The sequence below is a fragment of the Burkholderia sp. Bp9031 genome (assembly GCF_003857965.1).
Lineage (GTDB): Bacteria > Pseudomonadota > Gammaproteobacteria > Burkholderiales > Burkholderiaceae > Burkholderia > Burkholderia ambifaria_A.
This window is the reverse complement of sequence record NZ_QTPW01000029.1, coordinates 1-57,147: the sequence shown is the minus strand read 5'-3', so window position 1 is coordinate 57,147 and position 57,147 is coordinate 1. Positions and strand designations below refer to the sequence as shown.

The following is a 57,147-nucleotide window of genomic DNA, read 5'->3' as shown; positions in this document are numbered from 1 at the left end:
TTCCGTGGAACAGCACGCCGCGCGTGAAGATCGGCGCGAGTGCGGGCTCGAGCCGGCGGATCGCATCCGCGTCGAGCGTCTCGAACGGCACGCCGAGCCGGCGCCGCAGCGCCAGCGACGACTGCGCGGCGTCGAACGACGCCTGCCGGGCGTATAGGTACAGGCATTCGCGCGGCCGCACGAATGCCGCGAGCCGCGTGGTCGCGAGCAGCGGCGCATAGCCGTCGGCGGCGCGCGACAGCAGCGCGGCCAGCGCGCCGGCGCTGCGCGCGTGACGCGCGGGCGTCGACGCGGCGAGGAACCGCACGAGCCACGGCGCGCCGCGCAGCAGATACGGCCAGCGGATGCGCAGCGGGCTGTCGGCGGCGAACAGGAAGTGCGGCATGTCGCGGAACACGGACGGGCCGTTGACGGGCACGCAGCCATACGGCGCGAACGTCGCGGCGTTGCCGAACGACGCGCCGTGGCCGACGCCGGCCGGGTCGAACAGCGTGACGCGATGCCCGTCGCGCTGCAGCCATGCCGCCGCGCCGAGCCCGATGAAGCCTGCACCCACGATGGCGATGTTCGCCATGACGCTTCTCCTCCGGCACACCTGATTCACACAAAGATGGGATTAAGAATCACACAGTAATTTTTTGTGTGCAATCAAAAATCGATTGTGTGGTGCTAGCGTTTACCCGATTCCAGTGCGCTGATTCAATAGACTTTTCGGCAGACGGTTGACCGGGCGGGGATGTCATATACAATCGCGAGACAGGTTTAGATGGCAGACAAACGCTCTTTGTGTGGGCACAGGCGATACATGGCAGCAGACAAACTTTCCGGAGAGCGCGACGGCAGTGCGCCGACGCAGGCGAAGCGGCCGACCTATGTCGAGGTATCGAGCTCGATCGAGGCGGAAATCCGCAACGGCATGTACCCGCCGGGCAGCCGCCTGCCGCCGCAACGCCAGCTCGCGACCGAGCTCGGCATCAACGTGTCGACCGTGTCGCGTGCGTACAAGGAGCTGCAACTGCGCGGCCTCGTGATCGGCAGCAAGCGGCGCGGGTCGCTCGTCACCGGCGGCGCGATGCCGAGCATCGAGCCGGCCCGTGCGTCGCTCGCGGCGGGCAACGGCGTGATCGACCTGACGGTGAACCGGCCGGCGACCGGCGAGTTCCTCGCGAGCCTCGCGCAGACGTTCGGCGAACTGCCGGGCGATCCGCGTTTCGCGTCGCTGCAGGAATACCAGCCGCCGCAGGGCCCCGACTGGGCGCGTGCGGCGGGCGCGCAATGGCTTGCCGCGCCCGGCTTCACGCCGTCGCCCGACCAGGTGGTCGTCACGAGCGGCGCGCAGCACGGGCTCTACGCGGTGCTGAACAGCCTGATCGGCACCGACGGCGTGATCGTCGCCGACCGGCTCACGTATTACGGCCTGAAGGCGCTCGCGCCGGTGTTCCAGTTCGAGATCGTCAGCGCGCCGGCCGACGACGACGGCCTGCTGCCCGACGAGATCGACCGGATCTGCCAGCGCATGCCCGTCAAGGCGATCTTCGTCGTGCCGAACCTGCAGAACCCGACCGTGACGACGATGAGCCTCGCGCGCCGGATGGCGCTCGTCGACGTCGCGCGCCGCCATCACGTGACGATCATCGAGGACGATGTGTACGGGCCGCTCGTGCGCGACCGGCTGCCGGCGATTGCCGGCTTGTGTCCCGAGCTGACGTTCCATATCGGCGCGACGTCGAAGATTCTCGCGCCGGGGCTGCGCCTCGGCTACCTGAGCTGCCCGCGCGACAGCGTCGCGCTGTGTGCGGAAGCGGTGCGCACGACGGCGTGGATGCCCGCGCCGACGTCGATGCTGATCGCGACGGTGTGGATCGAGAACGGCACCGCCGAGCGGATCATGAGCGCGCAGTTGGCGGAAATCCGCGCGCGCGTCGATCTTGCGCGGGAACTGCTGCCGGCCGGCCATCTGAAGTCGGACCCCGCGTGCATGTTCGTGTGGCTGCGGCTGCCGCCGCCGTGGCGTGCCGACGACTTCGCCGCGAACGCGAAGGCGCGCGGCGTGATCGTGATGCCGTCGTCGACGTTCGCGGTCGATCGCGCGGAAATCGAGCACGGCGTGCGCATCAACCTCGCGTGCCCGGCGACGCGCGACGAACTCGTCAACGGGCTGCGGATTCTGGCCGGCACGCTGAAGGACCGGCCGCGCGCGCTGTTCGGTTCGATCTGACGTTTTCCGCTCGATCGAGCAAACCCGCGATGATGTCGACGATCCGCCGCAGCAGCGCGTCGTCGTAAGGCAACCACCACACCCCCGCGCAGCGGTGTCGACTACCGGCTTGCTGCCCGTATCGGGCCGGCCGGCGTTGATTCTCACACCGAGCGCCGGCGAACAATCCGAGCGCTTCGTCCTCACCGGACGGGCCGCACCTCGTCCGGCTCTGACCCCCTCAAGATTCGCAGGCACCGGTACGGGCTGCCGCGCCGTTCTGGCGCTATTTTCATGGCAGCGCAGATCGGTCCGCCGCGGCCCATTCCTGTGGCACGGCGCGTATGGCGCCGACCAGAGCCGCGCAATCACGCGGTATCGCCTCCGATCGCCGCTCACCATGACGATTCATAAGACGTACAGTTGGCCCTGAATGACGAATTCGCGCCAAACTGTACTCTTGTGTGCGTATTCGATGTGTGTACTCTTCGCCAACTGTTCTGCTCTTAAGATTCCATCATCAAGTGCACAGTGTCGCGGGCCCAGACGTCACGGGCCTCTCGGCGCATTTTTAAAAGCGAGCCACTGCGATGGAAAAGGCAAAACCGGAGGGAGCAATCAGGCAGAACGACAGCCCGGTCGGCGGGCGGCACACGCGCGTATCGGACGCGCACGGCACGGCCGCGCGCATGCGCAGGCCGTCGGGGAGCGCGCGATGAAGCTCTACGAAAAACTTGCGGACGACATCGAGCGCCTGATTCGCCAGGGCGTGTACCGGCATGGCGACCGGATTCCGTCGGTGCGGCAGGCGAGCCAGCAGCACCGGATCAGCATCACGACCGTGCTGCATGCGTACCTGCTGCTCGAAAGCCGCGGGCTGCTGGAAAGCCGTCCGCAGTCGGGCTACTTCGTGAACCTGCGTCGCGATGACAACCACGCACCGGTGCGCGAGCTGCGGCCGTCGAAGCCGATCGCGATCTCGTCGTCGGTCGACATGAGCCGGCTCGTGCTGTCGACGCTGCGCTCGATCGGCACCGACGACGCGGTGCCGCTCGGTTCGCCGTATCCGGACCCGAGCCTGTTTCCGTTCGAGAAGCTGAACCGCTACGCGTATGCGGCCGGCCGCGACAAGTCGCTGTGGGGTGTGACGGACGGGCTGCCGCCGGGCCATCCGCGGCTGATCCGGCAGATCGCGCGACGCTACCTGGAAAACGGGATGTCGGTCGATCCGAACGAGATCATCGTGACGGTCGGCGCGACGGAGGCGATCAATCTTTGTTTGCAGGCGGTCGCGAAGCCCGGCGACACGATCGCGGTGGAATCGCCGACGTTCTACGCGATGCTGCACGCGATCGAGCGGATGGGGATGAAGGCGATCGAGGTCGCGACGCATCCGGAATACGGCATCGACATCGCGGCGCTGGCGGCGATTGCAAAATCGCAGCCGATCGCCGCATGCATGGTGATGCCGAATTTCCAGAACCCGCTCGGCTTCCAGATGCCGGACGAGCGCAAGCGCGAACTGGTTGAATTCGCAACCCGCGTCGACATGCCGATCATCGAGAACGGTGTGTATAACGAACTGTATTTCGGCGAGTCGCATCCGAGCACGCTGAAGTCCTACGACCACAACGGGATCGTGCTGCATTGCGCATCGTTCTCGAAGAGCCTGACGGCGGCCTACCGGATCGGCTGGGCATTGCCGGGGCGGTATCGCGATCAGGTCGAGAAGCTGAAGTTCCTGAACACGCTGGCGACGCCGTCGCTGCCGCAGCTCGCGATCGCCGAGTTTCTCGAGCGCGACGGCTACGAGCATCACCTGCGGCGCCTGCGCAAGGCGTATGCGCAGCAGGCGAACCTGATGCGTGCAATGGTGTCGCGGTTTTTCCCGGAAGGCACGCGCATTTCGAGCCCGGCGGGCGGGTACGTATTGTGGGTCGAGTTGCCGGTGCAGGTCGATGCGATGCGGCTGTACCAGCTCGCGCTGGAGCAGGGGATCACGATCGGCCCCGGCTACATGTTCTCGATCACCGACAACTACCGGAACTTCATCCGGCTGAACTACAGCAGCCCGTGGTCGCCGGAGATCGAGCAGGCGGTGATCGCGGTCGGGAAGCTTGCGGCATCGTGCATGCGGTGACGCGAAGGCCGGTGATGGGCCGGTGACGTCCAAAAAAAATGGCGCCGCAGGCATTCAGCCCGCGGCGCCATCGCGTGTCGCTACGACGGGCACCGCCCGCCGCAGCTCGACCGCATGCTTAGATCTGCACGGTGTCGGCGACTTCCTTGAAGTCTTCGATCTGGTCGAAGTTCATGTACTGGTAGATCTTGTCGCCGTTCGCATTGAGCACGCCCATGTCGGCCATGTACTCTTCCTTGGTCGGGATCTTGCCCAGACGCGAGCAGATCGCTGCCAGTTCCGCCGAGCCGAGGTACACGTTCGTGTTCTTGCCCAGGCGGTTCGGGAAGTTGCGGGTCGACGTCGACATCACCGTCGCGCCTTCGCGCACCTGTGCCTGGTTGCCCATGCACAGCGAGCAGCCCGGCATTTCCGTGCGCGCGCCGGCCGTGCCGAACACGCCGTAGTGACCTTCTTCCGTCAGCTGCTTCTGGTCCATCTTGGTCGGCGGGGCGACCCACAGCTTGACCGGAATGTCGCGCTTGCCTTCCAGCAGCTTCGACGCGGCACGGAAGTGACCGATGTTGGTCATGCACGAGCCGATGAACACTTCGTCGATCGTCGCGCCTGCGACGTCGGACAGCGTCTTCACGTCGTCCGGGTCGTTCGGGCATGCAACGATCGGCTCGTGGATGTCGGCCAGGTCGATCTCGATGACGGCCGCGTATTCGGCGTCGGCATCCGGCGACAGCAGTTGCGGGTCGGCCAGCCACTGCTCCATCGCCGCGATACGGCGCTGCAGGCTGCGCGGATCCTGGTAGCCCTGCGCGATCATCCACTTCAGCAGCGTGACGTTGCTGTTCAGGTACTCGATGATCGGTTCCTTGTTCAGGTGCACCGTGCAACCGGCTGCCGAACGCTCGGCCGACGCATCCGACAGCTCGAACGCTTGCTCGACCTTCAGGTCGGGCAGGCCTTCGATTTCGAGAATGCGGCCCGAGAAGATGTTCTTCTTGCCTTGCTTGGCGACCGTCAGCATGCCTTGCTTGATCGCGTACAGCGGAATCGCGTTGACCAGGTCACGCAGCGTGACGCCCGGCTGCATCTTGCCCTTGAAGCGGACCAGCACCGATTCCGGCATGTCGAGCGGCATCGTGCCGGTGGCGGCCGCGAACGCGACCAGGCCCGAGCCTGCCGGGAAGCTGATACCGATCGGGAAGCGCGTGTGCGAGTCGCCGCCGGTGCCGACGGTGTCGGGCAGCAGCATGCGGTTCAGCCACGAGTGGATCACGCCGTCGCCCGGGCGCAGCGCGATGCCGCCACGCGTGCTGATGAAGTTCGGCAGCGTCTGGTGCGTCTTCACGTCGACCGGCTTCGGATAAGCGGCGGTGTGGCAGAACGACTGCATCACGAGATCGGCCGAGAAGCCGAGGCATGCCAGATCCTTCAGTTCGTCGCGGGTCATCGGGCCCGTGGTGTCCTGCGAGCCGACCGAGGTCATCTTCGGTTCGCAGTACGTGCCCGGACGCACGCCCTGGCCTTCCGGCAGACCGCATGCGCGGCCGACCATCTTCTGTGCGAGCGAGAAGCCCTTGCCGCTGTCGGCCGGCTGGTGCGGCAGGCGGAACAGCGTCGACGGTGCGAGACCCAGCGCTTCACGCGCCTTCGCGGTCAGGCCGCGGCCGATGATCAGCGGAATGCGGCCGCCGGCGCGCACTTCGTCGAACAGCACGTCGGACTTGACCTGGAATTCGGCGATCACGTTGCCGTCCTTCAGCGCCTTGCCTTCGTACGGGCGCAGTTCGACCACGTCGCCCATTTCCATCTGCGACACATCGAGTTCGATCGGCAGCGCGCCGGCATCTTCCATCGTGTTGTAGAAGATCGGGGCGATCTTGCCGCCCAGGCACACGCCGCCGAAGCGCTTGTTCGGAACGAACGGGATGTCTTCGCCGGTGAACCACAGCACCGAGTTGGTGGCCGACTTGCGCGAGGAGCCGGTGCCGACCACGTCGCCGACGTAGGCGACCAGGTGACCCTTTTCCTTCAGCGATTCGATGAACTTGACCGGGCCGCGCTTGCCGTCTTCTTCCGGCGTGATGCCCGGGCGCGCGTTCTTCAGCATCGCGAGCGCGTGCATCGGGATGTCCGGGCGGGTGGTGGCGTCCGGCGCCGGCGACAGGTCGTCGGTGTTGGTTTCGCCCGTGACCTTGAACACGGTGATGGTCAGGCTTTGCGGTACTTCCGGACGGCTCGTGAACCATTCGGCGTCGGCCCAGCTTTGCAGCACGGCCTTCGCGTGCGCGTTGCCCTTGTCGGCGAGTTCCTTCACGTCATGGAACTGGTCGAACATCAGCAGGGTTTTCTTCAGCGCGTCGGCCGCGACGGCCGCGACGGCTTCGTCGGACAGCAGCTCGATCAGCGGCTGGATGTTGTAGCCGCCGAGCATCGTGCCGAGCAGTTCGGTCGCGCGCTCGCGCGAGATCAGCGGGCAGGCCGTCTCGCCCTTCGCGACGGCGGCCAGGAAGCCGGCTTTCACGCGTGCGGCTTCGTCGACGCCGGCGGGGACGCGGTGGGTGATCAGGTCGAGCAGCGTCTGCTCTTCGCCTGCGGGCGGGTTCGCCAGCAGTTCCACCAGTTCGGCGGTTTGCTGAGCGGTCAGCGGCAGGGGGGGAATACCAAGCGCGGCGCGGGCGGCCACGTGAGCACGAAAGTTTTCAAGCATGGGGGGACCTGCTGAGATTGCGTTTCAGGGGAAGGGCTTTCCAGGCACGCCGAGGCTGCTGTTCCGGAGACTGCTTCATTGCTTGGACGGGATTCTAATCGCAATATATTCAGGCGTCAAATGTCTTATGTCTTATATAAGAGTTGGTGGCGAGGTGGATGGACTTTCTTGCTGGGTCGATTCGACGGGATGTGCTGGAGCCTTGCCGTGCAAGGTTGTATGGGCAATTCAGGAGGAAAGTGGGTACGAGGAGAGGTCGAACGCCGGCAGGGCGTTCATGGCGTGGGACTTCGTCCGGCGTGGCATCGAGGCTGTCGATGCGCGATTCCGCTATGTGAAAAAGTCGGAATTTTCCAATTAAGACCTGGCCTTGCCTGTCTACTGGGACTCACGGGCCTCGCCAGTACAGAAGCAAGTGGAGCAACCCTCATTCGGGCGTCGGAATCCGTGATGATCGTGGTCGCATCTGCAATCCTGTTTCGCGAGCGGCCGACGGGCAGATTCGTCGTGGGGATCGCGTTCAGCCTCCGCTCGCCTCAGCGCAACTCGACGCGTGATCACATCGCGTCAGCCGGCCGATGCGCATCCGTGTCCACGCAGCACACCAACACTTCCGCGGGCTGCTTGCCGGTACTCAGATACACATGCCCGACCGAACTATCGAAATACAGGCTGTCACCGGGTTTCAGTTCGAACACCTTGCCCGTTTCGAATCTGAGTTCGAGCGAACCCTGCAGCAAGAATACGAATTCCTCGCCGCTATGACGAATGTAGTCCGGGAAATCGGACAGCTTGCGCGCCCGCACATGTCCGCGCATCGGCACCATGCGCTTACCCGTCAGTTCATTTGCGAGCATGTGGTACTCGTAGTTGGGCGTGTCGTAGACCATTTGCTGATCCGCCGCCGTAAAGGTCGGCACGATATGGCCCGCCGCTCGTTGCGCGCGCCCGAATAGCTCATCGAAGCCGAGTTCCAGCGCGTGGGCAAGCGCCGCAAACTTGTCATAGGTCAGCGCGATGTCGCCGCGCTCCGCCTTAGAGATCGTCGATACGGCGATGCCCGAGCGCGCCGACAACTCCATCAGCGTCAGTCCATGCGCCTTGCGCGCATCGCGCAGGCGTGCGCCGACCGCCTTGTGATCAATCTGCGATGAAGCTTCGACGGATGTGGGCATCTGTCGCCCATTGGATCTGGCCATGACCGGTACGCTCGAATCGGGTATGCGGGTTTTGTCGTATACGAGAATAAAATTTTTCTCGTATATGATAACTCACATCGAGTCCTATCCTGAAGGATCCATCGCCATGTCAACACTTGCATTGGAAAAAGCAGGTCTTTCGAAGACCCAGGTCATCGCCGCGACGACGCTGGGTACGGCGCTGGAGTTCTACGACTTCACGATTTACAGCTTCTTCGCGATCCAGATCGGACAACTGTTCTTCCCGTCCGCGTCGCCGGTGAATCAGTTCCTGCTGTCGATCGGCGTCTTCGGCGTGGGCTTCGTCGTGAGGCCGCTGGGCGGGATCATCATTGGCGCTTACGCGGATCGCGCCGGACGCAAGAAAGCGATGGTGCTGACTATCATGTTGATGGCACTCAGCTGCGCACTGATCGCCTGCGCGCCGACTTATGCGGTCGCGGGCATGGCCGCGCCGTTCATCGTGCTCGCCGCACGACTGATCCAGGGCTTCGCGGCGGGCGGCGAGTTCGGTCCGGGCACGACGCTACTCGTCGAATATGCATCGGATTCGACCCGCGCCTTCTTCGCAAGCTGGAATTTCTCGGCTACCGCGCTAGGCGTCGCGATGGGCGCGGCGGTCGCGACGCTCGTCAATCTGGTGCTGCCGAAGGAGGCCGTTCTTGCGTGGGGCTGGCGCATTCCGTTCGTGCTGGGCATCGTCGCAGCGCCCGTCGGCATGCTGATCCGGCGGCGTCTGGAAGAAACCTTGAGCGATGTATCGTCGGGTGGCAAGCATGCAAAAGCGGGCGCGTTGAAGGCGGCGCTCACCACGCATCTCAAGCTGACCATCCTCGGGACTTTCGCGGAGCTCGGCGGCTCGGTTTCGGTGTACATCACGGCGTTCTTCCTGCCGAGCCATGCAGTGCGCACGCTGCATCTCTCATCGACAGCATCGGTCGTCGCAGGCCTGGTCAGCTCGCTCGTGCTGTTCTCCGCCGCGCCCATCGCCGGAAAGCTCGCGGACCGCTACAGCCGCAAGCGCGTGCTCGTGGTGTCGCGCGTGGTCTTGCTTCTGAGCATCTATCCTGCGTTCGCGTGGTTGTCGGCTGCGCCATCGATGGGCCTGTTGTGCGCTGTATCCGCGTTCCTTTCGATCTTCGTTGCCGGGCAGATCGTGCCGGTCCTCGTGATGATCCCCGAACTCTTTCCGAAGCACGTCCGTGCGACGGGCATCGCACTGACCTATGTGGTAAGCGCCTCGTTCTTCGGCGGATTCTCGCCGTTCATCGCAAGCTGGCTCGTTGTCCGCACCGGCAATGTGCTCGCGCCGGCATGGTACGTCGCAGCGGCCTGCGCGATCTCGCTCGTGCCAGTGATCTGGTTGCGCGACCGCACGGGCGAAGCCCTCAACTGAATCCACTTTGCATCCACGAAAGCACATGTCCGATACTGACGACCTCGTGAGCCGCAATGCAGTCGAGCTGCGGCGCATGATCGGTGCGAAAGAGATTTCGCCCGTCGAGCTGCTCGATGCGTGCATCGATCGCATCGAAGCCATCAACCCTGCCGTGAATGCCATCACGGCGACCTGTTACGACGCCGCGCGCGAAGCCGCGAAGGCCGCCGAACGCAAGGTGCTCGTCGGCGAGCCGCTTGGACTGCTGCACGGCTTGCCGCTCGGCGTGAAGGATCTCGAAGATACGGCGAATCTGCTTACCACGTATGGCTCGCCGATGTCGCGCGGCCACGTGCCGTCGCGCGACGTGGTGCTGGTCGAACGATTGCGCGCGGCGGGCGCGATTCTCGTCGGCAAGACGAACGTGCCCGAACTCGGCGCCGGCGCCAACACGCGCAACCCCGTGTGGGGCGCAACGGGCAATCCGTTCAATCCGGAACTGAACGCAGGCGGCTCCTCCGGCGGCTCGGCAGCTGCGCTCGCGTGCGACATGCTGCCGGTCTGCAGCGGCTCGGACACAGGCGGCTCGCTACGGATTCCCGCATCGAAATGCGGTGTGGTCGGGTTCAGGCCCTCTGCCGGACTCGTGCCGAACTCGCGGCGGCTGCTCGGATGGACGCCGATTTCTGTCGTCGGTCCGATGGGCCGCGACGTCGAAGAAACAGCCTTGCAGCTTGCTGCGACGGCCGGTCTCTCATCGGGCGATCCGCTCAGCTACGAAGTCGACGCAATGCGCTTCACGACCTTGCCCGAGTTCGATCTGGCCACGCTGCGTGTCGGTTATACGGAGGACTTCGGCGCGTGCGATGTCGATGACGACATTCGTGCCGTGTTCCGCTCGCGCATGGCCGCGCTCGGCGAGATGGTCCATACGTGCGAGCCGGTCAGCTTCGACCTCGGCGATGCGCATCGCGCGTTCGATGTGATTCGCGCGGAAAGCTTCGTCGCCGGACTGCGCGATGCCTACGCGCGCGACCCCGGCGCACTCGGGCCAAACACGCGCGCGAACTATGAAATGGGTGCGTCGATGACACTCGCCGACAGCGCATGGGCGCAAGCCGAGCAGACGCGTATCTTCAGGCGCTTCCAGTCCGCATTCGAACGTTACGATGTGATTGTGTCGCCGACCACGCCCGTATCGCCGTTCCCTTGGCGCGAGTTGTATGCGGCGCAAATCAACGGCCGCGCGCAGGAAAATTACTATCGATGGCTCGCGCTGACTTACGTCGTGACGCTCACGACACATCCGGCGATCTCGCTGCCGTGCGGCGTCGATCATGCGGACATGCCATTCGGCTTGCAGATCGTCGGCCCGTTTCACGGCGATCTGAAAACGCTGTCCGTTGCGCGCGCGATGGAACGCGCATTCGACAACGATCCGATCATGCGCAGACCACGCCCCGATCTCTCGAAGCTCACACAACCGAACCCGGCGCTGAAGTCGATCGTCACCGCGCCGCCAATCCTCACTTCGACGAGCCCGGATCAGTCCGGCATGTCGTCCGTTTAACACTCGAGAGCCCGTCATGTCCAACGAAATCAAAAGACTGCAAACCAACGCACGCATGAGTCAAGTGGTGATTGTCAATGGCGTTGTCTACCTGTCCGGACAAATACCAGACACAGCCGGCGCATCGATCACCGCGCAGACGACGGAAGTATTGACTCGCATCGATGCACTGCTTGCAGCGGCAAGCATCGACAAGACGCGCCTCATTTCAGCGAATATTTGGCTTAGCGACCCGAAGCACTTCGACGAATTCAATGCGGCTTGGGAAGCGTGGGTTCCGTCGGGCCATGCACCGACACGTGCCTGCGTGCAGGCATTGCTGATGAGGCCCGGTCTCGATGTCGAGGTGGCTGTCACCGCGCTCGCCTGACGAGAAATGCAATGAAGTTCGATACGCTCGTACTCGGTGGCGGCATGGTGGGTGTTTCCATCGCCGTGCATCTGCAAAAACGTGGATTGTCCGTCGCGCTCGTCGACCGCAAGGCGCCGGGAAACGAGACGTCGCTCGGCAATGCAGGGCTGATCCAGCGCGAAGGCGTGTATCCCTATGCGCTTCCGCGTGATGTCGCCACACTCGCGCGGTACGCGCGTAACCGCTCGCCGGATGTGCGCTATCATCCGCGCGCCATGCCATCGGTGATGCCTTTTCTGTACCGGTACTGGCATCACTCGCGAGCGGACCGTCATGCGGCCATCGCCCGTGCGTATTCGACGCTGATCGAGCACTGCGTCAGCGAACATCGTGCGTTGGTCGAGGCTTCGGGTGCGCAGGCATTGCTGCGCACCGGCGGCTGGCTCAAGGTGTTTCGCAGCGCGCACAAGCACGACGCCGAGATGCGCGTCGCGGAACAATGGAGGACGCAATATGGCGTCGGGTTCGACGCCCTTGATGCCGCACAATTGCAACGCGACGAGCCGTCGCTGAGTGACGCGCTGATCGGCGCATTGCGCTACACGGATGCCGATTCCGTGAGCGACCCGAATGCGCTCGTCACGGCATACGCACGCTACTTCGAGAAGCTGGGCGGTCGCATCTTCATCGGCGATGCGACGACGCTCGAGCCAGGATGGAGCGTCTCAACGGAGGCGGGCCGCATCGATGCGCACTCGGCTGTGATCGCACTCGGTCCGTGGTCGGATGTGGTCACTTCACGCTTGGGATATCGGCTGCCGCTTGCCGTCAAGCGGGGTTATCACATGCACTACGCGGCGCAGGAAGGGGCGCGCCTAAATCAGCCGGTGCTCGATGCGGAAATCGGCTACATGATGACACCGATGGCGCGCGGCATTCGTCTCACGACAGGTGCAGAGCTGGGGTACCGCGATGCGCCCGCCACGCCCGTGCAACTCGAAGCAATCGAACCGATTGCACGTGAGACATTTCCGCTTGGCAAGCGGCTCGATGAACAACCCTGGCTCGGCCGTCGCCCCTGCACGCCGGACATGATGCCGATCATTGGGCCCGCGAAGCGACACAAGGACCTATGGTTTGCCTTTGGACACGCGCATCATGGATTGACCCTTGGGCCCGTCACTGGGCGCTTGCTCGCCGAGATGATGGTTGGGGCCGAACCCGTCGCGGACCCTTTCCCGTTCCGTGCTGACCGATTCAGTAGCTGATGAGACTCGACCAGGATTGAACGCCAAACACCGGGTTCCGGTCATTAGCGATCTTTACGAGGTGCGTCAACAGGCTGTGCAAAGGCCGATGAAAAGGTCGTTCCGGCGCTTCGTTCGCGCTTGCGGGGCCGCCCCAACAGGTTAGGCGGTCCCCCGGGTTTCGACACAGCCGCTACCAGCCTCCATTCAAGCTCCCCTGCGCGCCTGCCGCGCCTCTGCCAGCGTACGGCGCAGCCCTTCGAACGAGTAGAGCGCGAGCGCTACCCAGATTGCGCCGTAGCCGATCGCGCGCACCGATCCGAACGGCTCGCCGTAGATCAGCACGCCGGTGAGGAGCTGGAGCGTGGGCGTCACGTACTGGATCAGGCCGAGCGTCGAGAGCGGGATGCGTCGCGCGGCAGCCGCGAAGAGTAGCAGTGGCACGGCCGTGATAGGCCCGGCGGCAGCCAGCAGCAGTTGCAGACCGAGCGACGCATGGGTGAAATGGCTCGCACCGGCCATGCCGATCATCATCAGATAGACGATCGCCACGGGAAATAACAGCACCGTTTCGAGCGCGAGGCCTTCGAGCGCGCCGAGCTTTGCAGTCTTGCGCAAGAGGCCATAGCCGCCGAACGTCAGCGCGAGCGCGAGGCTGATCCACGGCGGCGCGCCGTTTTGCCAGGTGAGCCAGGCCACGCCGAGCGCCGCAAGCGCCACCGCGCACCATTGCAGCACGCGCATCCGCTCGTGCAGGAAGGCGAAACCGAACAACACGTTGATCAGCGGATTGATGAAGTAGCCGAGGCTCGCCTCGACGATATGCCCCGCGTTCACGGCCCAGATGTAGATGCCCCAGTTGGCCGAGAGCAGCATGGCACTCGCGGCGAAGCGTGCGATCAGGCGCCTGTCGCGCAGCGCGGGGCGCAGCCACGCCCAGTGGTGGCGCGCGACGAGCACGGCGAGGATGAACACGAGCGACCATGCCATGCGGTGGGCGAGTATTTCGAGCGCGGGAATCTGGTGGAGCGTCTTGAAGTAGACGGGAAAGAGTCCCCAGATGACGAACGCGGAAAAGGCGTAGACGATGCCGGAATTCATGGTTGGTTGTAGTTGGCCGGTGCGCGTGGTTGGTGCGAGGCGGCGTCGGTGGCAAAAAATTTCGTGCAGATTTCAGCCGGCCCTGTGCCGATCGGCCGGTTTTGCGACGATAGCTGATTTTGGCCGCCAGCCTTTGCCGCTGTCTAGCCCGACGCGACGCTTACGATGAAAGGTAGGCGCGCGCAGGAGATAACAGCGTCATGCGCGAGGCCGGCGGCCCCCTTTCATGGGGCGGCCAGGAGGCCTTTCGATGATTATCACTTGTTCGGCAGAGGTGGCCTGGTCGGCTTGGGCATCACAAGTACGCGGCCAACCTCTATCGACAGGCACCGGTGCTTCGATTCGGCAGATACGTCCTTCATCCTTGCAGCTCACGTATTTTTCTCGCGCGAGGACTTGCGTTGCCGCGTGTCCGCCGGTCATCTTGTCCGGGCTACGCGTTGCGCCCGTACAGTCCCGTCACCGCCGCAACCTCTTGCGTGAGCTTGTCAATGAGCTCCGACGGCCCCAGCACTTTCACCTCCGCCCCAAACCCCAGCAGCTTGCGCGCACCATGCTCGATCGATTCGATCGGCATCAAGAGCGCTTTCCACCCGGACGGCACCGCAGCGCTATCCGCATGCTCCAAAACCGGCATGACCTTGACGCGCGCATTGACCAGCCAGTTTTCCCCGCGCGCCGACACCGCGACATGCGCGGTCAACCGATAAAGCTCCGCCTCATACCGGCTCATCGCATCGCGCCAGTGCTGCGCCAGATCGAACCGCGCGGGCCGCTTGAACCGCCGGCGCGACGTGCCGAGTTCCCGGATATTCGCAAGCCGAAAAGTCAGCGGATCGCGCTTGCCCGCAATCTTCGCCACCACGTACCACGCGCCACCCTTGAGCACCAGCCCGAGCGGATCGAGTTCGCGACGCGACACACCACGCCAGCTTTCGTACATCACGTCGATCCGGTGCGAATTCCACACCGCATCGGCCACTTCGCGCAGAAACGCCGGCGTTTCCTGCGCCCGATACCAATCGACGGTATCGACGTGCAATCGGCTGGCGACGCGATCCGCATGTTCGCGCGAGTCCGGCGGCAGGCTGGCGATCATCTTCAATCGGGCGGATGTGGCGATCCCGTCCAGCCCGAGTTCTCCCGCCGGCCCCGGCAAACCCGCGAGGATCAGCGCGTGCGCTTCCTGCTCGGTGAGCCCGGTGAGATCGGTGCGCCAGCCATCCCGCAACTGAAAGCCGCCATTGCGTCCGCGATCACCCCAGATCGGCACGCCGGCCGTCGACAACTGATCGATATCGCGCAGGATCGTCCGCTCGGACACCTCCAGCGCGGCAGCCAGCGCCGGCGCGGTCATGCGGCCGCGTGCCTGCAACATCATCATGATCGACAACAGGCGGCTGGCTTTCATCTGCGACACCTCATCCGAAAATACATGACACTAGATGTCATGTTATCGCACCTATTATCGAACCCATTCGCGCTCGGCTCGCGCAAACAGGCGTCGAGCGCGTTTTTACCGACCAGCAGGAAGCGTCGCCGTGAACGTCACGATGCGAAATCCCATGGAGAAGCGACAGATGAAAATCATTACCGGTCCGCTGAGCATGTTCGGCGCCAAGGTCGAGATCGCGGCGTACGAGAAGGGCATCGCCTTCGAGCGTGTGCTGGTGCCGTTCAGCCAGCAGCGCGGCTACGAGCCGAAGCATCCGGACGTCCTGCGCGTCAACCCGAAGCGTCAGGTGCCGGTGCTGATGGACGGTGAACTGGAGATTTTCGATTCCACGCAGATCTTCGAGTATTTCGAGGACCTGAAGCCCGATCCCGCGTTATGGCCGGCGCAGCCGAAGGCACGCGCCGTTGCGCGTCAACTGGAGCACTGCAGCGACGAGATCTATTTCCCGCACATCATCCGGCTGATGGGCCTCGAAGCGACGCCGGATCATCCCGCGGCGCAGGCCGCGCGCGACGAAGCGCGGCAATACTACCGCCGCATGGAGCACGTGCTGGCGGACCGGGAGTTCCTGGCGGAAACCTATTCCTACGCGGACATCGCGTTCTACATGGCGCAGTTGTTCGGCGCACGCAAGGGCGCGCCGATGACGGCGGAAATGCCGAACCTGCTCGCGTGGCGCGAACGGATGACTGCGCGTCCGGCCGTGCGGAAAGTGGCCGGCGCGATGGCGGGTTATCTCGCTTCGATCGACCATCCGGTCCCGGACTTTTTGCACGGACTCTACTAGCGATCTGTTGCGCATCGAGCGGCTACGACCTGCCGATCGCCGACCGATGCAAACGGATCACCCGCCCGTCACCGGCGGAAAGAATGCCACCTCGCTATCTTCCCGCACGACGAACCCGCCGGTCACCATTTCCAGATTCACGGCCGCCCGCACCGGGCGGTCCATCCGCAGCGCTTCTGCACTACGCGCATCGCGCGCGGCGAGCGTGCCGCGCAGCGCGTCGACGGTGACTTCATGCGCATCGATCTCGACGACTTCTTCGTCGGTATGCAGTTGTTCGCGAATGCTCGCAAAGTATTTGATGGTCAGTTTCATTGCGATGTCCTGGGCGGAATCTGCGGAATCGAAATCGGAAAGGCATTGGCCGGCACGTTCAACCCCATCGCCGCATCGCCTGATCGTCATGCGCCTTCGGTTCGACCCAGCCGGCCATGCCGTCGTGCCGGATCTCCTTCTTCCAGAACGGCGCATGCGTCTTCAGGAAGTCCATGATGAACTCGCATGCATCGAACGCGGACGCGCGATGCGCGGCGGCGACCACGACGATCACGACCGGGTGGCCAAGCGGAATGCGCCCGACGCGATGCACGATCCTGACCGCTTCGAGCCGCCAGCGTGCACTGGCTTCCTCGACGATGCTCCATAACGCCTGCTCGGTCATCGTCGGGTAGTGCTCGACTTCGAGCGCGATCACGTCGTCGGCGTCGCCTTCGTTGCGTACGACACCGAGGAAATTCACGACCGCGCCGACATTCGGATTGCGAACGATCGGCGCGATCTCGGCACCGGCGTCGATCGCCGCGTATTGCACGCGCACTTCAAAGCCGGCGGCAATCGCCGGCGGCGGTTCGGCGTGCGGGTCGGCGAGTTCGGGATGGCTGCCGTCACGCGACGGATCGTCGGGTGGCGCGGCACGGGATTCGGTGGAAGTCGTCATGACGGTTCTCCATTAAGCGGTGCGCGCCGCTTCGCGCGGCAGCCGTCAGCCGCCGACGAGCGACATGCGCACGGTCGGATAGGTCTTGCCCGACGGCCGGGCCGCACGCGTGGCCCGCCGCTCGGAATAGCGGTCGTCGCGCTGCATCCATCGCGCACGCACGGCGTCGGCGAGGTGGTCGATCGCCGCGCCAGCGTCGAGCCACGGTCGCAGGTCGGTGCCCTGCATGGCGAACAGGCACGTATAGAGCCGGCCGTCGGCCGACACGCGCGCGCGCGAGCACGTGCCGCAGAACGGATGCGACACGCTCGCGATGAAACCGACTTCGCCGGCGCCATCGATATGCCGGCACCGGATTGCAGTGGCGTCGTGGCCCGGTTCGCCGACGAGCACGAGCGGATAGCTCGCTTCGATCAGCTCGCGCATCCGCTTGGCCGGCACGACCTTGTCGCCGGACCACGCGCTCGCACCGCCGACGTCCATGTATTCGATGAAGCGCACGGCCACGCCGCTATGCCGGAAGTGGCGCACGAGCGGCAGGATCTGATCGTCGTTGGCACCGCGCTCGATCACGGCGTTGACCTTCACCGGCGCGAGCCCGGCCGCCTGCGCGGCCTCGATGCCGGCCAGCACGCGCGCGACGGGCACGTCGGCGTCGCTCATCCGGCGGAACACGGTATCGTCGATCGCGTCGAGGCTGACGGTCACGCGCGACAGGCCCGCATCGCGCAGCGAGCGTGCCTTTGCGGCGAGCAGCGAACCGTTGGTCGTCAGCGCGATTTCGACGGGCTTGCCGTCGACGGTGGTCAGCGTCGCGAGCCGCTCGATCAGCGCTTCGAGGTTGCGGCGCAGCAGCGGCTCGCCGCCGGTGAGACGAATCTTTTCGACGCCGAGCGAGACGAACGCGCGGGCGATTTTCTCGAGGTGCGCGAACGACAGCCGCTCGGACGACGGCATGAACGCATAGTCGGGCCCGAAGCTGTCGCGCGGCATGCAGTAGCCGCAGCGGAAGTTGCACTGGTCGATGACGGACAGCCGCAGATCGCGCAACGGCCGCTCGAGCGTGTCGAGCGGGCGGGAGAGGGCGCCGGGCGATGCGCCACCGGATACGGCGGCGGTCGGCGCGGAAACGATGGCATTCACGATCGGTTCGTCGGCCTGCATGAAGTGAGCGTAACGGCGTCGCCGATCGGCCGCGTATGCACCGACGTGTCGGCGCACGGGGCGCGGCGAGCCTCATCCTGAGGATAGTCCGCCGGATTTTTCCGGCAGAGACACAATCCCGCCCGAAATACAGGAATACAGTTCGTCATCCTGCGTGCGCCCCTGCATGCACGACAGGCGGGCATGACGAGCGTGCTCATGCTGATGCGAGCCAGTGCGCGAAATCGTAATACGGCACCGCGTCGCCGCGCGCGATGCGTCGACCGGCCGGCAACCGCGCGAGCCCGCTCGCCTGCACGAGCGATTGCAGCGTGCCGGCGCCTTGCTGCCGCAGCGTATCGAGTACGGGCGCGCCATTGGCGTCGATGGTGCGGCGCACGCGCACGAAGCGGTCGCGCTGCGCATCCGGCTCGACGTCGATATCGATCGGCAGCGACGGTACGGCCGGCAGGCAGTCGTCGCGCCCCTGCAGGCAGCGGATCAGCGGTGCGACAAACAGCGCGAACGCGATCGTCGCGGCGCCCGGATTGCCGGGCAGCAGCACGACGGGCCGTTCATCGAGCCGCGCGAGCGCGACGGGCTTGCCGGGTTTCATCCGCACGCCCGAGACGACGAACGACGCGCCGAGTGCGCTCAGCGCGGGGCGCAGCAGGTCCTTGTCGCCGACCGATGCGCCGCCGACGCAGACGACCAGATCGCAGCGCGCGGCCATCGCGCGCAGTGCCTGATCGACGGCTGCCGCGGTATCGGCGGCATGCTCGCTCGCCGTGACGATGGCACCGGTTCCCGACACCAGTGCGGCGAGCATCGGCGCGTTGCTGTTGTAGATCTGCTGCGGCGCGCGCGGCTGGCCGCACGGAACGAGCTCGTCGCCGGTCGTGAGGATGCCGACGCGCACGGGCGGCCGCACGTCGATGTGCGTGCAGCCCTGCGCGGCGGCGACACCGACGTGCATCGCGCCGAGCCGCACGCCGGCCGGCATCAGCAGGTCGCCCGCGCGCACTTCCTCGCCGAGGCGGCGGATATGCGATCCGGCGCGCTGCGGTGCGTCGAACGCGACCCAGCCGTCCTGCTCGTGCGCGTGCTCCTGCATCACGATGGTGTCGGCACCGGGCGGAATCAGGCTGCCGGTGAAGATGCGCGCGGCCGTGCGCGGTGCGAGCGGCGACGGCGCGTCGCCCGCATAGCAGCGCTGTGCGACGCGCAGCGGCTCGCCGTGTGCGAGGTCCGCGTGACGGAGCGCGTAGCCGTCCATCGCGCTCTGGTCGGCGGGAGGCTGGTCGAGCACGGCGGCGAGCGGCGCGGCGAGCACGTGGCCGGCGGCCTGTGCGACCGGAATGGAGACGGTCGAATGCAGCGGCGCGAACATGCCGGCGAACTGCCGTTGGGCGGTATCGAAATCGGTCAGGGGTTTCATCAAGCGGTGTGAGCATGCGGTTGCGCATGCGTCGTTTCGGGTAACGGGATCGCGTCGGCCGACACGTATTCGACGAAGCCGTCGTTGCGGCAGAAGCCGAGCAGCCGCACGCCGGCTTCGCGGGCGACGTCGATCGCGAGCGACGTCGGCGCCGAGATCGTCGCGATCATCGGGATGCCGACGCGTGCCGCCTTGCGCACGAGCTCATAGCTCGCGCGGCTCGACAGGAACACGAAGCCCGCGCGCAGGTCGACGCGGCGTCGCGCGAGCCGGCCGATCAGCTTGTCGAGCGCGTTGTGGCGGCCGACGTCCTCGAAGACTTCCAGCACGGTGCCGTCTCGATCGCACCACGCGGCCGCGTGGATGCCGCCGGTCGCGCGCATCAGCGGCTGCCGCTGCGGCAACGCGCGGGCGGCGCGCGCGACGGCGTCGGCGCCGATGTCGGCCGCCGCACCCGCGGCCGCGATGCGCGGCGGATGCAGGTCGAGCTGCGCGATGCTTTCGATCCCGCAGACGCCGCAGCCGGTGCGGCCAGCCAGCGCGCGCCGGTGTGCCTTCAGCGCCATGAATGCCTGTTGCGACACGGTGAGCCTCACTTCGGCGCTGCCGGGCCGGCATTCGCTGTCGATATCGAAGACGTCGGACGCGCGCTCGACGATGCCTTCGCTCAGCGCGAAGCCGAGGCCGAACGCGTCGAGGTCGATCGGCGTGGCCATCATCACCGTGTGTGCGATGCCGTTGAACACGAGTGCAACCGGCGTCTCGTCGACGACGCGATCGACGGTGCCCAATGCTTCGCCGGCACGATGACGCGTCACATGACACGCGCGGCTGCCGTCCGGATCGTCGAGGCGGTCGCTGGGCTCCATGCGGTTTTCTCCAAGGGGGCGGCCGGCGCGGGCGCCGGGCGACGGAAACGGATTCTGCGACGGGCGATGCGCGGTGTCGCTCGCTCGCCACGGACAGGCTACGAGCCGATGGTACGGGCGTTCGGGTGTACCGCGGATGCACAGCGTTGCAGTGCGGAAAGCAGTACAGCTGACGGCCTCCCGGCCCCGAAACGGATTTTCCGTACACACATCTTCGACCCTCGGGAAAGCACAGTTTCAGCGCACGTTTGCGCGATTGCGAGTATCGTCGGAAACGCGATATCGTCATTCACGCTTCGTTGCCGTGCACTGCGATCCGTTTATGTATGCACGTGCCGTCGCGAAGCCGTCGCGCGATTTCCCGCTTCGAGCTGACGTCCTCACAACCACGAGCAAATTACGGTCATGGAAATCTTCGATGCGTTCCATCTCGCACGATTGCAATTCGCGTTCACGGTGTCGTTCCACATCGTGTTTCCTGCGATCAGCATCGGTATGGCGAGCTTCCTGGCAGTGCTGGAATGGCGTTATCTCGTCACCGGCGACGCCGCCTATAAATCCATGTTCCAGTTCTGGTCGAAGATCTTCGCGATCGGCTTCGGGATGGGCGTCGTCTCCGGCGTCGTGATGGCCTACGAGTTCGGCACGAACTGGGCGGGCTTCTCGCGTGTCGCGGGCAACATCACCGGCCCGCTGCTCACTTACGAAGTCCTGACGGCCTTCTTCCTCGAAGCGGGCTTCCTCGGCGTGATGCTGTTCGGCTGGCAGCGCGTCAGCCCGCGTGCGCACTTCTTCGCGACGCTGATGGTCGCGGTCGGCACGCTGATCTCGACGTTCTGGATCCTTGCGTCGAACAGCTTCATGCAGACGCCGCAGGGCTACAAGATCGAGAACGGCCTCGTCGTGCCGGTCGACTGGTTCAAGATCATCTTCAACCCGTCGTTCCCGTATCGCCTCGTGCACATGACGATCGCGGCGTTCATCGTCGCGGGCTTCATCGTTGCCGCGTGCGGCGCATGGCACCTGCTGAAGGGGCGCCGCGACGAGCCGGTGAAGCGCAGCTTCTCGATGGCGTTGTGGATGCTGCTGCTGCTCGCGCCGATCCAGATCGTCGTCGGCGATGCGCACGGGCTGAACACGCGCGAATACCAGCCGGCGAAGATCGCGGCGATCGAGGGGCTGTGGGAAACCGAGAAGGGCGGCACGGCGCTGAACCTCTTCGGCTTGCCCGACATGCAGGCCGAGACGACGCGCTATGCGATCCAGGTGCCGCACCTCGGCAGCCTGATCCTCACGCACAGCTGGGACGGCGAGATCCGCGGGCTGAAGGAATTCCCGCCGCAGGACCGCCCGTATTCGCCGATCGTGTTCTGGACTTTCCGGATCATGGCCGGCCTCGGGATGCTGATGCTGCTCATCGCGCTGCTTGGCCTGCTGCTGCGAAAGGGCGGACGCCTGTATGAAACGCGCTGGTTCCAGTGGTTCGTCGTATGCATGGGGCCGTCGGGCATCGTCGCGCTGCTGGCCGGCTGGATCACGACCGAGGTCGGGCGGCAGCCGTGGACCGTATACGGCGTGCTGCGCACCGTCGATTCGGTCGCGCCGCTCAGCGCGCAGCAGGTCGGCGTGTCGCTGCTGATCTTCGTGGTCGTGTATTTCCTGGTGTTCGGAACGGGTATCTATTACATGTTGAACCTGATGAAGCGCGGGCCGGCCGCACAGGCCGGATATATCGAGCTGCACCGGCATCCGGGGCTGCGCAAGAGCGCGCTGTCCACGCCGCTGAACGTCACCGAAGCGGAGTAAGCCATGCAAATCGATCTTCCTGTCGTGTGGGCCGCGATCATCGGCCTCGGCGTGTTCATCTACGTGATGCTGGACGGCTTCGACCTCGGCATCGGCCTGCTGTTTCCGTTCTTCGATGCCAAGGTCGAACGTGAAGTCATGCTGAACACCGTCGCGCCGGTGTGGGACGGCAACGAGACCTTTCTCGTGCTCGGCGGCGCGGGGCTGTACGGTGCGTTCCCGGTCGTCTACTCGACGCTGCTGCCGGCCAACTACCTGCCGCTGATCCTGATGGTGGTCGGGCTGATCTTCCGCGGCGCGGCATTCGAGCTGCGCGCGAAGGCGAACCGCACGCAGCACCTGTGGGATCTGGCATTCATCGGCGGCTCCGCGCTCGCCGCGTTCTGCCAGGGGATCACGCTCGGTTCGCTGCTGCAGGGCATCCATATCGTGAACAACCAGTTCGCGGGCGGGCCGTTCGACTGGCTGTCGCCGTTCAGCCTGTTCTGCGGGATCGGTGTGCTCGTCACCTATGCGACGCTCGGTTGCGGCTGGCTGATCCTGAAGGTCGACGGCGAGCTGCAGCGCAAGATGCGGCTCCTGATGAAACCGCTCACGGGCGTGCTGCTGGCCGTGATGGGCGTGGTCAGCCTGTGGACCGTGATCGGCCTGCCTGCCGTCGCGCATCGCTGGTTCGGCAGCGGCAATCTCGGCTGGTTCCTGCCGGTGCCGGTGCTCGTCGTCGCATGCGTGTGGGGCATCTTCCACACGGTGAAGCACCGGCACGAAGCGACGCCGTTCCTGCTGACGCTCGCGATCGTGTTCCTCGGCTACACGGGGCTCGTGATCAGCATCTGGCCGAACATCGTGCCGCCTTCGCTGACGATCTGGGATGCGTCGTCGAGCCATTCGAGCCAGCTGTTCGCGCTCGTCGGCACCGTGATCGTGCTGCCGATCATCCTCGTATACAACGCAATGCAGTACCGCGTGTTCCGCGGCAAGGTGCGCGAGGGCGACGCGGGCTATCACTGACCGGTGCGCCCGGTGACGGGCGCGGCCTGTGCGGGCGTATCATCACGCGCGGTGCGGTGCATCCCGTCGCCAGACCGGGTATCGACGCGACAGCGGCCCGCCACGCGCGGGCCGTTTCGCATCGGGCGCGCCGCGTGCATTGCGTATTCCTTTGGCAGTCGAGACAAGATCATGATCGTCAGACCACGACAAAACTGGCTCAGGATGCTGTTCGTATGGAACGGCTCCGTGCTGCAATCGATCATTCCGCAACTCGTGTTCATGGCGATCGTCAGCACGCTGGCGGTCTTCACGAACGGGCGCATCTTCGGCGAGAAGATTCCGCTGAACACCGCGCCGTTCACGCTGTTCGGGCTCGCGCTCGCGATCTTTCTCGCGTTTCGCAACAACGCGAGCTTCGAGCGCTTCAAGGAGGCACGGCTGCTGTGGGGCAACCTGCTGATCGCCGCGCGCACCGTCACGTCGCAACTGCGGCGCTACCTGCCCGACAGCGTCGGCGATGCGGAGCGCAACAGGCTCGCCGATCTGCTGATCGCACTCACCTATGCGCTGAAGCATCAGCTGCGTCATACCGATCCGATGCAGGACCTGCAGCGCATTCTCGGCGCCGAGCGGGCCGCTGCGCTCGCGCACAAGTGCTACCAGCCCGTCGCGATTCTCGATGAACTGCGCGGTGACATCGTCCGCGCGCTGGGCCGCGCGCCCGGCAGCGACGCGACGTGCTGGATGTTCGATGCGCAACTGGTCGAGCTCGGCAAGGCGGTGGGCGGCTGCGAGCGGATCCTGACCACGCCGATTCCGTTCTCGTACAGCGTGCTGCTGCATCGCACCGTGTATGCGTACTGCGTGCTGCTGCCGTTCGGTCTCGTCGATTCGACGGAATTCTTTACACCGCTGATTTGCGTATTCATCGCATACACGCTGATCGCGCTCGAAGCGATCGCGAACGAGGTTGCCGAACCGTTCGGCCTCGCGCCGAACGCGCTGGCGCTCGATGCGATGGCGCGCACGATCGAACGGTCGGTGCTGGAGCTGGGCGATCGCGCGATGCCGGAGGAATTCGTGCCGGCGTCGACGTACCAGATCACGTAAGCGGCGCGGCGACGTGCGCGTCGGCACGCACGATCCGGAGAACATCCATGCGTATCTACGTCACGAGCATCTTTGTCGACGATCAGGACAAGGCATTCGCGTTTTATACCGAGGTCCTCGGCTTCCGGCTGAAGAACAACGTGCCGGTGGGCGAGTACCGCTGGCTGACGGTCGTGTCGAAGGACCAGCCGGACGGCACCGAACTGATGCTGGAGCCGAGCCATCATCGCGCGGTCGGGCCGTACCGTCAGGCGCTTTACGAGGACGGCATTCCGGCGGCGTCGTTCCAGGTCGACGATCTCGACGCGGAGTTCGCGCGGCTCGACGCGCTCGGCGTGCGCTTCACGCTGGCGCCGATGGATGCCGGGCCCGTGCGGGTCGCGGTGCTCGACGATACGTGCGGGAACCTCGTGCAGCTCATGCAGTTGAAGTGACGCGCCGAACGCGTGATGTCCGCGCGGTTGCCGACGGGGCCGCCGAATGCCGCGTAGTCGAGCATCGCATTGCCCGCGAAAAGCCGCTCGAATTCGTTCCAGTCGCGCCGGTCGGCGGCGTGGCAGTAGCGCGTGAGCAGATCCTGGATTTCGAGCCGGTCGATCGTTTCCCGGGACGTCAGGATGCCGCGTGGGTGATAGGGAAACGATAGCGTGCGGGAGACGCGGCGCGATCGGCTCGCGATTCCCGGGGGCGCTAGGTTTCGATCGCTTCGGAGTCCCACGTCCCGAGCGATATCGCTTTGCGCAACATGCCGACGGTCAGTGCATGTCGCTGGAACGTATGGGGCTTCCCGAGCAGATATTTTCGCAAGACGTGATACAGCAACCCTTCGCCCTCCATCAGGAAGTAGCGACCAAAATCGTAGTCCCCGCGATCGACGTCGAATCGGTCGAAAAAACGTTCCATGAAGATGTCGGCGTCGTCCCCGGTCTGCCCCAGATCATCCCGGATGGAGGTGTTCTCCGTAATCCGGCGCTTGCCCGATACGGCTGCTTCCTTGCGAACGAATGCTTCCAGTGCCTCCCAGTCTTGATGGTCGTCCATTAAAGAATCCTGTCTTCCGGTTTCACAATCTGGTTGGACCGGTAAATGGTGTTTCGGACAATATGGAAGCCATCCGTGGCAAGCAGCACCCAGCCGACTCCCGGTATTGTTCGTCCGACAAACACAGCGAGGCGATGCGTCAGAATTACCCTCAATGGTTTGATGCTTTTCAGCGTGACGGTCGGCAAAACTTTGCGCTTGAATTCATACCGAAATATCGGCCTCGACATGACTGATGCGACGGACGTACCTCGGGTCGTGCCGGCCGGCTTGGCTCGGGTTGGAAGAATGGGTAGGCCTGACAGAATCAGAACAACTGCTTCGACGTCGTCGATGTTGGCCTGCTTGCAGGTTTCGTCTGTGGCAATCAGGAAGAACAACTCGATCGAAGTCAGGTCTTGCTGATTCTTGTAGCGACAGGTATTCATGCGGTGCCCTCGGGATGCCGGCGAGGTAGGCCGCACGCGCTATACGCCCCGTTCGCCGTCGTTGTTGTCGGCGCCACGGTAGCGAGGGGGGCTTGACGGGTCAATGTCGGAAGCAGGCTGGCCGCGGCGGGTGCACTGACAGGCGATCCGCACGAAAGCAACACGATGGCCGTTGCTCACGCTCTGGTTACCGCCGAGCGGCACGGAGCGCTCGCGAAACCGGTCATTTTCTTCGACGTGATGATAGGAGCGGAAGGTTTTCGGATTGTTGCAGGTTGCGTTCCATGCCAACGTTCATTCCGGACGCGCATTGTGTGGTGGCTGCAATGCGCGCCGCCGCCCCGCTCAATCGAAATACGTGAGCCCCATCGCGCCTTTCACCTCGGCCAGCGTCGCACCCGCCACCTCGCGCGCATGCATCGTGCCGCGCTTCAGGATCGCCATCACCTCCGCCTTGTCCGCCTCGAATTCGCGGCGGCGCGCACGGATCGGCTCGATCAGCGCCTGCAGCCGCTCGTTCAGCACGCGCTTCACGACGCTGTCGCCGAGGCCGCCGCGGCGATAGTGCGCCTTCAGTTCGTCGACCATCCGCACGTCGGGTTCGAACGCGTCGAGGAACGTGAACACGACGTTGCCCTCGACCTGGCCGGGATCGCTCACGCGCAGGTGGTTCGGGTCCGTGTACATGTCCTTCACGGCCTGCGCGATCTCGTCGGGCGTCGAGCCGAGCGTGATCGCGTTGCCGAGCGACTTGCTCATCTTGGCCTTGCCGTCGATGCCCGGCAGCCGCGTGACCGCCGACAGCACGGCCTCGCATTCGACCAGCACCGGCGTGTCGACCGTCGCGTTGAAGCGGCGCACGAGTTCGTTGGTCTGCTCGATCATCGGCAACTGATCGTCGCCGACCGGCACGTGCGTGGCCTTGAACGCGGTGATGTCGGCCGCCTGGCTGACGGGGTAGGTCAGGAAGCCGGCCGGGATGTCGCGCTCGAAGCCGCGCAGACGGATCTCTTCCTTGATGGTCGGGTTGCGCTCGAGACGCGCGACCGTGACGAGGTTGAGCAGGTATTGCGACAGCTCGGCGAGCTCGGGCACCTGCGACTGGACGACGATCGTCGAGATCGCCGGGTCGATGCCGACGGCCAGGTAGTCGAGCGCGACCTCGATCACGTTCTCGGTGACGCGCTGGCGGCGGCCCATGTTGTCGGTCAGCGCCTGCGTGTCGGCGAGCAGCAGGAACTGCGTCGCCTCGTGCTGCATCCGCACGCGCGCGCGCAGCGAGCCGATGTAGTGGCCGAGATGCAGCGGGCCGGTCGTGCGGTCGCCGGTGAGAATGGTCGGTCGGGTCGGGTGCGTCATGGTATGGGTTGGCTCCGGGTTATCGAAGCCGCCAGCCATGACGTGGGCGCAGAAACGACAATGCCGCCATGGCTGGCGGCATCACGTTCGGGACATGCAAAAGTGCAAAAGGAAACGGGCCGCCTGGGTCAGGCGAGCCACCAGCGATGCACGTTCGGCGAGGCAGGTTGTTGGGTTTCCATCGCGCAAGTATAGCGCAGCGGCGGGCGGACGGCGCGTCAGCGCACCATCGATTCCATCGCGAGGCGCGCGACTTCCGCGGACGGCCACAGCAGGTACAGCAGGCCGGCCATCAACAGCAGCGCGCAGGCGCGCACCACCGGCGTACGGTCTTTCTCGCTCAGGGTGCGGATGTGCTGCTTCAGTTTCTTCATGCTTGCAGGCGCGACGTGCGCCACTCCAACGGTTGCTGCAGCGGGGCCGGGGGCGGACGGCGCCGAGATGCTACGGGGTTCGACGAGGGACAGGCTGGCGCACTACGGGGATGCGCACGGGCGGAAAAAGGGGACGATCAGACATCCGGTGCATCGCGTGGGCGAGGCGATGCGCATCCTATCAGTTCGGGGGCGCACGCACAGTCAAGAATTGTCGGGCAACGACCGGATGAAAGTGCTGTCGCATGTTGTGGCAAGGAGGAAACTCAATGAAATCAAAGGCTAAATGATCAGGTTAAACGTGCGGGCGATGCGGCGATCCGAGCGCGCCGTTGCCGAATGCCCATCGACGAGTGAACGTGACCGGAAATGCCGGGCGCTTTTGTTGGCGCGCTCGATCAGAACAATCGTGCGATCAGGGCTCATTGGGGCCGTCGTCAAGACGCGCTGGCCCACGTCCTGGTGCCGCAGAGCATCGATTTGACGGCGGGCCGGTGCACGAGTGTCGAAGGGCGGCTCGCATATCTGTCTTCACACCCGGACTTGCCGCTGGCTGCTTTTGGGGGCTCCTGCTTTCACCCCGCATCGCGAGACGGATCAACTGCCGGAACGACGGATGATTCATGCACGCAAACGAATGCATCCGGCATTCGAGGACACGGAAATCAACGGAGGGCAATCGCACATCACCATCCCTGGTCGGAGGGGCATCGAGATACTCGACGCCCGACCCGTTCAAGCAGCGGTATGGTTCAACCGAAGCAACCGGGGTCATTCTCCAGGATTGAAATAGTCAGAAGAAATCAGGCAGTGCGAAATTACGCTCATTTTGAGCAAGAGCGGCCTCCCTGGTCTCAGGCGGCGGGTCGTCAATATTCACGATGGTCGTGTTCGTGATAGTGCTCGCGCCACGGATCACGTTCACGCGGATGACGATGCCTCCACGCGTCGTGCTCCCAATAGCGATGGCCGTCCCAGTAGCGGTCGCCGTGCATGCCAATCGTGACTGACACACCCGGCGCCGGGGCCTGATACGGCTCTTCGTACCTCGGCTGCGGTGCAACGTAGACTTGCGCGAAGGCCGCGCCGGCCGCGACGAGTGTGCTGCCTGCCACGAGTGTCGCCAGAATTCGACGTATTGCAATTGTCATGGGCTTCATCGTCCTGTCCTCCATCAAATACCTGAGGACGAGCACGATTTGTTCCCATACGAAGCGGCCGCCGCATCGGTTGCGATGCGGCGGCCGGGAGCGCGGGAGAGGGGGCAGGCAGGAATCAGTGCGCGGCGTGTCGTATCGTGCCGTGCCTGACTAATCTGCCTGCCCGCGGATCAGACGACCGCCGAGCGCGCGACGCGCACCGGCACCGACTTGTACGACGGCGTGCCGCTTTCCTTGTCGATGTAGTCGAGCGGCACGAGCACGTTCGCTTCCGGGTAATACGCGCCGACCGATCCCGGTGCGATGTCGTACTCGATCGCGGTGATCTTCTCGAGACGCAGTGTGCGGCCCGATGCGGTGATCGTCTCGATGTCGACGAGGTCGCCGTGTTCGAGCCCGTACTTCGCGAGATCCGCCGCGTTCATGAACAGCACATCGCGTCGCCCGAACACGCCGCGATAGCGATCGTCGAGCCCGTAGATCGTCGTGTTGTACTGGTCGTGGCTGCGCAGCGTGATCAGCCGCAGCACCTGCTCGCCGCCGAGCACGTCCGCGTCTTCCTTCACGCCCGTGTAGACCGAGAACATCGCCTTGCCGGTCGGCGTCGGCCACACGCGCTCGGTGGGTGGCAGCGGCAGGCGGAAGCCGCCCGGCGTGCGGATGCGCTCGTTGAACGCCTCGAAGCCGGGCACCGTGCGGTCGATCAGGTCGCGGATGCGGTCGTAGTCGGCGATCAGGTCGAGCCACGCGACCTTGCTGGCCGGCAGCGTCGCGTGAGCGATTCCCGCGACGATCGCGGGCTCGGAGCGCAACTGGTCGGACGCGGGCTTGAGCTTGCCGGCTGACGCGTGGACCATCGACATCGAATCCTCGACGGTGATCGACTGCCGGCCGCTCGCCTGCATGTCGAGCTCGGTGCGGCCGAGCACGGGCAGGATATAGGTTTCCTTCGCAACGAGCAGGTGCGAGCGGTTCAGCTTCGTACCGAGGTGCACGCTGAGATCGAGCTTCGCCATCGCGGGGAACGACAGCTCGGGGTCAGGCAGCGCGACCGCGAAGTTGCCGCCGAGGCACAGCAGTGCCTTGGCCTGGCCGTCGACCATCGCCTGCATCGCCTGCACGGCGTCGTGCCCGTGATGCGCGGGCGGCTTGAAGCCGCACACGTCCTCGATCTTCTGCAGGAACTCGGCCGACGGCTTCTCGGTGATGCCGACCGTGCGGTTGCCCTGCACGTTCGAGTGGCCGCGCAGCGGGCACACGCCCGCGCCGGGCTTGCCGAAGTTGCCGCGCATCAGCAGCAGGTCGGCGATCAGGCGCACGGTCGCGGTGCCCTTGTTGTGCTGCGTGACGCCCATCCCGTACGTGATGATCGTCGCGTTCGACTTCGCATAGGCGAGCGCGACCTCCTCGAGCTGCGCCTGGCTCAGGCCGCTCGCGCGCTCGATGTCGTCCCACGACGTGGCCTGCAAGTCGGTGGAGAACGCGTCGAAGCCGTTGGTGTGCTGCGCGATGAAGTCGCGGTCGAGCACGTCACCGCGCTCGGCCTCGAGCTGCAGCAGCGCCTTCATGATGCCCTTCAGCGCGGCCGCGTCGCCGCCCGCGTCGACCTGGTAGTACGTCGACGCGATGCGCGTCGAGCCGAACGACGCCATCTCGATCATGTCCTGCGGATCCGCGAAGCGTTCGAGTGCGCGCTCGCGCAGCGGGTTGAACACGATGATCGGCACGTGGCGGCGCGAGCACTCGTGCAGCGTGCCCATCATCCGCGGATGGTTGGTGCCGGGGTTGTGGCCGATCGAGATGATCAGCTCGCAGTGGTCGAAATCCTCGAGCGACACTGTGCCCTTGCCGATCCCGATCGACTGCGGCAGGCCGACGCTGGTCGGCTCGTGGCACATGTTCGAGCAGTCGGGGAAGTTGTTGGTGCCGAGCTCGCGCGCGAACAATTGATACAGGTACGCGGCTTCGTTCGACGCACGGCCCGACGTGTAGAACTCGACCTGCTCGGGCGGCAGTGCGCGCAGCACCTCGCCGATGCGCGCGAACGCATCGTCCCATTCGACCGCGCGGAACGTGTCGGTCGCGCGATCGTAGACGAGCGGATGCGTGAGCCGGCCCATGTTCTCCAGCTCGTAGTCGGACATCCGCAGCAGCGACGATACCGTGTTCGCCGCGAAGAACTCGGGCGTCACGCGCTTGGTCGTCGCTTCCCACGTGACGGCCTTCGCGCCGTTCTCGCAGAACTGGAACGTCGACTTGTGTTCCTTGTCGGGCCATGCGCAGCCGGGACAGTCGAAACCGTCGGGCTGGTTGGTCCGCATCAGCACGATCGGCGCCTCGATGGTGTCCATCTGCGTACGCACCGCATCGGCTGTCGCACGAAGCGCGCCCCAACCGCCGGCGGGCCCATCGTACTTCCTGATGCCTGGCACTTCGCGTCGATTTGTCATGTGAATCTCCATCAGCCGCACCCAGTGCGGGCGGCTCGGTTGCGCCGTGTCGCGGCGTGGGGCGGCTCCGTCCGGCGGACGGAGCCGGTCATGCAAGCCCGTGCGTCCGGGCCCGCGTGGTGTCAATGTGCGTCCTTCTTCGCACCGGACGACTTCTTGCCGGATGACTTCGTGGCGGCCGGCGACCCGGCGGCCGGCGATCCGGCGGCCGGAGGCGTATCGGATTTCGATTCGTCCTCCTTTTCATCGGACGACGCGTTCGCTGCCTTGCCGTTCGGCTTGGACTTGCCGTCGACGCTCTTGCTCGCGCCCTTGGCTTCAGGCGGCGCGAGCGTGTTGAACTTCACTTCGTCGCTGTCCTTGTCGTAGTCGACCTCGCACCGGTCGCCCGATTTCAGCCGGTCGGCCAGGATCTCCTTCGCGAGCCGCGTCTCGATGGTCTGGCGGATCTGCCGCTTCAGCTCTCGCGCGCCGAATTCCGGCTGGTAGCCGGCTTCGGTCAGGTGTTCGACGAGCGACTCGCCCATCACGAGCGTGATGTCCTGCGCGGCGGCGGTGCGCACCACGCGATCGAGCTGGATCTGCACGATCGAGCGGATGTTCTCCTTCGACAGCGCATGGAACACGATCACCTCGTCGATCCGGTTCAGGAACTCGGGGCGGAAATGGCCCTTCAACACCTGCATCAGCTGCTCGCGGATCGCCTTGTCGGTCTTGCGCGCGGCTTCGGGCTGCGTGAGGTTGTCCATGATGATCGCGGCGCCGAGGTTGCTCGTCGCGATGATGATCGTGTTGCTGAAGTCGACCACGCGGCCCTTGCCGTCGGTCAGCCGGCCGTCGTCGAACACCTGCAGCAGCACGTTGTAGACGTCCGGGTGCGCCTTCTCGATCTCGTCGAGCAGGATCACGCTGTACGGGCGGCGCCGCACGCGCTCGGTGAGCTGGCCACCCTCGTCGTAGCCGACATAGCCGGGCGGCGCGCCGATCAGCCGCGCGACCGCGTGCCGCTCCATGTACTCGGACATGTCGATGCGGATGATCGCCTGCTCGTCGCCGAACACGGTCTCGGCGAGCGCTTTCGCGAGCTCGGTCTTGCCGACGCCGGTCGGCCCGAGGAACAGGAACGTCGCGATCGGCCGGTGCGTCTGGCCGAGCCCGGCGCGCGACAGCCGCACGGCATCGCTGACGGCGACCACCGCATCGCTCTGGCCGACCACGCGCTCGCGCAACTGCTCTTCCATCTTCAGCAGCTTCTGGCGTTCTTCCTGCGTGAGCTCGGACACGGGGATGCCGGTCAGCCGCGACACGACTTCGGCCACCGATTCGACGGTCACTTCGAGCGTTTCCGAGCCGGTCTTGCGCTGCCACGCCTCCATCATCTCGTCGACGGTTTTCTGCTTCGCGTTGATCTGCTCCTCGAACTGCTTCGCTTCGTCGAAACGCTTGCGCGACGTTGCGTAGTCCTGCTCGCGCTTCAGTTGCGCGATCTGCGCTTCGCCTTCCTGGATGTCGACCGGGCGCGACGTCGCGCCGATCCGCACGCGCGCGGCGGCCTGGTCGATCAGGTCGATCGCCTTGTCGGGCAGGAAGCGCGACGTGATGTAGCGATCGGCGAACTCGGCCGCCGCGACGAACGCATCGTCGGCGAACGTCACCTGGTGATGCGCCTCGAGGCTGTCGCGCAGCCCGCGCAGGATCACGATCGTCTGCTCGACGCTCGGCTCCGGCACGAACACCGGCTGGAAGCGCCGTTCGAGCGCGGCGTCCTTCTCGATGTACTTCTGGTACTCGTTGAGCGTGGTCGCGCCGATCAGGCTCAGCTCGCCGCGCGCGAGCGCGGGCTTCAGCACGTTCGCGATGTCGAGGCCGCCTTCGCCGCCGCCCTGGCCCGCACCGACGATCGTGTGCAGCTCGTCGATGAACAGGATCAGTTCGTCCTGCTTCGCAGTCACTTCGTCGATCAGCTGCTTCGCGCGTTCCTCGAATTCGCCGCGATACTTCGCGCCGGCCACCATCGAGTTGATGTTGACTTCGACGAGCCGCTTGTCGCGCAGCACTTCGGGCACGTCGCCGTTGACGATCCGCTGCGCGAGCCCTTCGACGATCGCGGTCTTGCCGACGCCCGGCTCGCCGATCAGTACCGGGTTGTTCTTCTTGCGGCGCGCGAGCACTTCGATCGTGCTCTCGATTTCCTGCGCGCGGCCGAGCACCGGGTCGAGCTTGCCCTGGCGCGCGATCGCGGTGAGGTCGCGGCCGAACTTGTCGAGGTTCGGCGTGCCGGTCGGCGCATCGACGCGGCCGTCCTCGGCACCTTTGCCGACCACCTTCACGACCTTCTGGCGCAGCGCCTCGGGCGTCACGCCGTATTTCTTCAGCAGCGTGCCGGCGACGCTGTCCGGCACCGACGCGAGCCCGATCAGCAGGTGCTCGGGGCCGATGTACGAGTGGCCGAGATCGCGCGACGCCTGGAACGCGTACTGCACGGCCTTCTTCACGCGCGGCGAGATCGACAGCTTGTCGAGCGGCGCATCGGCGTCGGCCGTGCCGGTATGCGCATGCTCGTCGATGTACGACTTGATGTCCTGCGGCGACAGCTTCAGTTCCTTCAGCAAGGCGGCGCACACGTCGGTGTCCGCGAGTGCGTACAACAGGTGTTCGGAGTCGAGCTCGCTGCGGCGCAGTTCGTGCGCCTTCTCGGCCGCGCGCTGCAGCAGTTCGAGCGTCTGCTCGCTGAACGCGTCGGTCGGGTCGACCGATTCGCGCGGAATCTCGGCGGCCAGCGGCGATTCGTCGCCGAGCCCGCCGAACAGCGACGACGGTCCGCCGCCGCCCAGCAGCGAATCGAACGGATTCAGCATGCTCTGATGGCGCATCAGCTGACGGAAGTGGTAGTCGCAGATCGAGATCGTCTTGCGCTCGCCGTCCTGCATCACGGTGGCGCGCGCGACGGCCGGCCGGGCGTGACAGATATCGCAAAGTGCGGGCATGGTGGTCTGGCTCCTGTCGGTGAAGGTGGGTCGAAGGGTGAGGTCCCGATGCGGTGTGGCGCTTGCGCGTCCAGACGGCGACCGCGACCGCACGACGCACGACGCGGCGGCGCACGACGCACGACGCACGACGCACGACGCACGACGCACGACGCGGCGGCGCGGCGGCGCGCGTGCCGCGCGTGCCGCGCCTCTGCGGTCGCGCAGCGCGCGTCGGCGTGGCGCACGGGCGCGTCGGGAAGCGCGAGTGCTGCGAGGAGCCCACGGCATCGCTTCGACTGCGTTCAAAATAGCGAATCGGCAGGGGCCATCCAAGACACAGTTCCACGCCGGACCGGCCCTGAATTGCACCCTCACATGGACGCGCGCATCGGCGGCAAGGAGTACAGACGGGCGTGCGCACGGCGGTGCGGGCGTGCGCGGCGGGTGAGGCGTGCGATGGCTGGACGCGGAGGCGGGCGGCACGCGAACGGCGCGCGGTGCGACATCGGCGCGCAGGGCGCTGGCAGCCGGAAAACGGCTCGCAAGGCGGGAGGCGTGGCACGGTGCGTGTGCTGACGGGCGAGCGTGCGGGAACCGGTCATGACCGGCCACGCGCGCGCCGCAGCCGATGCGTGCGTGGGGGCCGAAGGCGAGGGCGGGTTGCACGGGTCGGGCCGGACATGGCGCAACCGTGGGGAACCGCGATCAGTCGGAAAGTTTCATCGCGAGCCGCTGCCGCGCAATCTGTTTCACGTCGGTCGAGAGTGCCGCATTCGGCAGACCATTGGCCCAGACGGAGAACGAATCCTCGATCAGGTTGCGCGTGTCGGGCGGCAGCTCGGCCAGCATCAGCGACACCACGGTAAACAGCACGGCGGTATCGCCGGTCTGGCTGCTCGCGTTCGCGTCGACCGTCTTCTTCAGGGTGTCGACCGACGCCTGCAGCGCCTGCAATGCCTCATTCGAATCGCTCATGACACACACTCCATGCAAGATGGGCTGGATCGGCGACGAACATGCGGCCGGCGGCGCGGCCGGTCGCGCACGATGCCCGGGCGGACATCGTGCGCTGGCAACCGCGCTCAGGCCGCCGTGCTGTCCTGCGGCGCCACGGCCACCGATGCCTCGCTCGTCAGCATCAGGAACGTGAACGTTTCGCGCAGGTACAGGCGGACGGCCTTGTCGGTGTGGCTCGTATAGCCGATCGAGACGTCTTCCCCGAGGTGCAGCTCGTAATCGCCGCCGCGCGTGGACAGCACGCAGCCGCCGCTGATCGCCGGCGCCCAGATGATCTCGCCGCTGACGATGCGCTTGATGTGGCCGAGCACCGGATAGCCCTGGTCGCGCGCTTCGCTGAGCGCCGTGTAGGCATCCGAACCGAGCACGACCGAGTACGGGCCGTCGACGCCGGCGAGCCGCAGCGCTTCCAGCGCATCGCTGATTGCGTCCGGGTATGCGCTGACGTCGGTCGGCAGCGTGAGCTTGCGGTTCGACGTGCCCTCGCGGATGCCGACGATGCCCACGGCCTGATAGCCGTCGAAGATCGCGCCGTCTTCGGCGAACGCGAGGCGCTGCGCGGCGTCCTTCGCAGGCTGCCAGTCGGCGTCGCGCGCACCACGCTCGACGCTGTCGATCGCATCGCGGCTCAGCTCGAACGGTACCGTCAGCTCGACGATCGTGCGCACTTCGCGCAGCCGCGCGCTCACCTGCTCGCGCGGCGCGGCAACCTCGCGCTGATGCCCGGTGCCGACGGCCGACAACTCGGGGCCGGCCGGGCCTTCGACGTCGACCACGCGGCGCCCGGCCACCGAGCGCTTGAACGTGCGTGCGACTTCTTCCTCGATCTGCTCCCAGGCGGACGACGAAATCGGCGCGAGTTCGCGGTGCAGGTTATTCATAGGCTTTGGTTCCTTTCAGCGATCCGATGTTCAGCGAGCCGTCACGACGCGACTCGGGCGATGAGGGGGCCGGCTGCGCGGCGGCGGCGGTGGCGTCGGCCGGTACCGCGCGATCGGCGAGCGCTTCGAGCAGGTCGGCCGACGGCACGAAGAACAGCGACCCGGTGACCGCGCGGCTGTAATCGAGCAACCGGTCGTAGTTGCCGGGCGGGCGGCCGACGAACATGTTCTCGAGCATCTGCTCGATCGGCGCCGGCGAACGCGCGTAGCCGATGAAATAGGTGCCGAATTCGCTGGAGCCGGGGCGCCCGAACGGCATGTTGTCGCGCAGGATCTTCACTTCCTGGCCGTTTTCGTCGAGCGTGGTCAGCGAGCTGTGCGAGCACGACGGCTTCACGTCCGGCGCGAGCTCGATGTCGGACAATTTGGTGCGCCCGATGATGCGCTCCTGCGTCTCGACCGCGAGTGCGTTCCAGCCGGCCATGTCGTGCAGGTACTTCTGCACGATCACGTAGCTGCCGCCGGCGAATTCGGCGTCCTCGTCGCCGATTACCGTGAAGTCGACCGCCTCGCGGCCTTCCGGGTTCTCGGTGCCGTCGACGAAGCCGATCATCGCGCGCTGGTCGAAATTGCGGAAGCCGTGCACCTCGTCGACGACCGTGACCGCGTCGCCGAGCGCGCCGAGCAGTTGCGTGGCGAGTTCGAAGCACAGGTCCATCGCGTCGGCGCGGATGTGCAGCAGGATGTCGCCCGGCGTCGCGACGGCGACACGCTGGCCGGCGCCGAATTCGCGAAACGGATGCAGTGACGCGGGACGCGGATCGCCGAACAGCGCATCCCACGCGTCGGCGCCGAAGCCGCATACGCAGGACAGGTTGCCGCCCGGCACGCGCTTGCCGACCGAGCGCACGAGCGCGGCGATGTCGCCGCACCATGAGCGGATCGTGTCGGCGTGATCGGCGCCGGGATTGATCGTCGCCACGAGGAAGATCGCGCTGCGCGTGATCGGGCTGTGAACGGCCTGGGAAAGCGGGGGACGGGTTTGCATCGCGGCCTGCCGGTCAGTCATGTCGGGACGGACGGGCCGCGGATGCCGCGGCGCGCGAAGACGAACGGTTGGACTGTGTCATGCGACTGTTCTCTTTGTGACATGCGGATGAAGGACGTTGCGCGAGCATCGCGCAACGGGCCGCAGCGGCGGCGGGCTGCCGCTGCGGGCGCGCAACGGGCGGCGGACAGGGTGGCCGCGCGTTCGCCCGGCGCGTGACCCTTGCGCACCGCGTAACGTCGTCGAGCATGCAATCTAGCAGCTTCGGCGGGTCTTTGGAACACGTATCGACAATCTGTCATTTGAATGGGTTGATCGGGGTCCGATTTTGCGTCGCGCGCCTGTAGCTGTACTCCTGAAGCCCGCGGCGCTGTGCTCTTGAGCGGGCGTGACGCGTGCAGTAGATTAGGTTCGCTCCGAGCGCCGACGAGGACCATCATGATGAACCTGTTGGAAGCGATGCGTATTTTCGTTGCGGTGGTCGAGCACGGCGGGCTGTCCGGCGCGGCGGCCGAACTGAAGCTCGGCGACGCGCAGGTGAGTGAGCGGCTCGACTGCCTCGAACGGTATCTCGGCTGCCGGCTGTTGCTGGATCGCGCGGGCGACGGTGTGGCGTGCACCGATGCTGGCGTCGCGTTCCACCAGTGCTGCCGGCGGACGCTGTCCGCGGTCGCGCAGGCCACCACCGCAGCCGGTGCGCGCGCAACCGTTCCCGATGCGCACGCCGCGGGCTTCCCGCCGCCCGATACCATCCGTCGCGTCGACGCAGCGTCGAGCGCGACACATACGTCATTGCACCGGTCATCGCCTTGAATACGTCTACTGCATCCGCCGATACAGCCGCCGAGCGCATCCGCCGCCGCTTCGGACACTTCCTCCATGCGGCCGAACTGGCCGGCCTGATCGTGATCGGCCTCGCCACCTCGTTCGCGATGGTGCAGGAAGCGTGGAAGGTTGTGCTCGCGGGCGAGGTGTCGCTCACCGACCTGCTGCTGATGTTCCTGTACCTGGAAGTGCTCGCGATGGACGTGCGATACCTGCGGCTCGGCCGGCTGCCCGTGCGCTTTCCGCTGTTCATCGCGATGACGTCGCTCGCGCGCGACCTGATCCTGCGCGGCGCGACGGATAGTCCGGAGCGGATGCTGATGACCACGTTCGGGATCGTGCTGCTCGCGGTGGGCGTGCTGATCCTGAGCTTCGGCCAGCATCGTTTTCCGGCGGAAGTCGACGATGTCGAGGAGGATGCGCATGCGCGCCGGTAACGTGCGGCCCGCACCGCACCGCACCGCACCGCACCGCACCGCACCGCACCGCGCGGCGTGGCGACAGGCACGTCAGGCATTTCAGGCGCTTCAGGCACTTCAGGCACTTCAGGCACTTCAGGCGCTTCAGGCGCTTCAGGCATGTCACGCACTTCACGCACGTCACGCACGTGTATCGAACCCACGGATATCGGCACGCAACGCGCGCCCGGTCCGAACCGTCCGCGGATGATCGTCGACTGGCGGCGCGCGCGCGGATCATCAACAGGAGAGGTGTCGAATGACCAGGCAACTGATCGTCGCCGTATTCGGCAGCGTCGAAACGGCCCGTCGGGCCGCGAACGATTTCGAGGCGCTGTCGGACAAGCATGAAGGATTCCACGTCGACAACGGCGTCATCGTCGAGAAGGACGCGGCCGGCCAGCTCGCCGTGCTCGACGCCGAGTCGCGGCCGTTCAAGGGCGGCCTGATCGGTGCGTTCGCGGGCGGCCTGCTGGGTATGCTCGCCGGGCCGCTCGGCGTGATCACCGGCATGGCGGCCGGCGCGGGCGCCGGCATCGTCGCGGACGCAGCCGGCAATGCGCTGCTCGACGGCCAGTTCGTCGAATCGGTCGCGACGCGGCTCGTGCCCGGCAGCGTCGCGGTCATCGTCGAGGCCGAGGAGGCGACGCCGTTCTCGGTCGACAACATCGTGACGGGATTCGGCGGCAAGATCGTGCGCCACGCGCTCGGTTAGGCATCCAGCGCTCGCACCCGACGCGACTCGGCGATCGGCTATTGCGCGAATCGCGTCGGCGCCGCGCATCGCGACGCACGTACCTGCATTGCGCGTTCGCGAGCCGCAGACAATCAGAATTGCCGAGTGTCGGTGCGCATGAACTCGCGCGCGAACGCCACCGTGCGTTTGCATCGTGCCGTTGCGCGGCGACGATCCGCGTCACGACCGCATGTGCGCGGCGGCACGGATCGCACGGGACGCGGCTGCATGCCACGACCCTCCCATCTGTTCACCACACCCGCGCGATTTGACGTTTGATCGCCAAACTGTCACTTACATTCGCCGAATTGACGCAGTAGGATGCCGATCCTCGTCATGATGGATTTCGCATTGCTATCCGCCTTCAATTTCGGTAACGGCCGACGTTCGCACCAGGACACCCGCCACCGGGCTCGGCTATCCGGCTTCGCGCATCGGCGCGGCACGCGCGCACACGCGTCGGAGGCTGGTTCACCGCAGGCGGGGCGAGGCGGATGAAGCTCTACGAGAAATTCGCGAACGACATAGAGAGACTCATCCGGCAACGCGTGTATCGACATGGCGATCGTGTGCCGTCGGTACGGCAGGCGAGCCAGCAGCACCGGATCAGCATCACGACCGTGCTGCACGCATACCTGCTGCTCGAAAGCCGCGGGCTGCTGGAAAGCCGCCCGCAGTCGGGCTACTTCGTGAACCTGCGCAACGACGACGGCCACGCGCCGGTGCGTGAGCTGCGGCCGTCGAAGCCGATCGCGATCTCGTCGTCGGTCGACGTGAGCCGGCTCGTGCTGTCGACACTGCGCTCGATCGGCACCGACGACGCAGTGCCGCTCGGCTCGCCGTATCCGGACCCGAGCCTGTTTCCGTTCGAGAAGCTGAACCGCTACGCGTATGCGGCCGGCCGCGACAAGTCGCTGTGGGGGGTGACGGACGGGCTGCCGCCGGGCCATCCGCGCCTGATCCGGCAGATCGCGCGACGCTACCTGGAAAACGGGATGTCGGTCGATCCGAACGAGATCATCGTGACGGTCGGCGCGACGGAGGCGATCAATCTTTGTTTGCAGGCGGTCGCGAAGCCCGGCGACACGATCGCGGTGGAATCGCCGACGTTCTACGCGATGCTGCACGCGATCGAGCGGATGGGGATGAAGGCGATCGAGGTCGCGACGCATCCGGAATACGGCATCGACATCGCGGCGCTGGCGGCAATTGCGAAGTCGCAGCCGATCGCCGCATGCATGGTGATGCCGAACTTCCAGAACCCGCTCGGCTTCCAGATGCCGGACGAGCGCAAGCGCGAACTGGTTGAATTCGCAACGAAGGCCGACATGCCTGTGATCGAGAACGGCGTGTACAACGAACTGTATTTCGGCAATGCGCACCCGAGCGCGCTGAAAGCGTTCGACCGCAACGGGATCGTGCTGCACTGCGCGTCGTTCTCGAAGAGCCTGACGGCGGCCTACCGGATCGGCTGGGCATTGCCGGGCCGCTATCGCGAACAGGTCGAGAAGCTGAAGTTCCTGAACACGCTGGCGACGCCGTCGCTGCCGCAGCTCGCGATCGCCGAGTTTCTCGAGCGAGACGGCTACGAACATCACCTGCGGCGAATCCGCAAGGCGTATGCACAGCAGGCGAACCTGATGCGCGCGATGGTGTCGCGGTTTTTCCCGGAAGGCACGCGCATCTCGAGCCCGGCGGGCGGGTACGTATTGTGGGTCGAGTTGCCGGTGCAGGTCGATGCGATGCGGCTGTACCAGCTCGCGCTGGAACAGGGGATCACGATCGGCCCCGGCTACATGTTCTCGATCGCGGACACCTACCGGAACTTCATCCGGCTGAACTACAGCAGCCCGTGGTCGCCGGAGATCGAGCGGGCGATCGTCACGGTCGGCAAGCTCGCGACGGCCTGCATGGACTGACGGCGCGGCGGTGCATCGCGTGCCGTCTCGTCAGGTCACGTGAGCCGATAGGATTGCTTGCCCGTCCCGGCAAGCGTCCCGCCGTCGACGATCAGGTATTCGTTGCGGATCGGCGTCCCGTCGAACCAGCTCTGCAGGATCTCCAGCGTGCCGGCCGCATAGCGCGCCTGCGCGGACAGCGACGTGCCGGAGATGTGCGGCGTCATCCCGTTGAACGGCATCGTGCGCCACGGATGGTCGGCGGGCGCCGGCTGCGGAAACCAGACATCGCCGCCGTAGCCGGCGAGATGCCCGGACGCGACGGCGCGCACCACCGCGTCGCGCTCGACCAGCTTCGCGCGCGCGGTGTTGATCAGGTACGCGCCGCGCTTCATCCGCGCGAGCATCGCCGCGTCGAACAGGTGCTCGGTCGACGGGTAGAGCGGGATCTGCAGGTTGACGATATCGACCGCGCCCGCGAGCGACGCGGCATCGGCGTGCCAGGTCAGCCCGAGTTCCTGCTCGATCGCGGCGTCGAGCCGGTGCCGCTGCGTGTAGTGCAGGTGCAGGCCGAACGGCTTCAGCCGGCGCAGCACCGCGAGGCCGATCCGCCCCGCGCCGACCGTGCCGAAATGCATGCCTTCGACGTCGTAGCTGCGCGACACGCAGTCGGCGATGTTCCAGCCGCCTTGCTGCGCGATCGCATGAGACGGCAGGTAGTTGCGCACCAGCGCGAGCGTCGTCATCACGACGTGTTCGGCCACGCTGACGCTGTTCGAGCCCGTGACTTCGGCCACCGTGATGTGCGCGCGGGCCGCCGCGTCGAGATCGACGTGATCGGAGCCGATGCCGGCCGTCAGCGCGAGCTTGAGCCTGGGCGCCATCGCGATCCGCTCGGCCGTCAGGTAGGCCGGCCAGAACGGCTGCGAAATCACCACGTCCGCTTCGGGCAGCCGGCGCTCGAATTCGCAGTCGCGGCCGTCCTTGTCGCTGGTCACGATCAACGTATGGCCGTGCGCTTCCAGATAGCCGCGCAAACCGAGCGCGCCCGATACCGAACCGACGAGTTCGCCGGGCCGGAAGCCGGGCGGGCCGGCCGGCGTCGGCGCAGTCTGGCCGTCGGCGTACCGCGTGATGACCGGAATCGTGTCGCGCACGTAATGCGGCGGATAGCCGTCGACCGGGTCGGGATAGAGCACGCACAGGACGGTGGCCATCGGGTCGCTCCTCGTGACGGGATGAAGGCAGGTGCGGCATGTGGATTGCTCGGCGCGGCAGACAGCCGCACATGCGCATCCGGTGTGTTGCGCCGCAACGTGGATGACGTTCTACGCCGGTCGTGGATCGCATACAAGCCACAGTCCGTGTTTGCGTGCGCTGCGGGGTCGTCTGTACCTGTTCTTTTCAGGAAGGACGCCGATAATGGGATCGTTACCCACCCCCCCGGGAGCCACGCCATGTCCGGAAGCGCCGCATCGTCTTCACATCCCGATCTCGCGCAAGGCATCGCGCTCGACGACATCGCCGACGGCGCGATGATCGAGGGCCGGGTCGGCGACGCCACGGTGCTGCTCGTGCGCCGCGCCGACGAACTGTTCGCCGTGGGCGCGCAATGCCCGCACTACGGCGCGCCGCTGGCCGACGGGTTGCTCGTCGGCGACACGATTCGCTGCCCGTGGCATCACGCGGCGTTCTGTTTGCGTACCGGAGAACTGCTGCGCGCGCCGGCACTCGACGGCCTGACGTGCTGGCGCGTCGAGCGTCGCGACGGCCGCGCGGTCGTGCTCGATGCACGGCCCGCCGCAGCGCCGCCCGTCCTGAACGCGGCCGGGCTGCCCGAATCGGTGGTGATCGTCGGCGGCGGCGCGGCTGCGATCGCGGCGGCCGTGACGCTGCGACAGGAAGGCTATCCGCACACGATCACGCTGCTGAGTGCGGACAGCGAGCCGCCGTACGACCGGCCGAACCTGTCGAAGGATTATCTGGCCGGCACGGCCGAAGCCGACTGGCTGCCGCTGCGCGGGGCGTCGTTTTATACCGACCAGCGCATCGACGTGCGCTGCGGTACGCGCGTTGCGCGGATCGACCCCTCGCAGCACGCGGTCGAACTCGCGGACGGCAGCCGCGTCGGCTACGGCGCGCTGCTGCTCGCGACCGGCGCCGAGCCGAACCGGCTGACCGTGCCGGGCGCCGATCTGCCGCACGTGTGCGTGCTGCGCTCGCGCGCCGATTGCGATGCGCTGATCGGCAAGCTGAAGACGGCGCAGCGCTGCGTCGTGGTCGGTGCGAGCTTCATCGGCCTCGAAGCGGCTGCCGCGTTGCGCACGCGCGGGCTCGTCGTGCAGGTGGTCGCGCCCGATGCGCATCCGATGGCGCGCGTGCTCGGCGAAGCGCTCGGCGACACGATCCGCGCGCTGCACGAGTCGCACGGCGTGACGTTCCATCTCGGCGCGACGCTGGCGCAGATCGCGCCGGACTGCGTGACGCTGTCGAGCGGCGATGCGCTGCCGGCCGACGTCGTGGTGGTCGGCATCGGCGTGCATCCGAACGTCGCGCTCGCGCAGGAGGCGGGCCTGGCCGTCGATCGCGGCGTGACGGTCGACCGGTTCCTGCAGACGAGCGCACCCGATATCTATGCGGCCGGTGACATCGCGCGCTGGCCCGATCCGTTGACGGGCGAACGTATTCGCGTCGAGCACTGGGTCGTCGCGGAGCGGCAGGGCATCGCGGCGGCGCGCAACATGCTCGGCCAGCAGCGGCCGTTCGACGCGGTGCCGTTCTTCTGGAGCCAGCACTACGACCTGACGGTCCGCTATGTGGGACATGCGGAGCAATGGGACCGCGTCGAGATCGACGGCGATCTGCGCGCGCATGACGGTTCGGTGACGTACTGGCGCGGCAACGCGCGGCTCGCGGTCGCGACGATCGGCCGCGATCTCGACTGCCTGCGGGCGGAAGCGGCGCTGGAGCAGCAGGGCGCGCCGCACGTGTGATGGCGGGATGGCCCGCAGACGTGCCGCGCCATCGCGCGGCGCGCGCACCGAAACCGGCATTCGATACGCGTTGCACCAGCGGAGCCCGCCTGTGAACCTCGACTTCAGTTTCTCCATCAAGGTGTTCGCGGCACTGTTCGCGATCATGAACCCGATCGCGAACATTCCGGTCTTCCTGTCGCTGACCGAAGGCGCGGCCGACACCGTGCGCCGCAAGGTCGCGCTGACGGCCGCGATCGGCGTGACGATCGGCTGCATCGTGTCGGCCGTCGCGGGCGGCGCGATCCTGCGCGCGTTCGGCCTCACGATCGACGATTTCCGGCTCGCGGGCGGGCTGCTCGTGCTCCTGATCGCGCTGTCGATGCTGCACGGCGCGCCAAGCCGCCAGCATTCGCCGGGCGACGACGAGGGGGCCGATCCGGCGGCGGCAGACAGCATCGCGATCTATCCGCTGACGATCCCGCTGCTGGTCGGTCCCGGCACGATCGCGACGATGATCGTGCTCGGCCACACCGCGTTCTCGAGCGGCCAGACGCTCGCGTTCGCGCTCGGGCTCGTCGCGTTCCTGGTGCTGCTGAGCGCGGCGCTTTTCGCCGCGCCGTTCATCGGCCGCTACCTGTCGCCGCGCGTGACGGCCGTCACGCAGCGCCTGATGGGGATGATTCTTGCCGCAATCGCGATGCAGATGATCGTCGCGAGCCTGAAGGCCGCGTTCGGTTTGACGCATTGAACGCAGCGCAGCCGCCGATTTCCTGATTGCTTGTGCGCGCCCTCCGGGTGCGCGCCTTGCTCGATCGATGCGTATCGCGCGTTCGACGTGCGCGAGCCGGGCTGGATGAAAGTGAAGCCGCCGCCATGACGAGTCGAACCGGAACGAGGAGCGATGCGATGAACGAGATGAGCGCTTGCTACGACAACTGCATGGCCGCGTGCGACGCGTGCGCGCATGCCTGCGATGCATGTATGGCCGGATGCCTGGCCGAGTCCGACGCGCACAAACTGGCCGACTGCATCGCGCTCGACATCGAATGCGCGCAGCTGTGCCGCTTCGCGTCGGGCGCGATGGCGCGCGGCGGCGTGCTCGCGCCGCGCGTGTGCGCGTTGTGCGCACACGCGTGCGACCTGTGCGCGGCCGAATGCGCGCGGCATGCGCACGAGCATTGCCGCCGCTGCGCGCTGGCATGCGAAAGCTGCGCGGCGATGTGCCGCGCGATGGCCTGAGCGCTCAGCGCGTGCCCTGAACCTTCCGCGCGACGCGCTGCAGCAGCGCGTCGAGCACCGCCATCTCGACGGGCTTCACGAGGTGATCGTCGAAGCCCTCGCTCGCGGTGCGTGCAAGATCGTCCGGGCGCGCATGGCCGGACAGCGCGGCGCAGGTCATGCCGGCCAGTGCGTCGATCGCGCGCAGTTCGCGCAGCAGCGCGAAGCCGTCGACGTCGGGCATCGACAGGTCGATGAGCATCAGGTGCGGAACGGTGTCGCGGGCGAGCGCGAGCGCGTCGTCCGCGTTGTATGCAACGCGCGGCGCGTGGCCCTTGACCTGCAGCAGGACGGCGAGCGTGTCGGCGGAGTCGCGGTTGTCGTCGACGACGACGATGCGAAGCGGCGCACCGGCCGGCTGTTCGGTTGCGCGCGGCGCGGGCGCGTCGACGGGCGCTGAGCGCGCTGCGTGCTCGACCGGCAGCCGCACCGTGAACGTCGCGCCGTGGCCGGGGCCGTCGCTTTCGGCGGCAATCATCCCGCCGTGCAGCTCGACGAACGACCGGCAGATCGCGAGGCCGAGCCCGAAGCCGTCCGACGGGTGGCGCCCCGGCACGCCTTCCTGTTCGAACAGGTCGAAGATCGATTCGAGCGAGCCCGGCGCGATACCGACGCCGTGATCGGTCACGTGGATCGCGGCGACCGAGCCTTCGACGCGCGCGCCGACGTCGATGCGGCCGCCGTGCGGCGAGAATTTCGATGCGTTGTCGAGCAGGTTGTGCAGCACCTGCACGAGCCGCGCGGCGTCGCCGCGCACCACCAGCGGATCGCCCGGCAGGTCGACGCGGATATGCTGCTCGCGCGCGGCCAGCTTCGGCTGGATGCTTTCCACGCCGCGGCAGACGAGGTCGCGCACCGTCATCGGCGCGTCGTCGAGTTCGACCTTGCCGGCCGTGATGCGCCCGACGTCGAGCAGGTCGTCGACGAGTCGCGTCAGTTGCGTGACCTGGCGGTGCACGGCATCGCGGCACAGCGCGAGCGCAGGCGCCGGATCGGGCAGGCTCTGCAGCACGCCGACCGAGTGCCGCAGCGGCGCGAGATGGTTGCGCAGCTCGTGCGCGAGCATCGCGATGAATACGCTGAGCCGGTGCGTCGACACTTCGAGTTCCGCGAGCCGCTTGCGTTCGGTCATGTCGCGCGTGATCTTGATGAAGCCCGCCAGCCGGCCCGCGTGATCGTGCACGGCCGTGATCGTCACGCTGGCCCAGAACAGCGAACCGTCCTTGCGCACGCGCCAGCCTTCATCCTCGAAGCGACCGTTCGCGACGGCTTCGTCGAGCCCGAACGCCGGCCGGCCGGCCGCGATCGCGTCGGGCGGATAGAAGCGCGAGAAATGGTGGCCGACGATCTCGGTGGGGCGATAGCCCTTGATGCGCTCCGCGCCCGCGTTCCACGTCGCGACGTTGCCGTGCGGGTCGAGCATGAACACCGCGTAGTCGGTGATCGCCCCGACGACGGTCTCGAAGCGGAACTCCGCGAAGCGGTGCAGCAAATCGCGCGCATCGGCAGGGCCGAGCGGCGGGGGAGGAGCGGAAATGACGTCGTGTTTCTTCATCGGAACGGCAAGTCGGATGCGAGCGCGCAAACCGCGCCCTGCCACAGCCGGGCGGACCGGCGGCAGCAACTCGAATCGGATTGGCACCCCGAAAGCATAGGGGAACTCAATTCGCCTGATCAACGGGTGCGCATCGCGTGTGCCGCCCGGCGCTCGCGGCAGGAATCGCGGCAGGAAATCGGCCGGCGGCGGCTCGCGCAATAGCGGCGCGGCATGCCGCTTGCATCGCTATCGAGTCCGCACGCCGTGGCGGGCCGGGCGCGACAGCCGGCCCGGCAGCGGCGGGGCGCTCCACGGCTACACGAGGGCATCGCCATGAACAGCACACTGAACCCCGACAACGAACCGGCCGGCCCGGACGACGACAACGCACGGCGCGGCCGCGACGGCCGCGCGCTGGGGCCGAGCGATTCGTCCGACAGCGGCAGCGACACGGCCGGCGCGCGCCGTCATGTGTTCGACGTCGATTCGCCGCTCGACGAGCACGCGCTGGAGCGCGGCGACGCGGCGCTCGACAGCGATACCGACCGCGCGGGTACCGGCGAGCGCGCGTCCGCGGACGGCGATGCGGGGCTGGAGGACGGCGCCGACATCGAGCCGGATCGCACGGAGCGGCTGAGCGAGCCCGGCAGCACGGACGATCCTGACGCGCCGGAGGAACCGGGCGCGGGCGGCGCATAGGGTCGCGATAGGGCGCCTTGCCGCGCAAAAACTGCAATCGCGTTGCAGATAGGGACGCCCGGGTAGGGACGCCCGGTTAACGACACCCGATTAGCGGCGCCGGGCCGAGGGCGCCCGACAGAAGATTGCCAAGGAGAAGGGCACGAACGGCGCAATTCGACGAGCGGCTCGCCATCGCCTGCTCGCATCGCTGTGTCGATCCCGGCCGCGAACGCGGCACGCGATTTGCAACGATCCGACCGACGCGCGCCGCGACGCGGCATGGGGCCGTGCGCGGCACTGGCGCGCGCAAGGAGAGACACGATGCAACGACGATATCCCGGACGGCAAGCCGAACGGAGCGGCCCGCCCGACTGGCAGGAACGCAGCGAACGCGCGTACCGGGGTGCCGGCGAGCGCGACTTCCGCGACGACGGACCGCAGCGGCACGACGCCGACTACGAATCCGCGTACCGGCGCTTCGCGAGCGAGGACGTCGGCCCGGAAGACTGGGGCAGCGAATGGAGCGAACGCTCGGCGCGCCCGGCGGCCGAGCGGCGTCGCGGCGACACCGGTGCCGACTGGCACGACGCGCCGGGCGGTGCGCGCGATCCCGCGTGGGAAGCCGAACGCGGCTACGGCGGCGGGCGCCGTGCGGAAGGCGGCGAGGGCCGTGAAGGCCGCTATGGTGGCGACCAGCCGGGGTTCCGCGGTCATCACCGGATGGGCTGGTACGGCGGCGAGCGCGATTACGACCCACGCGACCCACGCCGTGCCGATGCGCCGGACCTGTCGCGTTTCGGCAGCGATGCGCAACGCGAGGCCATGCGTCACCGCCGCGGCCCGAAAGGTTATACACGCTCGGACGAGCGGATTCGCGAGGACGTCTGCGAGCAGCTCACGTATGCGCTCGACATCGATGTGAGCGACGTCAGCGTGCAGGTGCGCGACGGCCGCGTCGAACTCGAGGGCACCGTGCCGTCGCGCTGGATGAAGCACGACATCGAGGACATCGCCGACGGCTGCATGTGCGTGCGCGACGTCGAAAACCGCGTGCGCGTGCGTCGCGATGGCGAACACGACACGGGCATGGTGCTGCATCCGTCCCAACGCACCGTCACGCCGACGCAGCCTGCTGCGCGTGATCCCGAACCGGGCGGCGGCGCGGGCCGCGATCGCGAACCGCACCATTGACGGCGCGATGCGCGGGACGACCGGGCCGCGGATACGAGCGCCACGTGAGCGTGCCCGAGGCGGAACCGAACCCGCGCGCGGTCGACAGCCTGCTCGACGTCAATACCGCAAGTACTTCGACTTCGCGACTTCGCGCGCGACGACGTCGAGCGCAGCCGACCTGACCAAGCCCGCGATAGCGGCCGACCCGATCGCTGCGCTGCGCGCTCGCGTTTTCCTCTGGAGAAATCCATGGCGAATCTTCCGAACCGGACGACACCCGGCGTGCTGACCGAGCGTCGCGGCGGTAGCGCGTTCGCCGATCGCCAGGCCGCGGTCGCGGCCGTCGAGCTGCTGCTGCCGACGTTGTCGGCTGCGCTGCAGAGCGACTTCGTCGGCGACAGCGGCTGCCTGCACATCGTGATCATGGATCCGGCACTCGGACCCCGCGACGCGGCGTTCGAGGACGCGATCCTGTACGAGTTCTCGCTACCCGACCCGAAGGACTGGGATGCCGACTATCGCGCGTACGCACGCGCGAAGGCGCGGCTGTCGTGGGAAACCGGCCGCGACTGCCATGTCGTGCAGGCGCTGGAGCCGTACCGGCTGCGCGCGGGCGACACGAACCTGTGGGGTGGCGTCGCACAGCACGGGATCGTGGTCGGCGTGTCGGGCGCGCAGCCGTGGTTCGACGAGGCGTTCGCGGGCTGCATTGCGCACTGCCTGCGCGCGCTCGCGAAGCACCGCGCGCAGGCGACGCCGGACGGGCTCGCGATCTGAGCGCGGCCGGCCGGGCAGGTTTTTACAGCAGGTTATAAAAAAGCCAGCGCGCGCGCGCCGCGGCCCGACATGGCGCGGGCGTGTGCAGACGGGCACGGTTCTCGCTGGATCTCCTGTATCGACGCTTGTCGCGACAGGCGTCACGACCATGATTCTTACGATTCTTCGGCCGCTGACAGGAGGTGCATGTTGAACGCGACCCACGATCCCGCCCGCCCGCCGCTCGCGGGCCGCACCGCGCTCGTCACGGGCGGCGGCCGCGGCCTCGGCGAAGCCATCTGCGAGGAGCTGGCGCAACACGGCGCGCACGTGATCGTCGCCGATCTCGACGGCGATCGCGCGGCGGCTGTTGCGCAACGCCTCGAGCGGCATGGCGGCCAGGCGATCGGTCGGCCGCTCGACGTGCGCGACGAGGCGTCAGTGCTGCAGGTCGTGCACGACGCGCGCGAGGCACTCGGCGATCTCGATGTGATCGTCAACAACGCGGCGATCGACGTGACCGCGCCGATCGACGACGTGAGCGTCGCCGCGTGGCAGCAGGTGCTGATGACCAACCTGTTCGGCCCGTACCTGATGTGCCATGCCGCCGTGCCGATGATGAAGGCGCGCGGCAGCGGCCACATCGTCAACATCGCGTCGACCGCATCGAAGCGCGCGTGGCCGAATGCGTCCGCGTATCACGCGACGAAGTGGGGGCTGCTCGGCCTGTCGCATGCGCTGCACGCGGAGCTGCGGCCGGCCGGCGTAAGCGTGTCGGCGATCGTCGCGGGCGGGATGCGCACGCCGTTCCTGCTCGACCGCTTCCCCGACATCGACGAGGACACGCTGCAGCCGCCCGAACACGTTGCGGCCGCCGTGCGCTTCGTGCTGACGCAGCCGCCGGGCACCGTCGTGCCGGAGCTGATGGTGCTGCCGATGAAGGAGACGTCATGGCCCTGACGCGCGCACGACGGTTGCCGGGCGCGGTGCTGCTCGACAAGGACGGCACGCTGCTCGAGAACATCCCGTACAACGTCGATCCCGCGAGGATGCAGCTCGCACCGGGCGCCGCGCGCGCGCTGCGCACGCTCGGCGCGACGGGCATGCCGCTCGCGGTCGTGTCGAACCAGCCAGGCGTCGCGCTCGGCCGCTTTACCGAACACGAGCTTGGCGCGGTCCGCCGGCGTCTCGCCGAACTGTTCGAAGCAAACGGCGCGACGCTGGCGGACTTTTTTTACTGCCCGCATCACCCCGCGGGCAGCGTGCCGCGCTACAGCTGCGACTGCCTCTGCCGCAAGCCGCGCCCGGGGATGGTGCGCCGCGCGATCGCGACGCTCGGCGCCGTGGCCGAATGGAGCTGGATGATTGGCGACATCCTCGATGACGTCGAAGCCGGCCGCGCCGCGCACTGCAGCACGATCCTCGTCGATTGCGGCAACGAGACCGAATGGCGGCTCGATGCCGCGCGCACGCCGCACCATGTGGTCGACCGCGTCGATCTCGCAGCCGACATCGTCGTGCGCGAGACCGTGCGCCGTCACGGCTTGTGGGGGCGGCGATGAGCGCCGCCTGGGATCGTGCGCGCCGCATCCTGTGCGTGCGGCTCGACAGCCTCGGCGACGTGCTGATGACGACGCCCGCGCTGCGCGCGCTGAAGGAGAGCGGGAACGGCCGGCGGATCACGCTGTTGACGTCGCGCACCGGCGCGGCGCTGACGAAACATCTGCCGATGGTCGACGACGTATGGACGTATGACGCGCCGTGGGTCAAGCATCCGGACATGCGCGGCGATCCGGTCGTCGATCTCGACATGATCGACCAACTGCTGGCCGGCCGCTTCGACGCCGCCGTGATCTTCACCGTCTACAGTCAGAGCCCGCTGCCGGCCGCGATGATGTGCTGGCTCGCGGGCATTCCGCTGCGGCTCGCGCATTGCCGCGAGAATCCGTATGAACTATTGACCGACCGCGTCGCGGAGACCGAGCCGGAATCGCACGTGCGCCACGAGGTCGCGCGCCAGCTTGCGCTGGTGCGCTCGGTCGGCGCGAAGACGTCCGACTGGCGAATGGCGTTCGAGCCCGGCGATGCGGCGCGGCGCGCGCTGCACGCTCGGCTGCGCGCCGCGTTGCAGCGAGTCGGCGGCCCGCGGCGGCCGCGGCGGGCGCGCCCACGCTGGCTGGTCGTGCATCCGGGCGCGAGCGCATTGTCGCGGCGCTGGCCGGCCGAACGCTTCGGCGCTGCCGCCGCGCGACTCGCGCCGCTGTTCGACGGCATCGCGGTGACGGGCAGCGCCGACGAGCGTGCGCTCGTCGAGGCCGTGTGCGAACGCGCGGGTCCGCGCGCGGTGCCGTTCGCCGGCGCGCTGCCGCTTGGCGAACTCGGTGCGCTGATCGAGACGGCCGACCTGCTGCTGTCGAACAACAGCGGCCCCGTGCATCTCGCGGCCGCACTCGGCACGCCGGTGGTCGACCTGTACGCACTGACCAACCCGCAGCACACGCCTTGGCGCGTGCCGCACCGCGCGCTGAACGTCGATGTGCCGTGCCGCAACTGCTATCGCAGCGTGTGCAACCAGCCGGGCCATCCGTGCCTGCTCGGCGTGAGCGTGGACGACGTCGTCACGGCGACGCACGCGCTGCTGCGCGGCAGCGAGCGCCATGCGCGGCGTGCGGCCGCGCGGGCCGCTGCGTCCGGCGACGAGCCGATCGCGGCGAACGCATCGAACGTGATTCCCTTCGCGCATGTCACGACGAGGAGCTGACACATGCCCGGACCCATCTACACGCTCGGCATCAACGCCGCGTTTCACGACAGTGCCGCGTGCCTCGTGCGCGACGGCGTCGTGATCGCGGCGGCCGAGGACGAACGCTTCACGCACGTGAAGCATGCGAAGCGACCGGTGCCGTTCTCGACGTGGGAGCTGCCGTATCACGCGATCGACTACTGTCTCGCGGAAGCGGGCATCGTGCTCGCGGACGTCGACCATGTCGCGTATTCGTATGATCCGTGGCTCGAACTCGATCGTCGCGGCAACACGCCCGAGCTGACGCTGCCGCTTGCGCCGTCCGCGCACGCGCCGCACGCCGACGGCGACGGCGCGTCCCCGTGGCATCCGCTGTTCCTGTCGTCGATCGTGAACGCGCCGCGCCAGCTCGCGGGCGGCGCGCCGCACCACCTGCAGCAGCGCTTTCGCGGCGTCGCGCACGACGGGCCGTTCCGCTGGCACTTCATCGAGCACCATCTCGCGCACGAGGCCAGCGCGTTCCTCGCGGCGCCGTATGATCGCTGCGCGGTGATGACGATGGACGGACGCGGCGAGCGCGCGACGACGAGCTACGGCGTGTTCGACGGCCAGTCGTACCGGCGGCTCGGCCAGGTCAACATGCCGCATTCGCTCGGCCTGCTGTACGAGCACGTGACGCGCTATCTCGGCTTCCTGCACTCGTCGGACGAATACAAGGTGATGGCGCTCGCGTCGTACGGCAAGCCGGTGCTCGCCGACGAGATGCGCAAGCTGGTGCGCTACAACGGCGCGGGCCGCTACGAAGTCGCCGACTGCGACCTGGCCGCGCGGTTCGGCGCGCCGCGCGAACGCGGCGGCCCGATCGAGCCGCATCATTGCGACATCGCGCACGCGCTGCAGCTGGTGCTCGAGGAAACCACGCTGCAGGCGGTCGACTGGCTCGCCGCCGAGAGCGGCGAGAAGCAGCTCGCGATGGCGGGCGGCGTCGCGCTGAACTGCGTGATGAACGCGAAGATCCGCGATCGCGGCCCGTTCGACGACGTCTGGGTGCAGCCGGCCGCCGGCGACGCCGGCACCGCGCTCGGTGCAGCGCTATGGACCGACTTCCGGATGCGCGGGATGCGCGGCGACTGGCGGATGGATCACGCGTATCTCGGGCCGTCGTACAGCGACGACGCGATCGAGGCGTTCCTGAAGGAAGCGCAGCTGCCGTACCGGCGGCTGGCCGACGTCGCCGCGCAGACGGCCGCGCTGCTTGTGGCGAACCGCGTGATCGGCTGGTTCCAGGGCCGCATGGAATTCGGGCCGCGCGCGCTCGGCGCGCGTTCGATCCTCGCGTCGCCGACCGATCCGGACATGCAGCGCAAGCTGAACCGGATCAAGGATCGCGAGGACTTCCGGCCGGTCGCGCCGGTCGTGCTCGAAAGCCGTGCACATCACTGGTTCAACGGCGGCCGGCGCACGCCGCTGCGCGCGCCGTTCATGCTGTTCGTGTACGACGTCGCGCCGGGTGCCGAAGCGACGATTCCGGCGGTGCGCCACATCGATGGCACCGCGCGCGTGCAGACCGTCGACGAAGCGCAGCATCCGCTGCTGCATGCGTTGCTGTCCGAGTTCGACGCGCTGACCGGCGTGCCGGTGCTCGTCAACACGTCGTTCAACACGCGCGGCGAGCCGATCGTCTGTTCGCCGCGCGACGCGCTCGAATGCTTCTGGACGTCGCCGCTCGACGCACTCGTGATCGGTTCGTTCCTGCTGGAGAAACCGAGATGAACATGCGCGATACGCAACTGCCGCCGGTCGTGTCGGTCGTCGTGCCGACCTACCGGCGCCCCGATCTGCTCGAACGCTGCCTCGACGCACTGTGCGGGCAGGTGTTCGATCCGACCACCTACGAGATCGTCGTCGTCGACGACGATCCGGCCGGTAGCGCGTGGCCCGTCGTCGACGGGTGCCGTGAGCGCGTGGCCGACGTGCCGGTGATCCGCTACATGACCGCGCCCGATACGCAGGGGCCGGCCGGCGCGCGTAACATCGGCTGGCGCAGCGCGCGCGGCGCGCTGATCGCGTTCACCGACGACGACACGATTCCCGATCCGACCTGGCTGCGCCACGGTGCGGCCGCGCTGCTGGCCGAACCGTCGGCGGTGGCGGCGGCGGGGCGCATCGACGTGCCGCTGCGGCCGCATCCGACCGACTATGAGCGCGACGTGGCCGGCCTCGCGCATGCGGAGTTCGCGACCGCGAACTGCTTCGTGCGACGCACGGCGCTCGAGCGCGTCGGCGGGTTCGACGAACGCTTCACGCGCGCATGGCGCGAGGATGCCGACCTGATGTTCGCGCTGCGCGAGCATGCGGGGCCGATCGTCGGCGTCGATGCCGCGCGGATCGTGCATCCGGTGCGTCCCGCGCACTGGGGCGCGAGCATCGGACAGCAGTCGAAGGTGTTCTTCGATGCGCTGCTGTACAAGAAGCATCGCGCGACCTACCGGCGTCACATCCGGCCGATGCCGCCGTGGAACTACTACGCGGCCGTGCTGTTCGCGCTCGGCGCGATCGGTTGTTTCGCGGCCGGCTGGCGCGCGCCGGGCATTGCGTGCGCGGCGGCCTGGGCCGTGATCACCGCTGCGTTCTGCTCGAAGCGGTTGCGCGGCACGCGGCTCACGCCGTCGCATGTCGCCGAGATGATCGTCACGTCGATCGCGATTCCGCCCGTGTCGCTGTACTGGCGCATGCGCGGCGCACTTCACTTCCGGGTGTTCTTCCTATGATGCTCGACTCTGCCTCGTCGTCCGGTCCGATGCGCATCGCGGTATTTCGCGCGCTGCAGCTCGGCGACATGCTGTGCGCGGTGCCGGCGCTGCGTGCGCTGCGGCGCGGCGAACCGCGTGCACGCATCACGCTGATCGGGTTGCCGTGGGCGCGCGAGTTCGCGTCGCGCTTCTCCGACTACATCGACAATTTCATCGCGTTTCCCGGTGCGCCGGGCCTCGGCGAACAGCCGGAAGCCGAGCCGGCTGCGCGCGAGCGGTTCGTCGCGGAATGCCGCGCACGCGATTTCGATCTCGCGATCCAGCTGCACGGCAATGGTGTGCAGACCAATGCGATCGTCGCGTCGCTCGGCGCGACGCGTACCGCCGGATTCATGCCGCCCGACGGCGGCACGACCGCGCTCGACTGTTCGGTCATCTGGCGCGACGGCGAACCGGAGGTCACGCACTGCCTGTCGCTGACGCGCAAGCTCGGCTATGCGGACTGGGGCGACTATCTGGAATTCCCGCTCGGCGGCCTCGACTACGCGCTGTGGCATGTGCTGTGCGACGAGCATGCGCTCGATCCGGGCCGCTACGTGATCGTCCACCCTGGCGCGCGGATGGCGTCGCGGCGCTGGCCGGTCGAGCGCTTCGCGAGCGCCGCGCGGCAACTCGCGGACGACGGCTGGCAGATCGTGCTGACAGGCACGCGCGCGGAACTCGCGCTGGCTGCCGCATTCGTCGAGCATTTCGCGCGGCCGTGCGTGAACCTGTGCGGGCGCACGCCGCTCGGCGCGCTGGCCGCGCTGATCGGCCGCGCACGGCTCCTGTTGTGCAACGACACGGGCGTGTCGCACGTCGCGGCGGCGTTCGGTACGCCGAGCGTCGTCGTCGCATGCGGCAGCGACACGGCCCGCTGGGCGCCGCTCGACGCCGAACGCCATCGCGTGCTCGCGAACTACCCGGCCTGCCGGCCGTGCATGTTCGACACCTGCCCGTACGGACACGAGTGCGCGATCGCGATCGGCGTCGACGACGTGATGGAGCGGGCAGGCGAACTGCTCGCGGAGGAGAGACGTCATGTCACGTAAGCGGTTGCGCGTGCTCACCTGGCACGTGCATGGCAACTATCTGTATTACCTGTCGCAGGCGCCGCACGATTTCTACATCGTGACGAAGCCGCAGCATCCGCCTGGCTACGCGGGGCGCGTCGGGCACCTGCCGTGGGGCGACAACGTGTACGAGGTGAGCGCCGAATGCGTGCGCGACACCGAGTTCGACTGCGTGCTGTATCAACATCACAGTCACTACGCGCACGACCGGATGCGCCTCCTGAGCGACGCGCAGCGCGCGCTGCCGACGCTGTTCGTCGAACACGATCCGCCGCGCGAGCATCCGACCGACACGCTGCATCCGGTGCAGGACCCGAACGTGTTGCTGGTGCACGTGACGCCGTTCAACGCGCTGATGTGGGACAACGGCATCACGCCGACGCGCGTGATCGAGCACGGCGTGCTGCTGCCCGATGGCGTCGAGTATCGCGGCACGCTGCCGAAGGGCGTGACGGTCGTGAACAACCTCGCGCGACGCGGACGGCGTCTCGGCGCGGACCTGTTCGAGGTCGTGCGTCACAGCGTGCCGCTCGACCTGATCGGAATGGGCTCGACCGAACTCGGCGGCATCGGCGAAGTGCCGAATCCGGCACTGCCGCAGTTCCTGTCGCACTACCGGTTCTTCTTCAATCCGATCCGCTACACGAGCCTCGGGCTCGCGGTGATCGAGGCGATGACGATCGGGTTGCCGATCGTTGCGCTCGCAACTACGGAGATGGCGCAACTCGTGAGGAGTGGCTACAACGGTGTCGCCGATACGCGGCCGGCCGCGCTGATCGACGCGATGCGCATGCTGATCCGCGATCCGGAACTCGCGCGCGAGTGGGGCGCGGCGGCGAAGCGCGACGCGTGCGAGCGGTTCGGGATCGAGCGGTTCGTGCTCGATTGGGACAACGCGTTGCGCGACGTCGCGTCCTAGCAGGCGCGGCCTTTGGACGGCCCGCTTACGCGGGGGGGGGGGGGGGGGGGGGGGGGGTGGGGGGGGGGGGGGCACCGGGGGCCCCCCCGGGGGCGCCCCCCCCGCGCCCCGGGGTGGGTGGGGGTGGGTTTAGCAGGCAAAACCGGTTT

The 57,147-nt window shown here is 66.9% G+C and carries 52 protein-coding genes and 1 pseudogene (1 of these 53 only partly in view); 28 read left to right on the top strand and 25 right to left on the bottom strand.

Annotation, left to right across the window (positions count from 1 at the left end; genetic code table 11):
- A protein-coding gene (locus DIE15_RS28805) for an FAD-binding oxidoreductase (RefSeq protein ID WP_124834920.1) crosses the window boundary here: on the bottom strand, positions 1-574 show its start. Its footprint begins 656 nt before the window's first position; the window shows 574 of its 1,230 coding nt (coding positions 1-574); its start codon is at positions 572-574; its stop codon lies off the left edge, out of view.
- A 231-nt stretch (positions 575-805) separates the two neighbouring features.
- On the opposite strand from DIE15_RS28805, the gene DIE15_RS28800 reads away from it, so the two are divergent.
- Both DIE15_RS28800 and DIE15_RS28795 read left to right on the top strand, forming a co-directional pair.
- On the top strand, positions 806-2,218 hold the full coding sequence (locus tag DIE15_RS28800; RefSeq protein WP_057927746.1) for a PLP-dependent aminotransferase family protein: 1,413 nt from the start codon (positions 806-808) through the stop codon (positions 2,216-2,218).
- Between the two features lie 694 nt (positions 2,219-2,912).
- On the top strand, positions 2,913-4,337 hold the full coding sequence (locus DIE15_RS28795) for a PLP-dependent aminotransferase family protein (RefSeq protein WP_124834919.1): 1,425 nt from the start codon (positions 2,913-2,915) through the stop codon (positions 4,335-4,337).
- 118 nt (positions 4,338-4,455) lie between these two features.
- Here the strand turns inward: DIE15_RS28795 and acnB are convergent, their stop codons facing one another.
- Both acnB and DIE15_RS28785 read right to left on the bottom strand, forming a co-directional pair.
- Entirely contained in the window at positions 4,456-7,041 is a 2,586-nt protein-coding gene (gene acnB / locus DIE15_RS28790; protein ID WP_057927748.1) for a bifunctional aconitate hydratase 2/2-methylisocitrate dehydratase, read from the bottom strand.
- Positions 7,042-7,598: 557 nt separating this feature from the next.
- Positions 7,599-8,240: a helix-turn-helix domain-containing protein gene (locus tag DIE15_RS28785; protein WP_057927749.1), complete on the bottom strand. Its 642-nt coding sequence runs from the start codon at positions 8,238-8,240 to the stop codon at positions 7,599-7,601.
- Between the two features lie 106 nt (positions 8,241-8,346).
- Between DIE15_RS28785 and DIE15_RS28780 the strand changes: the two genes are divergently transcribed.
- Genes DIE15_RS28780 through DIE15_RS28765 form a run of 4 tightly spaced genes read left to right on the top strand, consistent with a single transcriptional unit; the run spans position 8,347 to position 12,808 of the window.
- The gene (locus DIE15_RS28780; RefSeq protein WP_057927750.1) at positions 8,347-9,636 is read left to right on the top strand and encodes an MFS transporter; all 1,290 of its coding nucleotides are present in this window, start codon (positions 8,347-8,349) and stop codon (positions 9,634-9,636) included.
- 25 nt (positions 9,637-9,661) lie between these two features.
- Complete coding sequence (locus DIE15_RS28775; protein ID WP_124834918.1) at positions 9,662-11,188, top strand: amidase; 1,527 nt, start codon at positions 9,662-9,664, stop codon at positions 11,186-11,188.
- A gap of 16 nt (positions 11,189-11,204) precedes the next feature.
- Complete coding sequence (locus tag DIE15_RS28770; RefSeq protein WP_057927752.1) at positions 11,205-11,558, top strand: RidA family protein; 354 nt, start codon at positions 11,205-11,207, stop codon at positions 11,556-11,558.
- Between the two features lie 11 nt (positions 11,559-11,569).
- Positions 11,570-12,808 carry an FAD-binding oxidoreductase gene (locus tag DIE15_RS28765; protein WP_124834917.1) on the top strand — a complete coding sequence of 413 codons (1,239 nt, stop codon included), beginning with the start codon at positions 11,570-11,572 and terminating at the stop codon, positions 12,806-12,808.
- A 186-nt stretch (positions 12,809-12,994) separates the two neighbouring features.
- Here DIE15_RS28765 and rarD read toward each other — a convergent pair whose 3' ends face one another.
- Both rarD and DIE15_RS28755 read right to left on the bottom strand, forming a co-directional pair.
- Positions 12,995-13,888: an EamA family transporter RarD gene (gene rarD / locus DIE15_RS28760; RefSeq protein ID WP_057927754.1), complete on the bottom strand. Its 894-nt coding sequence runs from the start codon at positions 13,886-13,888 to the stop codon at positions 12,995-12,997.
- Between the two features lie 433 nt (positions 13,889-14,321).
- Positions 14,322-15,299: a YafY family protein gene (locus tag DIE15_RS28755; protein ID WP_124834916.1), complete on the bottom strand. Its 978-nt coding sequence runs from the start codon at positions 15,297-15,299 to the stop codon at positions 14,322-14,324.
- A 169-nt stretch (positions 15,300-15,468) separates the two neighbouring features.
- Between DIE15_RS28755 and DIE15_RS28750 the strand changes: the two genes are divergently transcribed.
- Positions 15,469-16,131, top strand: coding sequence for a glutathione S-transferase family protein (locus DIE15_RS28750; protein ID WP_124834944.1), 663 nt, complete (start codon positions 15,469-15,471; stop codon positions 16,129-16,131).
- Between the two features lie 57 nt (positions 16,132-16,188).
- Here the strand turns inward: DIE15_RS28750 and moaD are convergent, their stop codons facing one another.
- The 5 genes from moaD to fdhD form a co-directional block, all read right to left on the bottom strand.
- Complete coding sequence (moaD, locus tag DIE15_RS28745) at positions 16,189-16,446, bottom strand: molybdopterin converting factor subunit 1 (RefSeq protein ID WP_057927757.1); 258 nt, start codon at positions 16,444-16,446, stop codon at positions 16,189-16,191.
- A gap of 58 nt (positions 16,447-16,504) precedes the next feature.
- Complete coding sequence (locus DIE15_RS28740) at positions 16,505-17,068, bottom strand: molybdenum cofactor biosynthesis protein MoaE (RefSeq protein WP_124834915.1); 564 nt, start codon at positions 17,066-17,068, stop codon at positions 16,505-16,507.
- 45 nt (positions 17,069-17,113) lie between these two features.
- A complete protein-coding gene (gene moaA, locus DIE15_RS28735) occupies positions 17,114-18,232 on the bottom strand; it encodes a GTP 3',8-cyclase MoaA (RefSeq protein WP_124834914.1) in 1,119 nt (372 codons plus the stop codon).
- Between the two features lie 196 nt (positions 18,233-18,428).
- Positions 18,429-19,649, bottom strand: a complete 1,221-nt coding sequence (glp, locus tag DIE15_RS28725; protein WP_124834912.1) for a gephyrin-like molybdotransferase Glp — start codon at positions 19,647-19,649, stop codon at positions 18,429-18,431.
- On the bottom strand, positions 19,649-20,518 hold the full coding sequence (gene fdhD / locus DIE15_RS28720; RefSeq protein WP_057927761.1) for a formate dehydrogenase accessory sulfurtransferase FdhD: 870 nt from the start codon (positions 20,516-20,518) through the stop codon (positions 19,649-19,651). The genes glp and fdhD overlap by 1 nt, the downstream gene beginning before the upstream one ends.
- 405 nt (positions 20,519-20,923) lie before the next feature.
- Between fdhD and DIE15_RS28710 the strand changes: the two genes are divergently transcribed.
- The 4 genes from DIE15_RS28710 (at position 20,924) to DIE15_RS28695 (ending at position 24,861) form a co-directional block, all read left to right on the top strand.
- Complete coding sequence (locus DIE15_RS28710; RefSeq protein ID WP_124834911.1) at positions 20,924-22,324, top strand: cytochrome ubiquinol oxidase subunit I; 1,401 nt, start codon at positions 20,924-20,926, stop codon at positions 22,322-22,324.
- A gap of 3 nt (positions 22,325-22,327) precedes the next feature.
- Positions 22,328-23,335, top strand: a complete 1,008-nt coding sequence (gene cydB, locus DIE15_RS28705; RefSeq protein ID WP_124834910.1) for a cytochrome d ubiquinol oxidase subunit II — start codon at positions 22,328-22,330, stop codon at positions 23,333-23,335.
- 171 nt (positions 23,336-23,506) lie between these two features.
- Positions 23,507-24,427, top strand: coding sequence for a bestrophin family protein (locus DIE15_RS28700; RefSeq protein ID WP_124834909.1), 921 nt, complete (start codon positions 23,507-23,509; stop codon positions 24,425-24,427).
- A 47-nt stretch (positions 24,428-24,474) separates the two neighbouring features.
- Positions 24,475-24,861 (top strand): VOC family protein, encoded by a 387-nt coding sequence (locus DIE15_RS28695; RefSeq protein ID WP_057927765.1) that lies wholly within the window; start codon positions 24,475-24,477, stop codon positions 24,859-24,861.
- Between the two features lie 56 nt (positions 24,862-24,917).
- Here DIE15_RS28695 and DIE15_RS38210 read toward each other — a convergent pair.
- The 13 genes and pseudogenes from DIE15_RS38210 to DIE15_RS28635 form a co-directional block, all read right to left on the bottom strand.
- Positions 24,918-25,145 (bottom strand): annotated as a pseudogene (locus tag DIE15_RS38210) (nuclear transport factor 2 family protein); the annotation flags it as partial.
- Entirely contained in the window at positions 25,118-25,468 is a 351-nt protein-coding gene (locus tag DIE15_RS28685) for a DUF1493 family protein (protein WP_057927766.1), read from the bottom strand. The gene DIE15_RS28685 and the pseudogene DIE15_RS38210, both read right to left, overlap by 28 nt.
- Positions 25,468-25,896 carry an STM2901 family protein gene (locus tag DIE15_RS28680; protein WP_124834908.1) on the bottom strand — a complete coding sequence of 143 codons (429 nt, stop codon included), beginning with the start codon at positions 25,894-25,896 and terminating at the stop codon, positions 25,468-25,470. The genes DIE15_RS28685 and DIE15_RS28680 overlap by 1 nt, the downstream gene beginning before the upstream one ends.
- Positions 25,897-25,935: 39 nt before the next feature.
- Positions 25,936-26,187, bottom strand: a complete 252-nt coding sequence (locus tag DIE15_RS28675) for a hypothetical protein (protein WP_124834907.1) — start codon at positions 26,185-26,187, stop codon at positions 25,936-25,938.
- Between the two features lie 54 nt (positions 26,188-26,241).
- Positions 26,242-27,255 carry a tryptophan--tRNA ligase gene (gene trpS / locus DIE15_RS28670; protein ID WP_124834906.1) on the bottom strand — a complete coding sequence of 338 codons (1,014 nt, stop codon included), beginning with the start codon at positions 27,253-27,255 and terminating at the stop codon, positions 26,242-26,244.
- Positions 27,256-27,473: 218 nt separating this feature from the next.
- Complete coding sequence (locus DIE15_RS37200) at positions 27,474-27,629, bottom strand: hypothetical protein (protein ID WP_162840566.1); 156 nt, start codon at positions 27,627-27,629, stop codon at positions 27,474-27,476.
- Positions 27,630-27,911: 282 nt separating this feature from the next.
- Complete coding sequence (locus DIE15_RS37195) at positions 27,912-28,055, bottom strand: hypothetical protein (RefSeq protein WP_185734563.1); 144 nt, start codon at positions 28,053-28,055, stop codon at positions 27,912-27,914.
- Between the two features lie 443 nt (positions 28,056-28,498).
- Complete coding sequence (locus tag DIE15_RS28660; protein ID WP_124834905.1) at positions 28,499-28,789, bottom strand: hypothetical protein; 291 nt, start codon at positions 28,787-28,789, stop codon at positions 28,499-28,501.
- 170 nt (positions 28,790-28,959) lie between these two features.
- Entirely contained in the window at positions 28,960-31,239 is a 2,280-nt protein-coding gene (locus DIE15_RS28655; RefSeq protein ID WP_124834904.1) for an FdhF/YdeP family oxidoreductase, read from the bottom strand.
- Between the two features lie 122 nt (positions 31,240-31,361).
- Positions 31,362-34,226, bottom strand: a complete 2,865-nt coding sequence (locus DIE15_RS28650) for an ATP-dependent Clp protease ATP-binding subunit (RefSeq protein WP_124834903.1) — start codon at positions 34,224-34,226, stop codon at positions 31,362-31,364.
- A 687-nt stretch (positions 34,227-34,913) separates the two neighbouring features.
- The gene (locus tag DIE15_RS28645; protein WP_124834902.1) at positions 34,914-35,183 is read right to left on the bottom strand and encodes a hypothetical protein; all 270 of its coding nucleotides are present in this window, start codon (positions 35,181-35,183) and stop codon (positions 34,914-34,916) included.
- Positions 35,184-35,290: 107 nt separating this feature from the next.
- Positions 35,291-36,106, bottom strand: a complete 816-nt coding sequence (locus tag DIE15_RS28640) for a family 1 encapsulin nanocompartment shell protein (RefSeq protein WP_124834901.1) — start codon at positions 36,104-36,106, stop codon at positions 35,291-35,293.
- Positions 36,099-37,175, bottom strand: coding sequence for a Dyp-type peroxidase (locus DIE15_RS28635; RefSeq protein ID WP_124834900.1), 1,077 nt, complete (start codon positions 37,173-37,175; stop codon positions 36,099-36,101). The genes DIE15_RS28640 and DIE15_RS28635 overlap by 8 nt, the downstream gene beginning before the upstream one ends.
- Before the next feature lie 417 nt (positions 37,176-37,592).
- Between DIE15_RS28635 and DIE15_RS28625 the strand changes: the two genes are divergently transcribed.
- From DIE15_RS28625 to DIE15_RS28605, 4 genes are all read left to right on the top strand, one after another.
- Entirely contained in the window at positions 37,593-37,967 is a 375-nt protein-coding gene (locus DIE15_RS28625; RefSeq protein ID WP_242431981.1) for a LysR family transcriptional regulator, read from the top strand.
- Positions 37,964-38,416 carry a phosphate-starvation-inducible protein PsiE gene (locus DIE15_RS28620; RefSeq protein ID WP_057930069.1) on the top strand — a complete coding sequence of 151 codons (453 nt, stop codon included), beginning with the start codon at positions 37,964-37,966 and terminating at the stop codon, positions 38,414-38,416. The genes DIE15_RS28625 and DIE15_RS28620 overlap by 4 nt, the downstream gene beginning before the upstream one ends.
- Before the next feature lie 280 nt (positions 38,417-38,696).
- On the top strand, positions 38,697-39,152 hold the full coding sequence (locus DIE15_RS28610) for a DUF1269 domain-containing protein (RefSeq protein ID WP_124834897.1): 456 nt from the start codon (positions 38,697-38,699) through the stop codon (positions 39,150-39,152).
- A 515-nt stretch (positions 39,153-39,667) separates the two neighbouring features.
- Positions 39,668-41,092 carry a PLP-dependent aminotransferase family protein gene (locus DIE15_RS28605; RefSeq protein ID WP_057930072.1) on the top strand — a complete coding sequence of 475 codons (1,425 nt, stop codon included), beginning with the start codon at positions 39,668-39,670 and terminating at the stop codon, positions 41,090-41,092.
- 35 nt (positions 41,093-41,127) lie between these two features.
- Here the strand turns inward: DIE15_RS28605 and DIE15_RS28600 are convergent, their stop codons facing one another.
- Complete coding sequence (locus tag DIE15_RS28600; RefSeq protein WP_124834896.1) at positions 41,128-42,288, bottom strand: NAD-dependent formate dehydrogenase; 1,161 nt, start codon at positions 42,286-42,288, stop codon at positions 41,128-41,130.
- Positions 42,289-42,528: 240 nt separating this feature from the next.
- Between DIE15_RS28600 and DIE15_RS28595 the strand changes: the two genes are divergently transcribed.
- The 3 genes from DIE15_RS28595 (at position 42,529) to DIE15_RS28585 (ending at position 45,285) form a co-directional block, all read left to right on the top strand.
- Positions 42,529-44,064: an FAD-dependent oxidoreductase gene (locus DIE15_RS28595; protein WP_124834895.1), complete on the top strand. Its 1,536-nt coding sequence runs from the start codon at positions 42,529-42,531 to the stop codon at positions 44,062-44,064.
- A 91-nt stretch (positions 44,065-44,155) separates the two neighbouring features.
- Positions 44,156-44,794, top strand: a complete 639-nt coding sequence (locus tag DIE15_RS28590; RefSeq protein WP_124834894.1) for a MarC family protein — start codon at positions 44,156-44,158, stop codon at positions 44,792-44,794.
- A gap of 167 nt (positions 44,795-44,961) precedes the next feature.
- Entirely contained in the window at positions 44,962-45,285 is a 324-nt protein-coding gene (locus DIE15_RS28585) for a four-helix bundle copper-binding protein (protein ID WP_221624182.1), read from the top strand.
- A gap of 4 nt (positions 45,286-45,289) precedes the next feature.
- Here DIE15_RS28585 and DIE15_RS28580 read toward each other — a convergent pair whose 3' ends face one another.
- Entirely contained in the window at positions 45,290-46,879 is a 1,590-nt protein-coding gene (locus tag DIE15_RS28580; protein ID WP_124834892.1) for an ATP-binding protein, read from the bottom strand.
- A gap of 315 nt (positions 46,880-47,194) precedes the next feature.
- Between DIE15_RS28580 and DIE15_RS28575 the strand changes: the two genes are divergently transcribed.
- The 10 genes from DIE15_RS28575 (at position 47,195) to DIE15_RS28530 (ending at position 56,998) form a co-directional block, all read left to right on the top strand.
- Positions 47,195-47,560: a chemotaxis protein gene (locus tag DIE15_RS28575; RefSeq protein ID WP_124834891.1), complete on the top strand. Its 366-nt coding sequence runs from the start codon at positions 47,195-47,197 to the stop codon at positions 47,558-47,560.
- A gap of 303 nt (positions 47,561-47,863) precedes the next feature.
- Positions 47,864-48,733: a BON domain-containing protein gene (locus DIE15_RS28570; RefSeq protein ID WP_124834890.1), complete on the top strand. Its 870-nt coding sequence runs from the start codon at positions 47,864-47,866 to the stop codon at positions 48,731-48,733.
- Positions 48,734-48,964: 231 nt separating this feature from the next.
- Positions 48,965-49,492 carry a hypothetical protein gene (locus DIE15_RS28565; protein WP_260428367.1) on the top strand — a complete coding sequence of 176 codons (528 nt, stop codon included), beginning with the start codon at positions 48,965-48,967 and terminating at the stop codon, positions 49,490-49,492.
- Between the two features lie 186 nt (positions 49,493-49,678).
- Entirely contained in the window at positions 49,679-50,431 is a 753-nt protein-coding gene (locus tag DIE15_RS28560) for an SDR family oxidoreductase (protein ID WP_124834889.1), read from the top strand.
- On the top strand, positions 50,422-51,033 hold the full coding sequence (locus tag DIE15_RS28555; RefSeq protein WP_124834888.1) for an HAD-IIIA family hydrolase: 612 nt from the start codon (positions 50,422-50,424) through the stop codon (positions 51,031-51,033). Before DIE15_RS28560 ends, DIE15_RS28555 begins: the two co-directional genes overlap by 10 nt.
- On the top strand, positions 51,030-52,232 hold the full coding sequence (locus DIE15_RS28550; protein ID WP_124834887.1) for a glycosyltransferase family 9 protein: 1,203 nt from the start codon (positions 51,030-51,032) through the stop codon (positions 52,230-52,232). Before DIE15_RS28555 ends, DIE15_RS28550 begins: the two co-directional genes overlap by 4 nt.
- Before the next feature lie 3 nt (positions 52,233-52,235).
- Complete coding sequence (locus DIE15_RS28545) at positions 52,236-53,987, top strand: carbamoyltransferase C-terminal domain-containing protein (protein WP_124834886.1); 1,752 nt, start codon at positions 52,236-52,238, stop codon at positions 53,985-53,987.
- Complete coding sequence (locus DIE15_RS28540) at positions 53,984-54,985, top strand: glycosyltransferase family 2 protein (protein ID WP_124834885.1); 1,002 nt, start codon at positions 53,984-53,986, stop codon at positions 54,983-54,985. The genes DIE15_RS28545 and DIE15_RS28540 overlap by 4 nt, the downstream gene beginning before the upstream one ends.
- Positions 54,982-56,058 (top strand): glycosyltransferase family 9 protein, encoded by a 1,077-nt coding sequence (locus DIE15_RS28535; protein ID WP_124834884.1) that lies wholly within the window; start codon positions 54,982-54,984, stop codon positions 56,056-56,058. Before DIE15_RS28540 ends, DIE15_RS28535 begins: the two co-directional genes overlap by 4 nt.
- Positions 56,048-56,998, top strand: a complete 951-nt coding sequence (locus tag DIE15_RS28530; RefSeq protein WP_124834883.1) for a glycosyltransferase family 4 protein — start codon at positions 56,048-56,050, stop codon at positions 56,996-56,998. Before DIE15_RS28535 ends, DIE15_RS28530 begins: the two co-directional genes overlap by 11 nt.
- The last annotated feature ends 149 nt before the right edge of the window (positions 56,999-57,147 follow it).

Coding starts and splice junctions, on each gene's coding strand:
- DIE15_RS28580 (WP_124834892.1), bottom strand. CDS start 46,879: ATGAAGAAACACGACGTCATTTCCGCTCCTCCCCCGCCGCTCGGCCCT.
- DIE15_RS28610 (WP_124834897.1), top strand. CDS start 38,697: ATGACCAGGCAACTGATCGTCGCCGTATTCGGCAGCGTCGAAACGGCC.
- DIE15_RS28770 (WP_057927752.1), top strand. CDS start 11,205: ATGTCCAACGAAATCAAAAGACTGCAAACCAACGCACGCATGAGTCAA.
- DIE15_RS28535 (WP_124834884.1), top strand. CDS start 54,982: ATGATGCTCGACTCTGCCTCGTCGTCCGGTCCGATGCGCATCGCGGTA.
- trpS (WP_124834906.1), bottom strand. CDS start 27,255: ATGACGCACCCGACCCGACCGACCATTCTCACCGGCGACCGCACGACC.
- DIE15_RS28540 (WP_124834885.1), top strand. CDS start 53,984: ATGAACATGCGCGATACGCAACTGCCGCCGGTCGTGTCGGTCGTCGTG.
- DIE15_RS28695 (WP_057927765.1), top strand. CDS start 24,475: ATGCGTATCTACGTCACGAGCATCTTTGTCGACGATCAGGACAAGGCA.
- moaD (WP_057927757.1), bottom strand. CDS start 16,446: ATGAAACTGACCATCAAATACTTTGCGAGCATTCGCGAACAACTGCAT.
- cydB (WP_124834910.1), top strand. CDS start 22,328: ATGCAAATCGATCTTCCTGTCGTGTGGGCCGCGATCATCGGCCTCGGC.
- DIE15_RS28800 (WP_057927746.1), top strand. CDS start 806: ATGGCAGCAGACAAACTTTCCGGAGAGCGCGACGGCAGTGCGCCGACG.
- DIE15_RS28600 (WP_124834896.1), bottom strand. CDS start 42,288: ATGGCCACCGTCCTGTGCGTGCTCTATCCCGACCCGGTCGACGGCTAT.
- fdhD (WP_057927761.1), bottom strand. CDS start 20,518: ATGGAGCCCAGCGACCGCCTCGACGATCCGGACGGCAGCCGCGCGTGT.
- DIE15_RS28680 (WP_124834908.1), bottom strand. CDS start 25,896: ATGAATACCTGTCGCTACAAGAATCAGCAAGACCTGACTTCGATCGAG.
- DIE15_RS37195 (WP_185734563.1), bottom strand. CDS start 28,055: ATGAGCCCTGATCGCACGATTGTTCTGATCGAGCGCGCCAACAAAAGC.
- DIE15_RS28655 (WP_124834904.1), bottom strand. CDS start 31,239: ATGACAAATCGACGCGAAGTGCCAGGCATCAGGAAGTACGATGGGCCC.
- DIE15_RS28795 (WP_124834919.1), top strand. CDS start 2,913: ATGAAGCTCTACGAAAAACTTGCGGACGACATCGAGCGCCTGATTCGC.
- DIE15_RS28710 (WP_124834911.1), top strand. CDS start 20,924: ATGGAAATCTTCGATGCGTTCCATCTCGCACGATTGCAATTCGCGTTC.
- DIE15_RS28645 (WP_124834902.1), bottom strand. CDS start 35,183: ATGAGCGATTCGAATGAGGCATTGCAGGCGCTGCAGGCGTCGGTCGAC.
- DIE15_RS28775 (WP_124834918.1), top strand. CDS start 9,662: ATGTCCGATACTGACGACCTCGTGAGCCGCAATGCAGTCGAGCTGCGG.
- DIE15_RS28750 (WP_124834944.1), top strand. CDS start 15,469: ATGAAAATCATTACCGGTCCGCTGAGCATGTTCGGCGCCAAGGTCGAG.
- DIE15_RS28650 (WP_124834903.1), bottom strand. CDS start 34,226: ATGCCCGCACTTTGCGATATCTGTCACGCCCGGCCGGCCGTCGCGCGC.
- DIE15_RS28550 (WP_124834887.1), top strand. CDS start 51,030: ATGAGCGCCGCCTGGGATCGTGCGCGCCGCATCCTGTGCGTGCGGCTC.
- DIE15_RS28605 (WP_057930072.1), top strand. CDS start 39,668: ATGAAGCTCTACGAGAAATTCGCGAACGACATAGAGAGACTCATCCGG.
- DIE15_RS28545 (WP_124834886.1), top strand. CDS start 52,236: ATGCCCGGACCCATCTACACGCTCGGCATCAACGCCGCGTTTCACGAC.
- DIE15_RS28765 (WP_124834917.1), top strand. CDS start 11,570: ATGAAGTTCGATACGCTCGTACTCGGTGGCGGCATGGTGGGTGTTTCC.
- DIE15_RS28555 (WP_124834888.1), top strand. CDS start 50,422: ATGGCCCTGACGCGCGCACGACGGTTGCCGGGCGCGGTGCTGCTCGAC.
- acnB (WP_057927748.1), bottom strand. CDS start 7,041: ATGCTTGAAAACTTTCGTGCTCACGTGGCCGCCCGCGCCGCGCTTGGT.
- DIE15_RS28570 (WP_124834890.1), top strand. CDS start 47,864: ATGCAACGACGATATCCCGGACGGCAAGCCGAACGGAGCGGCCCGCCC.
- glp (WP_124834912.1), bottom strand. CDS start 19,649: ATGAAACCCCTGACCGATTTCGATACCGCCCAACGGCAGTTCGCCGGC.
- moaA (WP_124834914.1), bottom strand. CDS start 18,232: ATGCAGGCCGACGAACCGATCGTGAATGCCATCGTTTCCGCGCCGACC.
- DIE15_RS28560 (WP_124834889.1), top strand. CDS start 49,679: ATGTTGAACGCGACCCACGATCCCGCCCGCCCGCCGCTCGCGGGCCGC.
- DIE15_RS28755 (WP_124834916.1), bottom strand. CDS start 15,299: ATGAAAGCCAGCCGCCTGTTGTCGATCATGATGATGTTGCAGGCACGC.
- DIE15_RS28780 (WP_057927750.1), top strand. CDS start 8,347: ATGTCAACACTTGCATTGGAAAAAGCAGGTCTTTCGAAGACCCAGGTC.
- DIE15_RS28660 (WP_124834905.1), bottom strand. CDS start 28,789: ATGAAGCCCATGACAATTGCAATACGTCGAATTCTGGCGACACTCGTG.
- DIE15_RS28625 (WP_242431981.1), top strand. CDS start 37,593: ATGATGAACCTGTTGGAAGCGATGCGTATTTTCGTTGCGGTGGTCGAG.
- DIE15_RS37200 (WP_162840566.1), bottom strand. CDS start 27,629: ATGAAGAAACTGAAGCAGCACATCCGCACCCTGAGCGAGAAAGACCGT.
- DIE15_RS28585 (WP_221624182.1), top strand. CDS start 44,962: ATGAGCGCTTGCTACGACAACTGCATGGCCGCGTGCGACGCGTGCGCG.
- DIE15_RS28595 (WP_124834895.1), top strand. CDS start 42,529: ATGTCCGGAAGCGCCGCATCGTCTTCACATCCCGATCTCGCGCAAGGC.
- DIE15_RS28740 (WP_124834915.1), bottom strand. CDS start 17,068: ATGACGACTTCCACCGAATCCCGTGCCGCGCCACCCGACGATCCGTCG.
- DIE15_RS28530 (WP_124834883.1), top strand. CDS start 56,048: ATGTCACGTAAGCGGTTGCGCGTGCTCACCTGGCACGTGCATGGCAAC.
- DIE15_RS28635 (WP_124834900.1), bottom strand. CDS start 37,175: ATGACTGACCGGCAGGCCGCGATGCAAACCCGTCCCCCGCTTTCCCAG.
- DIE15_RS28700 (WP_124834909.1), top strand. CDS start 23,507: ATGATCGTCAGACCACGACAAAACTGGCTCAGGATGCTGTTCGTATGG.
- DIE15_RS28640 (WP_124834901.1), bottom strand. CDS start 36,106: ATGAATAACCTGCACCGCGAACTCGCGCCGATTTCGTCGTCCGCCTGG.
- DIE15_RS28685 (WP_057927766.1), bottom strand. CDS start 25,468: ATGGACGACCATCAAGACTGGGAGGCACTGGAAGCATTCGTTCGCAAG.
- DIE15_RS28565 (WP_260428367.1), top strand. CDS start 48,965: ATGGCGAATCTTCCGAACCGGACGACACCCGGCGTGCTGACCGAGCGT.
- rarD (WP_057927754.1), bottom strand. CDS start 13,888: ATGAATTCCGGCATCGTCTACGCCTTTTCCGCGTTCGTCATCTGGGGA.
- DIE15_RS28785 (WP_057927749.1), bottom strand. CDS start 8,240: ATGGCCAGATCCAATGGGCGACAGATGCCCACATCCGTCGAAGCTTCA.
- DIE15_RS28575 (WP_124834891.1), top strand. CDS start 47,195: ATGAACAGCACACTGAACCCCGACAACGAACCGGCCGGCCCGGACGAC.